Annotated in this window: 50 protein-coding genes (1 of these 50 cut by a window edge); 26 read left to right on the top strand and 24 right to left on the bottom strand. The window is 64.2% G+C overall.

Going from position 1 to position 57671, the window contains the following annotated elements; all coding sequences use genetic code 11:
- On the top strand, nt 1-637 hold the 3' end of the coding sequence (locus ACODSM_RS08670; protein WP_488804988.1) for a phospholipase D family protein. Its footprint begins 1268 nt before the window's first position; 637 of the gene's 1905 nt are visible here — the last part of the coding sequence; its start codon lies beyond the left edge, outside the window; it ends in the stop codon at nt 635-637.
- Nucleotides 638-642: 5 nt separating this feature from the next.
- On the opposite strand, the gene ACODSM_RS08665 is transcribed toward ACODSM_RS08670, so the two are convergent.
- The gene (locus ACODSM_RS08665) at nt 643-1620 is read right to left on the bottom strand and encodes a tRNA dihydrouridine synthase (RefSeq protein WP_488804987.1); all 978 of its coding nucleotides are present in this window, start codon (nt 1618-1620) and stop codon (nt 643-645) included.
- A 260-nt stretch (nt 1621-1880) separates the two neighbouring features.
- Here ACODSM_RS08665 and ACODSM_RS08660 point away from each other — a divergent pair, with 260 nt between their 5' ends.
- The gene (locus ACODSM_RS08660) at nt 1881-2426 is read left to right on the top strand and encodes a hypothetical protein (protein ID WP_488804986.1); all 546 of its coding nucleotides are present in this window, start codon (nt 1881-1883) and stop codon (nt 2424-2426) included.
- Nucleotides 2427-2442: 16 nt separating this feature from the next.
- Here the strand turns inward: ACODSM_RS08660 and ACODSM_RS08655 are convergent, their stop codons facing one another.
- The 3 genes from ACODSM_RS08655 to ACODSM_RS08645 all read right to left on the bottom strand — a co-directional run bounded on the left by ACODSM_RS08655 (nt 2443) and on the right by ACODSM_RS08645 (nt 4970).
- Nucleotides 2443-3609, bottom strand: a complete 1167-nt coding sequence (locus ACODSM_RS08655; protein ID WP_488804985.1) for a methyltransferase — start codon at nt 3607-3609, stop codon at nt 2443-2445.
- A gap of 75 nt (nt 3610-3684) precedes the next feature.
- Nucleotides 3685-4209: a GNAT family N-acetyltransferase gene (locus ACODSM_RS08650; protein WP_015015097.1), complete on the bottom strand. Its 525-nt coding sequence runs from the start codon at nt 4207-4209 to the stop codon at nt 3685-3687.
- Between the two features lie 167 nt (nt 4210-4376).
- On the bottom strand, nt 4377-4970 hold the full coding sequence (locus tag ACODSM_RS08645; protein WP_488804984.1) for a hypothetical protein: 594 nt from the start codon (nt 4968-4970) through the stop codon (nt 4377-4379).
- A gap of 163 nt (nt 4971-5133) precedes the next feature.
- Between ACODSM_RS08645 and ACODSM_RS08640 the strand changes: the two genes are divergently transcribed.
- On the top strand, nt 5134-5769 hold the full coding sequence (locus tag ACODSM_RS08640) for a response regulator (protein ID WP_060986041.1): 636 nt from the start codon (nt 5134-5136) through the stop codon (nt 5767-5769).
- Nucleotides 5756-7654: an ATP-binding response regulator gene (locus tag ACODSM_RS08635; RefSeq protein ID WP_488804983.1), complete on the top strand. Its 1899-nt coding sequence runs from the start codon at nt 5756-5758 to the stop codon at nt 7652-7654. The genes ACODSM_RS08640 and ACODSM_RS08635 overlap by 14 nt, the downstream gene beginning before the upstream one ends.
- Here the strand turns inward: ACODSM_RS08635 and ACODSM_RS08630 are convergent.
- From ACODSM_RS08630 to clpB, 3 genes are all read right to left on the bottom strand, one after another.
- Complete coding sequence (locus tag ACODSM_RS08630; RefSeq protein WP_488804982.1) at nt 7626-9065, bottom strand: coniferyl aldehyde dehydrogenase; 1440 nt, start codon at nt 9063-9065, stop codon at nt 7626-7628. The two genes, ACODSM_RS08635 and ACODSM_RS08630, sit on opposite strands and share 29 nt — an antisense overlap.
- Before the next feature lie 146 nt (nt 9066-9211).
- Nucleotides 9212-9565: a hypothetical protein gene (locus tag ACODSM_RS08625; protein ID WP_015015102.1), complete on the bottom strand. Its 354-nt coding sequence runs from the start codon at nt 9563-9565 to the stop codon at nt 9212-9214.
- Between the two features lie 74 nt (nt 9566-9639).
- A complete protein-coding gene (gene clpB / locus ACODSM_RS08620; protein ID WP_488804981.1) occupies nt 9640-12246 on the bottom strand; it encodes an ATP-dependent chaperone ClpB in 2607 nt (868 codons plus the stop codon).
- 463 nt (nt 12247-12709) lie between these two features.
- Here clpB and ACODSM_RS08615 point away from each other — a divergent pair, with 463 nt between their 5' ends.
- From ACODSM_RS08615 to ACODSM_RS08580, 8 genes are all read left to right on the top strand, one after another.
- On the top strand, nt 12710-13264 hold the full coding sequence (locus ACODSM_RS08615) for a GspH/FimT family pseudopilin (protein ID WP_488804980.1): 555 nt from the start codon (nt 12710-12712) through the stop codon (nt 13262-13264).
- A 15-nt stretch (nt 13265-13279) separates the two neighbouring features.
- On the top strand, nt 13280-13855 hold the full coding sequence (locus tag ACODSM_RS08610) for a GspH/FimT family pseudopilin (RefSeq protein ID WP_488804979.1): 576 nt from the start codon (nt 13280-13282) through the stop codon (nt 13853-13855).
- On the top strand, nt 13843-14520 hold the full coding sequence (pilV, locus tag ACODSM_RS08605; RefSeq protein WP_488804978.1) for a type IV pilus modification protein PilV: 678 nt from the start codon (nt 13843-13845) through the stop codon (nt 14518-14520). The genes ACODSM_RS08610 and pilV overlap by 13 nt, the downstream gene beginning before the upstream one ends.
- Nucleotides 14521-14580: 60 nt before the next feature.
- Nucleotides 14581-15471: a PilW family protein gene (locus ACODSM_RS08600; protein WP_488804977.1), complete on the top strand. Its 891-nt coding sequence runs from the start codon at nt 14581-14583 to the stop codon at nt 15469-15471.
- A gap of 36 nt (nt 15472-15507) precedes the next feature.
- A complete protein-coding gene (locus tag ACODSM_RS08595) occupies nt 15508-16341 on the top strand; it encodes a pilus assembly PilX family protein (protein ID WP_488804976.1) in 834 nt (277 codons plus the stop codon).
- Between the two features lie 108 nt (nt 16342-16449).
- Nucleotides 16450-20136, top strand: coding sequence for a pilus assembly protein (locus tag ACODSM_RS08590; RefSeq protein WP_488804975.1), 3687 nt, complete (start codon nt 16450-16452; stop codon nt 20134-20136).
- 11 nt (nt 20137-20147) lie between these two features.
- Complete coding sequence (locus tag ACODSM_RS08585) at nt 20148-20582, top strand: type IV pilin protein (RefSeq protein ID WP_488804974.1); 435 nt, start codon at nt 20148-20150, stop codon at nt 20580-20582.
- Nucleotides 20583-21022: 440 nt separating this feature from the next.
- Nucleotides 21023-21403, top strand: a complete 381-nt coding sequence (locus ACODSM_RS08580) for a hypothetical protein (protein WP_488804973.1) — start codon at nt 21023-21025, stop codon at nt 21401-21403.
- A gap of 77 nt (nt 21404-21480) precedes the next feature.
- On the opposite strand, the gene ACODSM_RS08575 is transcribed toward ACODSM_RS08580, so the two are convergent.
- The 9 genes from ACODSM_RS08575 to ACODSM_RS08535 form a co-directional block, all read right to left on the bottom strand.
- Nucleotides 21481-22599, bottom strand: coding sequence for an acyltransferase family protein (locus tag ACODSM_RS08575; protein ID WP_488804972.1), 1119 nt, complete (start codon nt 22597-22599; stop codon nt 21481-21483).
- A gap of 238 nt (nt 22600-22837) precedes the next feature.
- The gene (locus tag ACODSM_RS08570) at nt 22838-23968 is read right to left on the bottom strand and encodes an ABC transporter substrate-binding protein (RefSeq protein ID WP_488804971.1); all 1131 of its coding nucleotides are present in this window, start codon (nt 23966-23968) and stop codon (nt 22838-22840) included.
- Between the two features lie 291 nt (nt 23969-24259).
- Nucleotides 24260-25213, bottom strand: a complete 954-nt coding sequence (locus ACODSM_RS08565; protein WP_015015116.1) for an NAD(P)H-dependent flavin oxidoreductase — start codon at nt 25211-25213, stop codon at nt 24260-24262.
- A 134-nt stretch (nt 25214-25347) separates the two neighbouring features.
- Nucleotides 25348-27138, bottom strand: coding sequence for an acyl-CoA dehydrogenase (locus ACODSM_RS08560; RefSeq protein WP_015015117.1), 1791 nt, complete (start codon nt 27136-27138; stop codon nt 25348-25350).
- 76 nt (nt 27139-27214) lie between these two features.
- Nucleotides 27215-28147 carry an electron transfer flavoprotein subunit alpha/FixB family protein gene (locus ACODSM_RS08555; RefSeq protein WP_488804970.1) on the bottom strand — a complete coding sequence of 311 codons (933 nt, stop codon included), beginning with the start codon at nt 28145-28147 and terminating at the stop codon, nt 27215-27217.
- 12 nt (nt 28148-28159) lie between these two features.
- Nucleotides 28160-28909 (bottom strand): electron transfer flavoprotein subunit beta/FixA family protein, encoded by a 750-nt coding sequence (locus ACODSM_RS08550; RefSeq protein WP_488804969.1) that lies wholly within the window; start codon nt 28907-28909, stop codon nt 28160-28162.
- A gap of 224 nt (nt 28910-29133) precedes the next feature.
- On the bottom strand, nt 29134-30462 hold the full coding sequence (locus tag ACODSM_RS08545; protein ID WP_488804968.1) for a mechanosensitive ion channel family protein: 1329 nt from the start codon (nt 30460-30462) through the stop codon (nt 29134-29136).
- A gap of 11 nt (nt 30463-30473) precedes the next feature.
- The gene (locus tag ACODSM_RS08540) at nt 30474-31259 is read right to left on the bottom strand and encodes an enoyl-CoA hydratase (RefSeq protein ID WP_488804967.1); all 786 of its coding nucleotides are present in this window, start codon (nt 31257-31259) and stop codon (nt 30474-30476) included.
- A gap of 112 nt (nt 31260-31371) precedes the next feature.
- Nucleotides 31372-32325 (bottom strand): histone deacetylase family protein, encoded by a 954-nt coding sequence (locus ACODSM_RS08535; protein ID WP_015015122.1) that lies wholly within the window; start codon nt 32323-32325, stop codon nt 31372-31374.
- A gap of 53 nt (nt 32326-32378) precedes the next feature.
- Here ACODSM_RS08535 and ACODSM_RS08530 point away from each other — a divergent pair, with 53 nt between their 5' ends.
- The 6 genes from ACODSM_RS08530 (at nt 32379) to ACODSM_RS08505 (ending at nt 39708) form a co-directional block, all read left to right on the top strand.
- On the top strand, nt 32379-33299 hold the full coding sequence (locus ACODSM_RS08530) for an AAA family ATPase (protein WP_015015123.1): 921 nt from the start codon (nt 32379-32381) through the stop codon (nt 33297-33299).
- A 3-nt stretch (nt 33300-33302) separates the two neighbouring features.
- Nucleotides 33303-34346: a DUF58 domain-containing protein gene (locus tag ACODSM_RS08525; protein WP_488804966.1), complete on the top strand. Its 1044-nt coding sequence runs from the start codon at nt 33303-33305 to the stop codon at nt 34344-34346.
- 115 nt (nt 34347-34461) lie between these two features.
- A complete protein-coding gene (locus tag ACODSM_RS08520; protein ID WP_488804965.1) occupies nt 34462-36501 on the top strand; it encodes a transglutaminase TgpA family protein in 2040 nt (679 codons plus the stop codon).
- Between the two features lie 158 nt (nt 36502-36659).
- A complete protein-coding gene (gene mltB, locus ACODSM_RS08515) occupies nt 36660-37772 on the top strand; it encodes a lytic murein transglycosylase B (RefSeq protein WP_488804964.1) in 1113 nt (370 codons plus the stop codon).
- 176 nt (nt 37773-37948) lie between these two features.
- Nucleotides 37949-38941, top strand: a complete 993-nt coding sequence (locus tag ACODSM_RS08510) for an ABC transporter ATP-binding protein (protein WP_488804963.1) — start codon at nt 37949-37951, stop codon at nt 38939-38941.
- 5 nt (nt 38942-38946) lie between these two features.
- Complete coding sequence (locus tag ACODSM_RS08505) at nt 38947-39708, top strand: ABC transporter permease (RefSeq protein ID WP_056640850.1); 762 nt, start codon at nt 38947-38949, stop codon at nt 39706-39708.
- 60 nt (nt 39709-39768) lie between these two features.
- Here the strand turns inward: ACODSM_RS08505 and ACODSM_RS08500 are convergent, their stop codons facing one another.
- Nucleotides 39769-41112, bottom strand: coding sequence for a branched-chain amino acid ABC transporter substrate-binding protein (locus tag ACODSM_RS08500; protein ID WP_488804962.1), 1344 nt, complete (start codon nt 41110-41112; stop codon nt 39769-39771).
- A gap of 92 nt (nt 41113-41204) precedes the next feature.
- Between ACODSM_RS08500 and ACODSM_RS08495 the strand changes: the two genes are divergently transcribed.
- A complete protein-coding gene (locus tag ACODSM_RS08495) occupies nt 41205-41603 on the top strand; it encodes an Hsp20/alpha crystallin family protein (protein WP_121942370.1) in 399 nt (132 codons plus the stop codon).
- A 130-nt stretch (nt 41604-41733) separates the two neighbouring features.
- Here the strand turns inward: ACODSM_RS08495 and ACODSM_RS08490 are convergent, their stop codons facing one another.
- The 5 genes from ACODSM_RS08490 to ACODSM_RS08470 all read right to left on the bottom strand — a co-directional run bounded on the left by ACODSM_RS08490 (nt 41734) and on the right by ACODSM_RS08470 (nt 47820).
- The gene (locus ACODSM_RS08490; RefSeq protein ID WP_488804961.1) at nt 41734-42939 is read right to left on the bottom strand and encodes an ABC transporter permease; all 1206 of its coding nucleotides are present in this window, start codon (nt 42937-42939) and stop codon (nt 41734-41736) included.
- Nucleotides 42939-43715: an ABC transporter ATP-binding protein gene (locus ACODSM_RS08485; RefSeq protein WP_488804960.1), complete on the bottom strand. Its 777-nt coding sequence runs from the start codon at nt 43713-43715 to the stop codon at nt 42939-42941. Before ACODSM_RS08485 ends, ACODSM_RS08490 begins: the two co-directional genes overlap by 1 nt.
- The gene (locus ACODSM_RS08480; protein ID WP_488804959.1) at nt 43712-45100 is read right to left on the bottom strand and encodes an efflux RND transporter periplasmic adaptor subunit; all 1389 of its coding nucleotides are present in this window, start codon (nt 45098-45100) and stop codon (nt 43712-43714) included. The genes ACODSM_RS08485 and ACODSM_RS08480 overlap by 4 nt, the downstream gene beginning before the upstream one ends.
- A gap of 68 nt (nt 45101-45168) precedes the next feature.
- Nucleotides 45169-46527 (bottom strand): efflux transporter outer membrane subunit, encoded by a 1359-nt coding sequence (locus ACODSM_RS08475; protein WP_488804958.1) that lies wholly within the window; start codon nt 46525-46527, stop codon nt 45169-45171.
- A gap of 297 nt (nt 46528-46824) precedes the next feature.
- Complete coding sequence (locus tag ACODSM_RS08470) at nt 46825-47820, bottom strand: AraC-like ligand-binding domain-containing protein (RefSeq protein WP_488804957.1); 996 nt, start codon at nt 47818-47820, stop codon at nt 46825-46827.
- A 219-nt stretch (nt 47821-48039) separates the two neighbouring features.
- Here ACODSM_RS08470 and ACODSM_RS08465 point away from each other — a divergent pair, with 219 nt between their 5' ends.
- From ACODSM_RS08465 to ACODSM_RS08440, 6 genes are read left to right on the top strand one after another with little or no spacing between them, the layout of a single operon-like run.
- Nucleotides 48040-49248: an amino acid ABC transporter substrate-binding protein gene (locus tag ACODSM_RS08465; protein WP_488804956.1), complete on the top strand. Its 1209-nt coding sequence runs from the start codon at nt 48040-48042 to the stop codon at nt 49246-49248.
- A 19-nt stretch (nt 49249-49267) separates the two neighbouring features.
- Nucleotides 49268-50146 carry a branched-chain amino acid ABC transporter permease gene (locus ACODSM_RS08460; RefSeq protein WP_488804955.1) on the top strand — a complete coding sequence of 293 codons (879 nt, stop codon included), beginning with the start codon at nt 49268-49270 and terminating at the stop codon, nt 50144-50146.
- Nucleotides 50143-51078, top strand: coding sequence for a branched-chain amino acid ABC transporter permease (locus ACODSM_RS08455; RefSeq protein WP_488804954.1), 936 nt, complete (start codon nt 50143-50145; stop codon nt 51076-51078). The genes ACODSM_RS08460 and ACODSM_RS08455 overlap by 4 nt, the downstream gene beginning before the upstream one ends.
- Nucleotides 51071-51832: an ABC transporter ATP-binding protein gene (locus ACODSM_RS08450; protein ID WP_488804953.1), complete on the top strand. Its 762-nt coding sequence runs from the start codon at nt 51071-51073 to the stop codon at nt 51830-51832. Before ACODSM_RS08455 ends, ACODSM_RS08450 begins: the two co-directional genes overlap by 8 nt.
- Nucleotides 51829-52539, top strand: coding sequence for an ABC transporter ATP-binding protein (locus tag ACODSM_RS08445; RefSeq protein WP_060986566.1), 711 nt, complete (start codon nt 51829-51831; stop codon nt 52537-52539). The genes ACODSM_RS08450 and ACODSM_RS08445 overlap by 4 nt, the downstream gene beginning before the upstream one ends.
- Before the next feature lie 50 nt (nt 52540-52589).
- Nucleotides 52590-54041 carry an aldehyde dehydrogenase gene (locus ACODSM_RS08440; RefSeq protein ID WP_488804952.1) on the top strand — a complete coding sequence of 484 codons (1452 nt, stop codon included), beginning with the start codon at nt 52590-52592 and terminating at the stop codon, nt 54039-54041.
- 64 nt (nt 54042-54105) lie between these two features.
- Here ACODSM_RS08440 and tsaD read toward each other — a convergent pair whose 3' ends face one another.
- Together tsaD and ACODSM_RS08430 are read right to left on the bottom strand one after the other, a co-directional pair.
- Nucleotides 54106-55146, bottom strand: coding sequence for a tRNA (adenosine(37)-N6)-threonylcarbamoyltransferase complex transferase subunit TsaD (gene tsaD, locus ACODSM_RS08435; protein WP_116747611.1), 1041 nt, complete (start codon nt 55144-55146; stop codon nt 54106-54108).
- 45 nt (nt 55147-55191) lie between these two features.
- Nucleotides 55192-56352 (bottom strand): branched-chain amino acid ABC transporter substrate-binding protein, encoded by a 1161-nt coding sequence (locus ACODSM_RS08430; RefSeq protein WP_060986569.1) that lies wholly within the window; start codon nt 56350-56352, stop codon nt 55192-55194.
- Nucleotides 56353-56608: 256 nt separating this feature from the next.
- Between ACODSM_RS08430 and ACODSM_RS08425 the strand changes: the two genes are divergently transcribed.
- Nucleotides 56609-57235, top strand: coding sequence for an ANTAR domain-containing response regulator (locus ACODSM_RS08425; protein WP_015015144.1), 627 nt, complete (start codon nt 56609-56611; stop codon nt 57233-57235).
- The last annotated feature ends 436 nt before the right edge of the window (nt 57236-57671 follow it).

Below are 57671 nucleotides of genomic sequence, written 5' to 3'. Positions count from 1 at the left end.
CATGGGCCAGGCGCGGCGCGACCTGCTCATCATCTCGCCCTACTTTGTGCCCGGGCCGGACATGGAGGCCGCCTTTGCCGCAGCGCGCGCACGCGGCGTGCGGGTGCGGGTGCTGACCAACTCGCTGGCCTCCAACGACGCGCCCATTGCGCACGCCGGTTACGCCCGTCACCGGCCGCAGCTGCTGGCCATGGGGGTGGAGCTGTACGAGATGCACAGCGAGTTGCCCGGCGTGCTGCGGGGGGCGCTGGGCGTGTCGGGCAGCATGGGCAACCACAGCGCGGGCGTCGTGGGTTCGCAAGGCGGCTCGCGCGCCATGCTGCACTCCAAGCTGCTGATCGTGGACGGCCGCTTGCTGGTCGTGGGGTCAATGAATCTGGACATGCGCTCACAGCGGCAGAACACCGAGGTGGCGCTGCTGATTCGCAGCACGGAGCTGTCTCGCCGGGCCACCACGCAGATTGACGCGGCACTGAAAGAGTCCGCCTGGCAGGTGCAAGCCACCGACCAGGGCCTGCGCTGGCGTGCTCCTGAGGGCAGCGGGCTGCCCGACGCCACCACCGAGCCCGACGCCAGCGCCCCCCTGCGGCTGATGCTGCAGCTGCTGGGACCGCTGGCCCCGGACCACCTGCTGTAGCCGGTTTAAGCCCCTTGGGCGCAGCCAGCCCGGGCCTGCAGCTCTGCCACCCACACGGTGATGGCCCGCTGGTCCGTCATGGTGCGCACATGCTGGTAGGCCACCTCTGCCTCGGCAAACCGGCGGCGCAGCAGGTTGAGCCATTGCTTGAGACGCCCTGCGCGCTGGCGCGGCTCCAGGTCGTCACACACCAGCTGCCAAAAGGCGGCCAGGTGTGGCACCAGATCGGCCCACACCACGGTGTCCGAGTCCGGACGCCCCGCATCAGCAGCCCGAATGGCGCGTGCCAGGCCGGGGTCCGCCACAATGCCCCGCCCCAGCATCAGCGTGTCGCAGCCCGACACCGCGCGGCAGCGCTGCGCGTCGGCCACCGTCCAGATCTCGCCGTTGGCCACCACCGGAACGGAGACCGCCGCACGGATGGTGGGAATGTGCTCCCAGTACGCCGGTGGACGGTAGCCATCGGCCTTGGTGCGCGCGTGTACCACCAGTTCGGCCGCGCCGCCCGCCTGCATGGCCTGGGCGCATTCGCGCATCAGCCCCGTATCGTTAAAGCCCAGGCGCATCTTGGCCGACACCGGCAGGTGCGCGGGCACAGCGCGGCGCACAGCCCCCACCACAGCCGCGATGCGCTCGGGATCCTGCAACAGCGCAGCGCCACCACCATGGCGGTTGACGACCTTGGCGGGGCAGCCAAAGTTCAGGTCGATACCCTCAGGGCCCAGTGCTGCCAGGCGCGCAGCGTTCTCGGCCATGCTGACCGGGTCGGAGCCCAGCAACTGCGCCCGCACGGGCACACCGGCCAGGGTGCGGCTGCCATTGCGCAGCTCAGGCACGTAGCGCAGGAACACCTTGTCGGGCAGCAGGGTGCCGGTGATGCGGATGAACTCGGACACGCAGCGGTCCACGCCCCCCACACGGGTCAGCACATCACGCAGCACAAAATCCAGAAGCCCCTCCATCGGGGCGAGCAGCAAGGTCATCTCAGGGGGCTGCTGGCTCGATGGGCCCTCTCGGAAAGAGGGCCTCCACAGGCACTCAGCAGCAAAAGTCAAACAAAACCAGCTTCAAGCGCTAGTGCAATATGCGCTGGGAGCTATCAAATAAGGAGCAAATGTACGGACACGTGGCGCCCAACGCAGCGCCGGTCAGCCCGTGATTGTGATGCAGGACACCCAAGGGGTCATCACGGCGTCACGCCCGGCTGGTGCAATGCCCGCCTCAGACTGCCACGGAGCCACCCATGCTGCTGCAAAAAACCGAGAAAGCCCGCCTGGAACTCTCGCCCGGTGTGCGCACCCTCAGCCTGCGCGAACGCTCTTTGCTGTTGCTGGCCGACGGCAAGCCGCTGTCAGACCTGCAAGCCATGTACAACGGCATCGGCGCGCAGATCGTCGAGAACCTGATGCGCCAGGGCTACCTGACCGGGCCGGCAGACCTGCCGCCCACACCAGAGCCCACCACACCCACGCCCACACCGTCCATTGAGCGCCCCGCACCCGGCGAATCATTGCGATCACTGGCCGGGGCCCGCATGTACCTGTTTGACACCTGCGAGCGCCTGTTTGCGCGCCGCGACCCGGTGCTGGCGCAGCACTTTCGGGAGGCGCTGCGCGCCGCCAAGGACCGCACCAGCATGCTGGATGTGGGCGAGGCCATGTTTGAGGAAGTCGCGCTTGCAGCAGGTGCCGAGCGCGCCGCCAGCCTGCGCGAGCGGCTGGACCAGTTGCTGCCCGCCAGCCCGGTGGCTGAAAACTTTGCCGCTACGCAGCCTGCGCTGCTGGATTGAGCCGCTCAGTGCGGATTCAGGCCGCAGCCAACCGCCACAGGGACGTGACCTCGGCCGCACGCGCAGCGTGCAGCGCATCCTGCGCGTCGGCGGCCTTGGCATGCACCGGCTTGACGTCTTGGCGGCCACGCACCACCAGGCCCGCCTCGGCAATCCACGCCAGCAGTTGCTCGCGCGGGCGTAGGCCCAGGTGCTCTGCCAGGTCCGATAGGATCAGCCAGCCCTCGCCGCCGGGCTCCAGGTGGGCCGACAAACCTGCCAGAAAGCCCTTGAGCATGCGGCTGCCTTCGTCGTACACGGCGTGTTCGATGGGGGAGTTGGCGCGCGCTGGCACCCACGGGGGGTTGCACACCACCAGCGGCGCACGGCCCGGCGGAAACAGGTCCGCTTGCACAAGCTCCACACGGTCCAGCAGCTGCAGTCGTTGCAGATTTTCGCGCGCACAGGCCAAAGCACGTGGGTCCTGGTCAGTCGCGACCACCCGTTGCACCCCCCGGCATGCCAGCACGGCAGACAACACCCCTGTGCCCACGCCAATGTCGAACGCCAGCGCCTTGCTGGGCAGCGGGGCTGCGGCCACCAAGCCCACATATTCGCCCCGCACCGGAGAGAACACCCCATAGTGCGGGTGAATGCGGTTGAGCGGCGGGGCACCCAGCGCAGGGATTTCGACCCCTTTCTTGCGCCACTCGTGCGCGCCCACCAGTCCCAGCAGCTCACGCAGCGTGGCTACCGAGCGCTCGCCGGTCGCTGGCCCCCAGGCCTCGGTACAGGCCTGGCGCCAGTCCGGGGCGCGGCGCAGCGCAATGCTGTAGTCGCCTTCAAGCGGGATCAGCACCGACGCCAGCACCCGCGCGCGCTGCGCCTGCGCCTGGCGGTGCAGGTGAAACGCCTCGGCTGGGGTCGCCGCCGCGAGCTTCTGGGACGCTTTTGCCGCCGCCTTGCGCGGCTTCTTGTCAGCCCGGCGCATCAGCGCCTGCAGCAGGTGCCGCGCGTTCTGAAAATCGCCCTGCCACAACAACCCCGTGCCCTCGCAGGCCATGCGGTAGGCGGTGTCGGCGGCCAACGTGTCGTCGGCCGTCTCCACCCTGCGCGGCGCCGCAGCGCCACTCTCGGAGCGCCACAGGGCTTGCCGGGGCTGGCCCTGGTGGGTCCAGTGGATGGTGGAAGGAGTGGTGGACATCAGCGTCTGACAGTGCCGCGCACAGTCCGAAGGGTTGGAAAGGGGCGCGGCGACGCGGCGGGGTGTCGTGGCACCTTATGCGTTGATCGGGCGCTTCAGGCGGACTTCTTCAATCTTCACGCCACCGATCACGGCCGTCTTGGCTGTGGACAGCTCGCGCTTGAAGCCGGCCAGCTCGTGAAAGCGCAGTGCGCGCTCGTTGCGCAACGGCACCCAGGCGGTGACGTTGGTGCAGCCTTCTTCTTGCAGACCGTCGCGGGCGGCGTCCCACAGGGCCAGGCCTACGCCCTGGTTCCAATGGGTGGGGGCGGCGTAGATGGCCCAGATCTCACCGGTGGTGGGGCGGGACTTTTCATCGCGCGAGCGGTCGTAGCCCACAAAGCCGACGATCTTCTCGCCGTCGACCGCCACCTGGACCTGGGGCTCGCAATATTCAATGGCCTCGCGCCAGTAGGCCTGGCGCTTTTCGACCGAAGACATGGATTTCAACTGCTCGTCTGGCACCAGTCCTTTGTAAGCCTCTTGGGCAGAGACAGTGTGGATCTGGGCAATGGCTTTGGCATCGCGAAGCGTAGCGGGACGAACCTGGATACTTGACATGAAAAAACCGAACGAAAACGGGGAATGAAAAAACAAAAGGACCGGCATTGTCGCCGCAAACGGTTTTTCCACCCTGACAGGCGGTTAGTACGGCCCTGAGGGCCATGCTTTCACACCCCGCTTTTCGCCCCCTTCAGCCCCTCCCGACGAGAGCGCAGGCAACGCCCTCAGGCCATGGCCATGGCGCACGACAGGGCGCTGCCTGCGGCTGCAGTGGCCGCAGCCGCAGCGGCGCGTTGCACCGTCGCGCGTTTGTTGCGTGGGCGCGGCACATGCACGGCGGGCGGGGCCCCATTGATGGCCGCCAGGCTAAGCACCAGGGTGACGGTGCGCGAGCCACCGTCGCGGTCCTCGCTGGCATAGGCACGGTAGCTGCCGTTGCCCTGGCCGTGGCTGCGCTGCACCGTGTGGAACGCCACCCGGGCACCCGTCACACGGTGCCCGCCGAAGGGCAGCACCCGCAGGCGGGCATCGCGGTCCAGCGCCAGGCCCAGATTGCCGGGACGGTTGATGAGGTCAGTGCGGATGGCGCGCCAGGTCTGCCCCGCATCGGCCGAGAATTGCCACGTGCCTGCCTGGGCGTCAAGGTGCTCGATCACCACGCCAGCGGCGGCCAGCATATCGGGGCAATGCTCCTGCACGATGTGCGCCACGCTGTTGCCTCCCAGGCCTGTGCCAGCGTCGGCGGCCGGTCGTCGTTCGCTGCGGTGCAGGCCTGCTTCGGAGGTGCCGGCGCCATGGGTGTGTGCATTGATCGTCATGGGAACCCTTTGAAAACGGAATGTGGTTACGAAGGTTTGCGCATTGGTGCGCACCCAAAGTGCTTTTCAATGCTTGACGGAAAGTCTAGAAAGTGCACATAGAGGCGTCCATCGCACAAATGGACTAGCCCGCAACACCCGGTTGTGCGCAATACTTGCCTGTATGACAGCCCGTCTTTTGCTCGTGGATGACCACACCTTGTTCCGCACGGGGCTGCGCCTGATCGTGCAAGACCATCCCAGCGTGGGCAGCATTGCCGAGGCCGGCTCGATCGCCGATGCCTGCGCACTGCAGCAGGCCGACACGGATCTGGTGCTGCTGGACATCCAGTTGCCAGGCATGAGCGGACTGGACGGGCTGCGGCTGCTGCGGCAGGCCTGCCCCAAGGCGCGCATCGTGCTGGTGTCCGCCAGCGTGGCGCCCGATGCGATTCACGAAGCGCGTGCGCGTGGTGCAGATGGCTTTCTGCCCAAGTCTGCAAGCGCCGAGGACATCCTGGAGGCCATCAGCTGTGCGCTGTCTGGCCAGCCGTGTTTTCCGATCAACAGCGGCAACAGCGCCACGGTGCGCGGACCCGACACGCCGTCGCTCACGGCGCGGCAGCTGGATGTGCTGTCGCTGCTGTGCACCGGCCGGCCCAACAAAGTGATCGCCCGCGACCTGGGGCTGAGCGAGAACACGGTGCGTGTGCATGTGGCGGCCATCTTTGCGCAGCTGGGCGTCAACAGCCGCAGCGCTGCGCTGCTGGCAGCCCAGCGCCTGGGCCTGTCCACCCCGCAGCTCCATGACCCCCTCTGAGACCAGTCCGCTCCCCCTCGAACCGGTGATTCCGCCCACACGCTGGGGCTGGCCGGTGTGGGAGCGCGACGAGGTGCTGCGCGAACAGGTGGCCCTGCTGCGGCAGAACTTTCCGATGACGCTTCTGGCGTCGCTGGCCACGGCCCTGGGCACGCTCTGGGTCATGGCCCGGGTGGCAGACACACAGGCCATCACGGTGTGGCTGGTCTCGCACACGCTGGTGGTGGCTGGGGTGTACCTCACGCTGCGCAGCATTGCACCCTTTGTAGACCCGGCGCCGCAGGCTGCGCGCAAGCTCATCGCCTGCATGGCGGCCATGGGCCTGAGCTGGGGCAGCCTGGGCTATGTGGTGCTGTACTGGGGCAACTCCGACAGCGTCATCTACGCCATCGGCATCATCAGCACGGTCTCTTCAGGGGCGCTAGGGCTGGGCGCACCGCTGTACCGCGCCTACGTCACCTACCTCACCAGCGCCATCGGCGGTGTGATGATGTCGGTGGCACTGGCCGGGGGGCCCGTGATGTGGCCTGCGCTGTTCCTGACCGGCGTGTACTACGCACTGACCTGCCTGCAGGCACGCACGGCCGACCGGGCCACGCGGCGCAGCATTGCGCTCAAGCTGGAAAACGAGCGCCTGGTCAGCCAGCTGCGGGCCGAGTCGCAGCGGGCCCTGGCGGCGCAAGAGGCCGCCGAGCAGGCCGACCGCGACAAATCCCGCTTTCTCGCAGCGGCCAGCCATGACCTGCGCCAGCCGTTGCATGCCATGGGCCTGTTTCTGGAATCGCTGCACCGCAGCCCGCTCAACGACCACCAGCGCACCGTGCTCAAGCACGCCCATGCGGCATCAGGCGCTGCGGCCGAGATGCTCACCACCCTGCTCGACTACTCCCGGCTGGAAGCGGGCGTGGTCAAGGTACGGCCAGCCGCCTTTGCGGTGCAGCCCCTGCTCACCGCGCTGGAGCAGGAGTTTGGCGTGCAGGCCGACACAGCCGGGCTGGTGTATCGCACCCGCGAGACCTCAGCCGCTGCGTTTGCCGACCGCTCTCTGGTGGGACTGGTGATGCACAACTTCATCTCCAACGCCCTGCGCTATACCGCCCACGGCGGTGTGCTGATTGCCTGCCGCACGCGCGGCAAACGGCTGGCGCTGGAGGTGTGGGACACCGGAGCCGGCATCCCCGAGCACCAGTGGGACAACATCTTCAAGGAGTTCCACCAGCTCGGCAACCCTGAGCGCGACCGCCGCAAGGGGCTGGGCCTGGGACTTGCCATCGTGCAGCGCCTGGCGCGTGAAATGCGCACGTCTGTGGAGTTGCGCTCACAGCCTGGCAAAGGATCGGTCTTCCGGCTGTGGCTGGACCGCTGGCAGGGTGCGCTGGAAGACGATGCCACCACACCCCAGGACGGCCGCAGCCTGATGGGCCTGAAGGTGCTGGCCATCGACGATGACGAGGCTGTGCGCCTGGGCATGCAGTCATTGCTGCAAAGCTGGGGCTGTCAGTGCATGACCGCAGAGTCCAGCGCGGATGCCCTCGAAGTCCTGGAGGACGTGACGCCCGACATCATCATCACCGACTTCCGCCTGCGCCATGAAGAAACCGGCAAACAGGTGCTGCAGGCACTGCGTGCCTACCTGGGAACCAACGTGCCCGCGATCATCATGACGGGCGACACCTCGCCCCAGCGCCTGCGGGACGCGCAGTCCACCTCCGCGTTGCTGCTGCACAAGCCGGTCTCCACAGGCCAGCTGCGCGATGCGATGGTGCAGCTGATCACCCAGCCGCCCCCACCTGCGGCCATGGTGGACGACGAACTGGAAGACGGTCAGACAGCACCCGGGCAACTCACACAAAGCGCTACAACCAGCGGCGCAGCAGCCCCATGACCTGGTCGAACTTGGCGCCATAGGGCGGATAGAACAGCGAGCCCATGGCCCAGCGCGACTGCACCAGCACCGACTTCTGGTGGCAAAAGCGCAGGAATCCCTGCTCGCCGTGGTAGGCACCCCAGCCACTGTCGCCCACGCCACCAAACGGCAGGTTGTCGTGCGCAATGTGCATCAGCGTGTCGTTCACCGTCACCCCGCCGCTGACGGTACGGCGCAGCACATCGTCGCGCACGGCCTCACTCTGGCCAAACCAGTACAGCGCCAGCGGGCGGGGCCCAGCGTTGATGTGAGCGATAGCGTCATCCAGCCGCTCGTACGAGATCACCGGCAGGATGGGGCCGAATATCTCTTCCTGCATGAGCTGCATCTGCGACGTGGCACCAAACACCAGCGTGGGCAGCATCTGGCGGCTGGCACCGTCACCCAGCGTACCTACCGTAGGAGCCACCTGCTTGCCATCGGTCGGGTCGATGGTGTGCACCTCTGCCCCTTGCGTTTGCGCCTGCTGCAGCATCGTACGCAGGCGGGCATGGTGGCGTGGCGTGATGATGGAGGCGTAGTCGGCGTTGCCCTCGATGGTGGGAAACAAGCGCACCACCGCAGCCCGGTAAGCCTGTGCAAATTCGCCCTCACGACCGCGCGGCAACAGCACGTAGTCGGGAGCGATGCAGGTCTGCCCTGCGTTGAGCAGCTTGCCGTGCGCAATCTTGAGTGCTGCGTCCTGCATGTCGCAATGGCCGTCGATGATGCAGGGCGACTTGCCCCCCAGTTCCAGCGTGGTGGGCGTCAGGTTCTGCGCCGCCGCCTGCGCTACCTTGCGGCCCACCGCCGTGGAGCCCGTGAACACCAGATGATCAAAAGGCAACGAGGCGAACAAGGCAGACAGGTTGGCATCGCCCTGCACCACACAGAATTCGTCGGGAGCGAAGAACTGCGCCACCAGCAGTGCCAGTTGGGCCGAGGTATGGGGCGTCAGCTCACTGGGCTTGAGCATCACGCGGTTGCCCGCCGCCAGTGCCGTGATGGCGGGCGCCAAGGCCAGTTGCACCGGGTAGTTCCACGGCGCAATCACACCCACCACCCCCATGGGCTGGCGCTGGATGAAGGCGTGGGCCGGCTGCAGGTATATCGGCGTGTGTACCTGGCGAGGCTTGACCCACTTGGCCAAGTGGCGCAGCGTGTGCGACAGCAGGGTACGCAACACAAAGAAGTCGGCCACCTCCGTGAGGCGGGGGGACCGCATGCCAAAGTCGGCCTGCACGGCCGCCGCCAGCACAGGCCCATTCTCATCGAGCAATTTGCGAAGGCGCAGCAATCGCTCCCGGCGCACGAGCAGCGGCACATCCACATGCGCGCGGCTGGCCTGGAACTGAAGATCGAAATGGGCGCGGATATCGGTGGGTGTCATGGTCGGATGATAGGAGACACCCCGGTGGGCGCGTCACAAAAAGGCATGCGCGTTGGGGTTGATATCCGTTGGCTTGCGCCCATTGCACAGGACTTTCATGAGAGAGCGCTGGTTGCCGCCATAGTCCAGCGGCCGCCACCACCCTATCAACGCACTTCGCGCGCTTCCACGTCCGTGACCTGCGCCGCCCCCGGCAGGATGCCACCCCGGCGCGACGCTGCAGCGTCCTCACCGGTAGCTTCCGGCGCCCTGCTGCCACGGCGGCCCGCGGACCACCGCTCCGTGGACCGAAAGACTTTGCTGAAGCCTGTGCGCGGGTCCACACCCATCACCCACGGCGTCACCGGCCGACCGGTCAGGCGGGCCCAACCTGCACGCAGCACCCACACCAGCGCCAGCAACATGGCCGCGACCAGAAGGCTGGCAAACAAGACCAGCCCCATGGCAATCACGATCACACGCAGCAGCAGGCTGACGACACCCGCAACAAAATCATTCAAACGACACCTCTCCTTCACAACTTGGGATGCGATTGCGGTGCCGAATCACACCGCAATCGCATCCCGGGCCCACATCACTCCTGCAGAGCCACTCCGAACTGGAACACACCAGGCTCCAGCACAGGGTTCACGGTGACCGGAATCACACTCTTGGGCGCGAATCGCCCTTCCAGCAACAGCTTGGACAGCGGGTTCTCGATGCGCTGCTGAATTGCCCGCTTGAGCGGCCGCGCACCGAACACCGGGTCAAACCCCACCTTTGCCAATTCTGCCAAGGCAGCGTCGGACACCTGCAATTCCAAATCCATCTTGGCCAACCGGGATTGCAGCAGCTGCAGCTGGATCTTGGCGATCGAGGCAATGTGCTGTGCATCCAGCGCGTGGAATACCACCGTCTCATCAATGCGGTTCAAAAACTCGGGCCGGAAGTGGTTCTTGAGTTCGCCCCACACCGCTTCCTTGATGTCGTCCGAGTCCTGTCCCACCATCGCCTGGATCAGGTGCGAGCCGATGTTGCTGGTCATCACGATCACCGTGTTCTTGAAGTCCACGGTGCGGCCCTGGCCATCGGTCAGGCGACCATCGTCCAGCACCTGCAGCAGCACGTTGAACACATCGGGATGGGCCTTTTCCACCTCGTCGAGCAGTAGCACGCTGTAAGGCTTGCGGCGCACGGCTTCGGTCAGGTAGCCGCCCTCCTCATAGCCCACATAACCGGGTGGTGCGCCGATCAGGCGGGCCACCGAATGCTTCTCCATGAACTCGCTCATGTCGATGCGGATCAGGTGCTCCTCGCTGTCGAACAAGAAGCCGGCCAATGCCTTGCACAGCTCGGTTTTGCCCACGCCCGTGGGGCCCAGGAACAGGAAGGAGCCCGTGGGACGGTTGGGATCGCTCAGGCCCGAGCGCGAACGACGGATGGCGTTGGCCACCGCAGCAATCGCCTCGTTTTGCCCCACTACACGTTCGTGCAGCTTGGCTTCCATCTGCAAGAGCTTGTCTTTCTCGCCCTGCATCATCTTGGCGACCGGGATGCCCGTGGCACGGCTTACCACTTCAGCGATTTCCTCGGCGCCCACCTGTGTGCGCAGTAGTCGGCGCGTAGCGGGCGCACCGTCCTTGCCAGCTTCTTGCGCCTGGGCTTCCTTGAGCTGCTTTTCCAGCTCGGGCAGCTTGCCGTATTGCAGCTCTGCCACCTTGTTGAAGTCGCCCTTGCGGGTGAACTCTTCGATCTGGAACTTGAGCTTGTCGATGGCCTCGCGCACATGAGCGCTGCCCTGTGCCTGGGCTTTTTCGGATTGCCAGATCTCGTCGTAGTCGGCGATCTCTTTTTGCAGCTTGCCGATCTCTTCCTCGATCAGCGCAAAGCGCTTTTGCGAGGACTCATCCTTTTCCTTGCGCACGGCTTCGCGTTCGATCTGCAACTGGATCAGGCGGCGGTCGAGCTTGTCCATCACCTCAGGCTTGGAGTCCATCTCGATCTTGATCTTGGACGCAGCCTCGTCGATCAGATCGATCGCCTTGTCCGGCAAGAAGCGATCCGTGATGTAGCGATTGCTCAGCTCGGCCGCTGCGACGATTGCCGGGTCGGTGATGTCCACGCCATGGTGAACCTCGTACTTCTCCTGCAGGCCGCGCAGGATGGCAATGGTCGCCTCGACGGTAGGCTCGCCCACGAGGATTTTCTGGAAGCGACGCTCCAGCGCCGCATCCTTTTCGATGTACTTGCGGTATTCGTCGAGGGTGGTAGCACCCACGCAGTGCAATTCGCCGCGCGCCAGCGCGGGCTTGAGCATGTTGCCCGCATCCATCGCGCCCTCGCCCTTACCGGCCCCCACCATGGTGTGCAACTCGTCAATAAAGACGATGGTCTGGCCTTCATCTTTGGCCAGCTCGTTGAGGACACTTTTCAGGCGCTCCTCAAACTCGCCGCGGTACTTGGCACCGGCGAGGAGCGCAGCCATGTCGAGGCTGAGCACGCGCTTGTTCTTCAGGCTCTCGGGCACCTCGCCCGCCACGATGCGCTGGGCCAAGCCCTCAACGATGGCGGTCTTGCCCACACCGGGCTCACCGATCAGCACGGGGTTGTTCTTGGTACGCCGCTGCAGCACCTGAATGGCACGACGGATCTCGTCGTCACGGCCAATCACCGGGTCGAGTTTGCCCAGGCGAGCGCGTTCGGTCAGATCCAGACAGTACTTGGCCAAGGCGCCGCGCTGCCCCTCAGCCTCGGCGCTGTCCATCTTCTGGCCGCCGCGCACGGCTTCAATCGCAGCCTCCAGGCTCTTGCGCGTGAGGCCGTTGTCCTTGGCAATCTTGGCGGCATCGCCCTTGCTGTCGATCACCGCCAGCAGGAACAGCTCACTGGCAATGAACTGGTCACCGCGCTTGATGGCTTCTTTCTCTGTGGCTTGCAGCACACGGCCCAACTCGGGGCCGCCCTGTACTTGATCGTTGCCTTGCACCTGCGGCAGCCGCTTGACGGCGGCCTCAGCCGCTGCCAGCAGCCCAGGCACATTGACGCCTGCACGCTGCAGCAACGCCTTGGGGCCGTCATCCTGTTGCAGCATGGCCTGCAGCACATGCACGGGCTCGATGTAGGCGTGGTCATTACCCAGCGCGATGCTTTGGGCGTCGCTCAGGGCTTCTTGAAACTTGGTGGTGAATTTGTCGAGACGCATTGTCTAAGTCCTCCTAATTGCACTGAATTTGAGGCAGGGGATGTCTGATTTCAAGGCAATGCAAAGCAGACAAATTGACACGCGTCAACAAAGAACCTCAGATGCACCAAGATTACATATCTCCATTTCCGCACAGCCCACGAGTCAACGAAGAGGAAATGCGTTATATCGTTTGACTGCATACCATCACCGAAATAACGACATAGGCCGCCATCCGAACATAGGCACTCGCTGGAAATCGGTATCTCTCAACCAAATTACCGCTATACGTCTTCTTAGAACAAGCCTCACAGAAAAAACGGCATCGGCCAAACGCCGATGCGCCGCGGAGACAAGCAGAAATACAAGCGAAAGCTGCCTCATTGTGGAATTCGCCCACAAGTTGACACCGCTTGTCGCGACCCTTAGACCATCTGTCCCTAGCCTCTTGGCAAGACAATGTCGCCTTTTATAGGATCTCGTCATGTATGCATCGACCTCCTGCCACGTGAACAATAAGTTGGCGGCGACTCCACCCCTTAGGGGCCCGAATGGCTTCACCGCCATTGAGCTGCTGGTCGTTGTAGCAATCATCGCTGCCCTTGCAGCACTAGCTGGTCCTAGTTTTACCCTCTTGGTTGAGCGTTGGCGTGTACGCGATGCAGCCGAATCCTTGACCTCCAGCTTGTATTTGGCGCGCTCAGAGGCCATCAAACGCGGCGGGGGCGTGACCATCGACGCAACGGGCGGCTGGAATGCAGGCTGGAAATTGACCCATACCCAAAATGGAGTCAGCACAGACATCAAAGTCAATGCCGCGCCCTCAAGGGTTTCTATTTCCCATAGCAACAGTAAAACAGCTCTTTATGTAGATCGCTGGGGAATGCTGACAGAAAGTAGCGGAGGCGTAGCCGTCGCCATGAATTTTTTGCTCTACCCCGAAGGTAAATCTCAGACCGACAACGCAGCCATACGGCTTTGCGCTGGCATGGGCGGCCGAATCGTCCAAGTACCACGCGGTGGTGCCTGCCCGGCATGACATGTGGGTCTAGTCATGAAGCTTGACAAGTATTCACCCGTGAACCTCCGACCCTGTGCTGGTGGATTTACTGCTATCGAGTTGATGGTGGTAATCGCTCTTCTGGCGGTGCTTGCGGGTTTAGCAAGCCCCTCTTTCACCCTAATGATCGAGAGCTGGCGCGTTCGTAATGCCACAGAGTCGCTTCGCGCGTCTCTCCAAATGGCGCGGTCTGAGGCCATCAAGCGCGGGGGGTTGGTGGCAATGCAAAAATTGCCCAATAACACCAATGGATGCACTACAGCTACAAGCACTCGCGACTGGGACTGCGGATGGGTCATCTGCCACGACACTAACGGCAATGGCACCTGCAATGCCGGTGAGCCAATACTTCAGCGTGTGGAAATACCATCCAAAGTGCAAGTCACACGCACAGGCGGCGGAGCCGCCATCAAGCTGAACCGCTGGGGTCTGGTGGATGGCACTTGGCTCGGTTTCAGTTTAGTTCCCCTAGACAAGTCCACCATGCACCCAGGCGCTCGCGGTGTCTGCATGAGTTCAGGTGGACGCATACGCACCATTCTCCCAGAGGCCATTCCATGTACCAGCTGACAACTCTCAACCCTGCTGCATGTCGGCGCCAGGAAGGCATCAGCCTGATCGAGTCGTTGGTGGCCATCGTGGTGATGGCGCTAGGTATCCTGGGAATACTGGGCGTTCAGATGCGGACCTTGACAGACACGTCTACCACGGTGCGACGTGCTCAGGCCATCCGATTGATTGAGGACCTGAGCGAACGCATGAAGGTCAGCCCTAACGCATTGTTAAGTATTAAAAGCTATGAATCTGGATATAGCAAAAAATCCAGCGATTTGACTGCATCCAATTGCGATAGCGCCACCTGCACCCCAGCAGAGCAGGCAGCCTATGACCTGAAACAGTGGAAAACTACGGTGGAGCAATCCCTCCCAGGAGGGCAAGCCAGCATCTTTCTTGCCCCCGGAGAAACCGTCGAAGCCAACCGCCGTCAACTGGGAATCATGATTGCTTGGCGCGAGAACGAGCGCGATACAGCCGCAGCCTACAAGGACGATATCGACGCGACTAAATTCCGAGCCACTACCAATGACGGCACCGCAGGGGCCCTCACCGCAGGAACCGACTCGGCCAATGCCTGTCCCGCCGATAAAACTTGCCACTTGCAATACATCACTGTGGCGGCGCGTTGTGCCCCCTATGACGACGGAAGCGGCACCAAGACGCTTTATTGCTCGTAGTTTTGGTTTGCAATTTATAAAAACCATAGCATCTGGTGCCTATTTGAAGAGCCTTAAACCATGAAAATTTCGCCCTCCCCACTTCAGCAACGTGGTGTGACACTGATCGAATTGATGGTCGGCATAGTCATAGGCCTGCTCGTCGTAGCGGTGGCCATGGGGGCTCTGATGGTGTCACGTGGTATCTCTGGCACCGTGAGCGACGCCAGCGGCATACAGCAGCAAGGAGCATACGTGATGCGGGTTATTGGCCAGCAACTTCGCCAAACCGGTTCCCTGTACCTGAACCCCAACCCCACCGGAGGCAGCAACACCGATGTGCTCAGCCCTGTGGCCTTTGAAATCAAAGCAGACTCAGTGAGCGGTGGAAACAGCTTTGCACAAGAAAGCACCCTTGCGGGCGCCAGCGCTACGGTTACCACCGGCTTCCGGCGCTACGCGGACAATGTTTTCATGGTTGCAGGCACTGCAGCCACTGCATCCACGCCAGCCGCTTTCGGTACTGACTATCTGGCGCGCAACTGCATTGGCGCACCAGGCAACAGCAGCACAGATCAGTTGGTCGAGAGTATTTTCACATTCGACAGCGCCAAGAATGAACTGCAATGCGCAGGGAACGGCGCCACTGCACAAGCCATCGTGCAAAACGTCGCGCAATTCCAGGCCCTTTACGTGGTCCAAACTACCGATGCCACCGGGTCCAAAGTGCAGTACACCAAGGGAAGCGACATGCCAACGGCCGCAACCGATCCAACCTGGAGACGCGTACAAGGCATACAAGTGTGCCTGGTACTTTACGGTAGCGAGCCCATCGATATGCCCGCAGGTAGCACTTACACCGACTGCTCAGGCACCAGTGTCGACATGACCACACTCACTGGCACTCGCAAAAACCGCATGCATCTGGTGTTCCGTAACACCTTTCAATTGCGCAGCCAAGGGCTGATTTGACGTGCGCCCCTTGTAGAACATCGCAAAGCAGCCACTATGCAAAACCCACAGCGCCATGACGCTCTCTATCTAGTCGACCGTGTTGGCCACAGGAAACCCGACCGGTCCATTGCTACTCGCCAACGCGGCGTAGCACTGTTTGTGGTCATCGTTTTCGTCATGCTCTCCATGCTGCTGGCGCTCTGGGCCTCACGAACCTCCCTTTTCAACGAAATGGTAGTGGGCAACGACGCAGATTACCAACGTGCCCTGGAAGCAGCCCAAGCACTGCTGCAAGACGCCGAGCTGGACATCCGTGGCGAAATGGCTGACGGCAGCCCATGTGCCGGCCCTCCTTGTCGCGCCTACACGAGCGGAGCGATGCAGTTTCCGGGGGACACCAATGAAATCAATCCCCTGATTACCTCGCTGGAGGCAGAAACCAAACGCTGCAAAGATGGTTTATGCACGCGCCGCGTCGGACGGCAAGATTTCTGGAATTACGCCACAGACACGACTCCGATTACACCCGGTGCCGACGCGGCCCTGGGAGAAGTACCGCTCTCCGATCTCATGAATGTCGGAGCCCGATACGGCCAGTTTACGGGGGCGATCAATAAAAAACCCACTAAAAATGATGGCACTGACAGCCTTAACCCGATTCTCACCGAAACTGGCGCAGGTTTGGGAGGCTGGTATTGGATAGAAATCATGCGATACAGCGACGCAGCCAAAAGCGCCAACCTGATCGTCGATTCCAGCACCAGCCAGTTGCCGCTGAACCTCGACGTTTATGTGGTCTTCCGCATTACCGCCCTCGCCAAGGGGCGCAAGCCTGAAACCACTGTCGTATTGCAAGAAACATACGCGCGACAACGGACAAAAGATTGAAGCCATGGACTCAGTCACTACAAATCCAATAGCTACCAATGCTTACAGCGCAATCGCTATAGGCTTGTTTTGTTTCGTTTGCTGACCCCATTCATGAAGGAGCACGCCATGCCCCGAGCCAACCGTATCCCCTTTCAGAAGAACCTGCTGGCCATTGCTACAGGTGCAATTTTGACCCCCGCCTGGGCACTGGATCTTGTACAGGAGCCCCCCCTCCCCACCTCCAAATCGGCTTTTGTCGCGCCAAATGTGATTATCTCTATCGATGATTCGGGGAGTATGAATTACGGAGTTAAAACCGACTATACGGTTCCAGATAATACTGGACCAGGCTACTCCGAGCCTGATGCCAGTGGAAAGTGGAAGGATGATGCTAGGCGTGTCAAGGTTTTGAAATATGCGCTGAAAAAAGTTTTCAACAACAAAGACCTCATACCAGAGAACAAACTCCGGATTGCTTGGCAGTCCATGAATAATGGAACCCAAAAGAATGTCAATGCCCCAGGTTTGGTCACCAACTCCATGCGCCCTATCGATGCCGTCGTTGGCACCAATAAGGTACACCGAGACAATTTTCTTGCGTTTGTTGATAGCATAGCGCCCGGCAGTACCACCCCACTGCACCGGCTTCCCAGCCAAGCAGATGCCTATATGCGACGCACTCTTAACAGCAGCAGTCCATGGGCGACCGATCCTGGCGGCACCGGCAGCAAAGCCACAGAATATCTTGGGTGCCGCCGTAATTACCACATCTTGATGACGGACGGTCGCTGGAATGGCGCGGTTTCCGGGGGCACACAGGATGGTGTGGACTGGGCAGACTCTGGGGATCGAAAGGCGTACAGCATTGCGTCAGATCAAACCAAGGTGTACTACGACAACTACTCCGATACCATTTCTGATTGGGCATTCAAGAGCTGGATGCTCCCATTGCAGAATGCGTCTAATTTGATAGATTCAGGCAAGCTTAAGCCTTCAAAAGTTTATGACGAAGCTCCAGCCACGGAGTTTTTTACTGCGTCAAAACCGCGTTATAAAACTGTTACCGCCCCTGGCAACACTACAACCCAAAGAAAAGCCGCTTGCCTAGCTCTTTCCGGAGAATGGCTCGGTGGCTCAACCAATAATTGCACAGTGTCCAGCATTGAAACCAAATCGGTCAATCTGCAAAAATACTGGAATCCAAAATATAATCCTGCAACGTGGCCTCATATGGTTACGTACACCATCGGTTTCAGCGACGATGCGACCACTTGGCCTGGAGCTCCTGAAATCACTGGGCCCACAGATAAAGTACCTTTTGGGTACGACAAAGGTTTCGCTGAGCTTGTAACCGGCCTCGAGTCCTGGCCTGCGATGGATAGCGAAGACAAACGCGCACTCGACTTATGGCATGCCGCCATCAATGGGCGAGGCCGCTTTTATTCGGTATCTGAGGCCGAAGATCTTGCAAAAGCCTTCACCGAAATCATTGGCAAAATTAACGAGGAAAGTGCTCCGTTACCTGACGAAATAGCTGGCGGTGGCAGCACCAGCGGATACAACGTTTCGCAGAGTAATGCAGGGATTTTCGCATCAACTTACAGCCCCAAAAGAGGCTGGAGTGGCTCTATTACTGCCGCGCGAGCCGTTGAGCCGGAGGAATATGCTTGCCCCACCCCGACAGACCCCGATCTCAAATGCATCCGCTTCCCAGACACCGTCACTGGCTGGCAAGGGAAATCAACGGCAGATCGGCTCGACGAAGCTTGGCCCGTTGATGGTGCGGTAGATAGTCGTCTTGTTTTAAGCTGGAGTGACTCGACCAATGGTGGTATTCCCTTTAAATGGTCTTCCACCACTCCGATCAGTTACAGCACAGAACAGAAATGGGCGTTGCTGGGTGTTACTTCAGGCGACACCACAACCGATCCCTTGAAGACCAGCGGTATCAATATCGTTGATTACATCCGAGGTGACCGCAGACTGGAGGGCACGACCCCAGCGAAGCCATTGCGTGAGCGCTTCAGCCGTCAGGGTGATGTGGTCAACTCTGAAATCTGGTACACCGGACGCCCGAGTAGCAACTACGCAATGGGCTACTCGAGTTTTGTTTCTGCCCAGAAAAACCGCACACCTGTTCTCTACGTGGGCGGTAACGATGGCATGCTGCATGGGTTCTCAGCAACCGATGGCAAAGAGTTGATCGCCTACGTGCCGCGTGGCGTGGTCAGTGGGCTGAAAGACCTGACTGACAAAGACTACCAGCACCGCTACTACGTCGATGGGTCACCGATGACCGGTGATATCAAGGACGGCAGTAATTGGAAAACCCTGCTGGTGGGCTCTCTGGGCGCGGGGGGGAAAGGGTATTTTGTGCTGGACGTTACCAACCCCGGCAACTTTGGTACGACCAGTGCGGCCGATCTGGTAGTGATGGACCGCACCCGCGCAAAAAGCGAAGCTGAACCCAACTGCAGCGCACTGTCCGGTACAGCAAAAATCGCATGCGACACCAACGTGGCTGACATGCGGGATCTTGGCAACATCACAGCGCAGCCGGGGCGAAATCCTGCCAACAAGCAAGAAGCTACGCAGATCACGCGCCTGAACAATGGCAGGTGGGCGGTAGTGATGGGCAATGGCTACAACAGCACTAACCAACGCCCTGTGTTGCTGGTGCAGTACCTTGACGGCACCGACAAAAAGCTCGTACGTATTCAGGCCACCACCGATGCCACGGGCACAGGAAACGCAAAAGACAACGGCTTGGCATCGCCCACACTGGTCGACCTGGATGGTGATGGCAAGACCGATATCGTCTATGCGGGCGACAATCTGGGCAACCTTTGGAAATTCGATCTAACCAGTGCCACCGAAAGCGAATGGCAGGTGGCCTTTGGTAATAACAAGCCGTTGTTCACTGCACGTGGCCCAGCCACCATGGCCAGTACGACACGAGACCAGATACAACCGATCACAGCGCCTCCGATCGTGCGTCCTAACGACCGAAGCATGACAGTGGGATCCGGCTCCACCGCCAAGACGGTACCTGTCGGGGGCATGATGGTTGCCTTCGGCACAGGTCGGAACCTCACTGCCAACGACCGTCGCACGGACATTACGCAGCCCATCCAAACACTGTATTCGGTACTCGACAACACGCGCTACCGCATGAAGACGGACAAGAGTTCGCTTGAAGTGCATCCGGGCGCAGGCGACTGTGCTACCGCGCCTACAACCTGCGTGCCCGCCCCGGCACAAGTGGGAACCATTGCGAATAGCGGTGCACCACTGGCCAAGCAAACCATTACAACCGTGTCTGGCGATGATGCCACCGTGACCGCAACTCAAGAACTGAAGAAGGAGACTTGGAAGGACTACAAAGGCTGGTACTTGGACCTGCCGTTCGGTGGGGAGCGTCTGCTCAAGCCAATGCAGTTCTTTGATGGCAGCAACATTCTTGCGGTCTACAGTGAATCGCCCTCGGGCACCAAGAACAGCGAGAGCGATAACATCAATGAAAGCTGTGTGCCTGTGAAGGTTGACACCAGCGCCGGTAGTCAATTCCGCACGTTTGTCAACATCATGGATGGCAAAATCCCGACAGTTCAGCTGGTAGACACCGACAACAACGGCATTTACAACGCCACTGCGGATAAAAAGGTAGCCCGGGTAGCAGTGAAAACAGGAACTCCAATTCTGATCACGAAGCGTGACCGCATTCAGGACTTGACAGGCGGTGGTGGTGCGCGTGACACCTTGAACCGCATGCCAGAGCAATCCATGCGTCCCAGCTGGCGCCAATTAAAGTGAGAGATCGCACAATGATCCGACAATCGCAGCGAGCACAACGTGGCTTTACGCTCATCGAAGTGATGATCGTAGTGGTCATCGTGAGCATTCTTTCTGCCATCGCATACCCTAGCTACATGGAATACGTAGCTCGCGGCCACCGAGCCGATGCCCGAGCTGGGCTGCTACAAGCGCAACAGTGGCTTGAGCGTGCTGCGACTGCCACCGGTGTATACCCGACCGCGTTGCCTGCCAACTTGACTTGGGCTACAGACAACACCAAGCGCTACACCATAGGGTTTGCTGCGGGCAATACCAACTCGGCATTTACCTTGGTTGCTACTCGGAAGGCCGGAGGGGCTCAGGCCAAAGACAAATGTGGAGATTTCACGATTACCAACACTGGTGTGCGTGGGGCACTGAATTATTCGAGTGGAACAACAGCTGAAGAGTGCTGGAACAAATAAGCGCGGCTGCTTCGCCATCCGCAAAGCCTCCGCACTCCCACCCATTAACCAAGCGCCTGGATGCCACCAAGCGCTTTTTTATCGCGTTTCGCACAGACGACAAGCGCCAAAATCGGACACTAGTGGCACACGACAACTCGACATTAGGCCGCCGCATGCATCGAGTATGGAATGATAATCGCCCCCATTAGCGACGTAGTCTATCTATGACTCGATCATTTCAGCGGCGGATAATAATCTTCTCGGCCTATCTTTGTGGATTTAGTTGACCGGCGAATGTAGATCGCGGAAAAAGTGAGGCGCGAGTACGCAAAGATCATCTACCAACGAGCAGGGACAGGACCAAAGCACCCGGAGCGCCTGCTTCCTATAAATTTAAGCTGCACCTGGCGCATAACCGTTTGGCATTCCTCGTATCTGCTCACAAAATGGCGTACGTCATGGACTCTTACCACACCTCCGCCCCTCCTAGCTCCGACGATACGTTTGACCCGGATTCGACCCTAGCATTCCAGCGCCGCATGGAGCGTGCCCCAGAATGGTTCTGTTCCTTTTTGGCTGGCAACAGCCGGGAAAAGAGCCGCTTGCGTCGTGAGATGGCCACGATGAAAGGCTCGGTAGTCTGGCTGGTGCAGCAGCGCCGACAGGGCACCTGGAGTGCAGAAGAGCGGGCCCACCTGAGGGATGTGATGCGGTCCGCTTCTTCGGTCAGCCCCTATCTTTTCGTCTGGGTAATCCCGGGCTCGATGCTGCTACTGCCCTTCATGGCCTGGTTTCTGGACAAGCAACGCAAGCGGCGGGAGCGCAAGCTTTTGCGGTAGAACGGCACTCAGCGAAAGGGCGGGCCATGCTCAAAAAAAGGACCCGCCAGCTCGCCCAGGCGGTTTCAACTCAAAGGCTACGCCCAGTTGCTGGTAATGACCACCAGCATGCCCGCCCCTACCAGCCCCAGCTGCCAGCGCAGCGCCGTGGACCACGAAGGTACGTGGCGCTCCACCCGCAGATACAGGAGGCGGCCGGCGGCCAGCGACAGTACGAAGGCCAGCAGCATGCCGAATGCGTTCAACACGGGCGAAGTGGGCCATAGGTGGCTGACCACCGCGTTGACCAGCAAGCACACAGCAAAGTGCACCAAGAAGACCGAATACGACATCTGACCGAGCTGGACGAGCGGTGATACGCCGGTAAAACTACGCACGCGATCGGAGCGCATGGCCACCACCAGGCACAGCGCCGTGACCGCAGCCACGGCAATGCGCGCGCGGAAGTCCACGGCCAGTGCCACGCCTGCCAACAACGCCATCATCGTCATCCACCCCTGCGCCTGGGGGGCGTGGGTCGCCCAGTAGGCCAGCATGCCAAGGCCGTAAGCACCAAAAAAGTACAGCGCCCACATGTCCAGCCCCGCCATGCGGTTGAACAGCCACAATGAGGCGCCCGCCATCAGCAACACCAATCCTTGCGACACGGCCGCCGCCTGGTGCCGTAACTGGGGCACTGGCAGCGCACGCACTCCGGCGAGCATGAGCACGGTCAGGGCAAAGAGCTGGAAGTCGATGGCCACGTACCAGACGCCGGCCGACAACGCGCCTGCACCCACAATGTCCTGCAGCAGCAATGCGTTCGCCAGCAGCTGCGAGAAAGTGGGCTGGTCGGGCACGGAGTGGTGGTCCATCCAAGGCCGAACCAGGGCAGACACCAGCACCGCCAGCACCAGCGCTACGGCGTAAGGCACGACCAGACGCACAAACCGCTTGGCAATGGCGGTGCCAGCGTGGTCAAAACGGGCCACGCCCTGGGGTGCAAGACTCGCAGCAGCCAGATACCCGCCCAGCACCAAAAACACCTGCACCGCCATGCGCCCGTAGTCGTACAGCCAGGCCATGAGGGCTGGCGCCAAAGGGTGGGCGATGTCGGACATCGGGCCATAGAAAGCCAGGTGGTGCCACACGATGGTGGCGCAAGCCATGCCCTTGATCATGTCGATCAACGGCGTTCGGGATGTGGACGAGGACATAGGGTGTGTTCGTGAACTCCAGCGGGCAGAACACCGCCGGACATCCGTAGCCACCCCTACCGCGTTATCTACCCTGCCAGGCAGCGAGACGAACGGAACAAGGGGCGGAGCAACAAAACCCTCTATTGTCCTCGGTTAGAGGATTTTTTGCACCGACCTGCTGTCGCGCCGGGGTCGCCCCTACACAGCATGGGTCAACCGACCGCAAATCCAACCCTCTGATCGGCGCGAACAGCCGTCAATAGCGCAGGCTGCCCTCGGCATCCACAATGGCCAGCTCGACGTAGGTCGAGCCATTGTGGTTGCGCGGCGAATACTTCACGTTGAAGCGGCCAAAGGCAATTTCACCTGCGTCTTCCATCGTTTTGGAGAACGACTCGGTGCTCAGATTGCGCCCCGTGCGGCGCAGCCCCTCCACCAGCAAGCGTGCATGGACAAAGCCCTCGAACTGGGAGGCTGACGGTTGGGCGCCCGGCGACTTGGCGCGCAGCAGGCTCAGATATTCGGCCACCACAGGGATGGTGGTGTTGCGCAGGGAAGGCATGATTTGCGCCAGGATGATTCCCCGGGCCTTGTCCTTGAGTTCGCGCTGGATCACGTCCATGCTGGCCACCGAGAACCCGTAGTAGGCAGGCCGCGCGGCCGTGGCCTGCACCGCCTTGATGTAGCTGGTGAAGGTGGTGCCGCCCGTGGCCACGATCACCGCCTGGGGCTGGGCTTTCTCGGTGGCTTGCGCGGCTGCGGCAAAGTCGGGCTGCTTGGGGTCCACCTTGATCTCGGCCAGGAAGGGCAGCTTCTCCTCTTCCGACGCTTTCTTGAGCTCGCCCGCCAGTGTCTTGCCCAGGCCATCGTCCTGAAAGAACACGGCTACACGGGTGATGCCTTGCTGGCGCAGTTGCGACACGATCTTGCTGGCCTCGTTCGCATAACCCGCGCGCACATGGAACACATAGGGATTGAACGTCTCACGGAACACCGAGGCGCCCGTGACGGGGCCAAACAGCAGGGTGCGCTGCTCCTTGATCAGCGGCAGGATGGCCGCCGTCTGCGCCGTGCCGGTGCTGTGGAAGATCATGAACACCTTGTCGTTTTCCAACAGCTGACGGGTGTTCTCGACGGCCTTTTGCGGGTCGAAAGCATCGTCGAGCGTGGTGTACCGGATCATGCGGCCATGCACCCCGCCCTGCGCGTTCACCGCATCGAACAGCAGTCGCGAGCCCTCCCCGTACTGTGCCGTCTGCGGCCCCAGCGGCCCCGACAGCACCACCGATGCACCCAGCCGGATCTCATCGGCCGTCACACCTTCATTGCGGGCATGAACCAGGGTGGTGGCGCATACGGCCAGCAGGCACACAAAAGCACGGAACATCGGGCATCTCCCTCGCAACTTGGTGACAAGGCCGGTGAACACTGCACCGACCTTGATTGATTATTTTTCATCACCATTATCAGTAGAGACCTGATCTGCCCCACTCGGGTTTCCCCTTGGGTACATCGCCGCGGAAACAGGGGCGTAAGCCCCCCCACAAAGACAATCGCCCGCCATGTGTGGGCACACATGGCGGGCGAAAAGGACGTCAGTGTGAGGGACGGGTATGACCGCGGGGCGCCGGAAGCAAGAAGTCCCGCGCCCCTCACGCAGAGCGCAGAGCGCAGAGCGTCAGAGCTTGAGGCGGGCGCGGGCTGCCTCGTATTCGCTGCGCAGCTTGGCGACCAGCTCGGCAGTGCTCGTCACGGCGTTGATGGCACCGATGCCCTGGCCGCAGCCCCAGATGTCCTTCCAGGCCTTCTTGGCGTCGCCGCCAAAGTTCATCTTGCTGGGGTCGGACTCGGGGAGGTTGTCCGGGTCCATGCCTGCGGCACGGATCGAGGGTGCCAGGTAGTTGCCGTGCACACCCGTGAACAAGTTGCTGTAGACGATGTCGTCCGAGTTGCCGTCCACGATGGCCTGCTTGTAGGCCTCGCTGGCGCGCGCCTCATGCGTGGCGATGAAGGCCGAGCCGATGTAGCCAAAATCCGCACCCATGGCCTGGGCCGCCAGCACGGCCCCACCACTGGCAATGGACCCGCTGAGCGCCAGCGGGCCGTCGAACCACTGGCGGATTTCCTGGATCAGCGCAAAGGGGCTCTTGGTGCCCGCATGGCCACCCGCACCGGCCGCCACAGCGATCAGGCCGTCAGCGCCCTTCTCGATGGCCTTGTGCGCAAACTTGTTGTTGATGATGTCGTGCAGCACCACGCCGCCCCAGGCATGCACGGCCTGGTTCACATCCTCGCGCGCGCCCAAGGACGTGATGATGATCGGCACCTTGTACTTGGCGCAGACCTGCATGTCATGCTCCAAGCGGTCGTTGCTCTTGTGCACGATCTGGTTGATGGCGAAGGGCGCGGCGGGCTTGTCGGGGTTGGCCTTGTTGTAGGCCGCCAAGGTTTCGGTGATCTCGGCCAGCCATTCGTCCAGCAGCTCTGCGGGGCGGGCGTTCAGGGCAGGCATGGAGCCCACCACACCGGCCTTGCACTGCTCGATCACGAGCTTGGGGTTGCTGATGATGAACAGCGGCGACCCGATGACGGGCAGCGACAGGTTTTGCAACACGGGAGGCAGTTTGGACATGGCTACAACTTCCAGAACAAGAATAGGGATGGAATAGGCCGGACGCGCTAGTGAATCATGCGCCCGTAGCTATCATTTTTATATCAAGGCCCCTGCCCTGCAGGTGGCCTGTCTCCTCACAGCACGCCAGTCCTTCAGAAGGCTTCCAGCGCCAGCTCGGTCACGCTGGCTGCGCCTTCCACAATGCTGTCGCGCAGGCCTGGGGCCTTCACCAGAATGTGGTCGGCATAGAACTGGGCCGTGGTGATTTTTGCGCGCATGAACGCTTCGTCCTGTCCCTTTTGCAACAGGTCTTGCGCCACCAGCAGGCTGCGGGCCAGTTGCCAGCCCGCCACCACATTGCCTGCCAGCATCAGGTAAGGCACGCTACCTGCAAACACGGCGTTGGGCTGGGCCTTGGTGCCACCGGCCACGAAGTCGATCACGTCGAGCAGCGCCTTGCGCGCGGCTGTGAGGCGTTTGGCCACAGCCAGCGCGGCAGGGGTGCCGCTGGCCAGCAGATCGGCCTCGGTCTTCTCGATCTGCGCAGCAATGCCCTTGGCCACTTGGCCGCCATCGCGGGCTGTTTTGCGGCCCACGAGGTCGTTGGCCTGAATGGCGGTAGTGCCTTCGTAGATGGTCAGGATCTTGGCGTCGCGGTAGTACTGGGCCGCGCCAGTTTCTTCAATGAAACCCATGCCGCCGTGCACCTGCACGCCCAGGCTGGTCACCTCCAGGCTGGTCTCGGTGCTGTAGCCCTTGACCAGCGGCACCATGAATTCATAGAACGCCTGGTTCTGCTTGCGCGTGTCGGCATCGGGGTGGTGGTGCGCAGCATCAAACGCCGCAGCCGCCACCGTGGCCATGGCGCGGCAACCCTCAACGGTGGCGCGCATCGTCATCAGCATGCGCTTCACATCGGGGTGGTGAATGATGGGCGCGCTGGCGGCAATGCTGCCGTCCACGGGGCGGCTTTGCACACGGTCTTTGGCGTACTGCACGGCCTTTTGGTAGGCGCGCTCAGAGATCGCAATGCCCTGCATGCCCACGGCGTAGCGGGCCGCGTTCATCATGATGAACATGTATTCGAGGCCACGGTTTTCTTCGCCCACCAGGTAGCCCACGGCACCGCCGTGGTCGCCAAACTGCAGCACGGCCGTGGGCGATGCCTTGATACCCAGCTTGTGCTCGATGCTCACGCAGTGCGCGTCGTTGCGTGCACCCAGCGTGCCATCCTTGTTGACCATGAACTTGGGCACCACGAACAGGCTGATGCCCTTCACGCCCTCGGGCGCGCCTTGCACGCGGGCCAGCACCAGGTGCACGATGTTTTCGGCCATGTCGTGCTCACCGTAGGTGATGAAGATCTTGGTGCCGAAGATCTTGTAGGTGCCATCAGGCTGCGGCTCGGCGCGGGTGCGCACCAGGGCCAGGTCCGAGCCCGCCTGGGGTTCGGTCAGGTTCATGGTGCCGGTCCATTGGCCGGTCACCAGTTTCTCCAGATAGGTGGCCTTGAGCTCATCGCTGCCTGCTGTCAGCAGGGCCTCGATGGCGCCATCCGTCAGCAGCGGGCACAGCGCGAAGCTCATGTTGGCGCTGTTGGTCATCTCGATGCAGGCGGCGCCAATCGTCTTGGGCAGGCCCTGGCCGCCGAAGTCGGCAGGGTGCTGCAGGCCTTGCCAGCCGCCGTCGGCGTACTGGCGGAAGGCTTCCTTGAAGCCTGGGGTGGTCGTGACCACGCCGTCTTTCCAGCTCGACGGGTTCTTGTCGCCTTCCCAGTTGAGCGGCGACAGCACCCCCTCATTGAACTTGGCGCACTCTTCCAGCACGGCAGAGGCCGTGTCGAGTCCGGCGTCTTCAAAACCGGGAATCTGCGCGATCTGTTCAATGTTGGCCAGGTGCTCGATGGCGAACAGCATGTCCTTGACGGGGGCGGTGTAGCTCATGGGTGTCTCCGGGAAAGCAAAATTTCGTCAAAAAAAAGGCATCGCGAGCGATGCCTTTGTGTGCACAGGGGCGTTCTTACAGGGCCTTGACCAGTTCAGGCACAGCCGTGAACAGATCCGCTTCCAGCCCATAGTCCGCCACACTGAAGATCGGTGCCTCAGGGTCCTTGTTGATCGCCACGATCACCTTCGAATCCTTCATGCCCGCCAAGTGCTGGATGGCACCCGAGATACCAGCCGCCACATACAGCTGCGGCGCCACGATCTTGCCCGTCTGGCCCACTTGCCAGTCGTTCGGTGCGTAGCCTGCATCCACCGCCGCGCGGCTGGCACCCAGCGCTGCGCCCAGCTTGTCGGCCAGCGGGGTCATGACTTCGTCGAACTTTTCCTTGCTGCCCAACGCCCGGCCACCGGAGACGATGATCTTGGCGGCCGTCAGCTCGGGCCGGTCGCTCTTGGCGATTTCGCTGCCCACAAAGCTGCTCTTGCCGGCATCTGCTGTGGCAGCGGCGGTTTCGACTGGTGCGCTGCCACCGGTGGCAGCGGCAGCGTCAAAGCCGGTGGTGCGCACGGTGATGATCTTCACGCTGTCAGCGCTTTGCACGGTGGCGATGGCGTTGCCGGCGTAGATGGGGCGCTCGAAGGTGTCTGGGCTCACCACCTTGGTGATGTCGCTGATCTGCGCGACATCGAGCTTGGCGGCCACGCGGGGGGCCACATTCTTGCCGCTGGCAGTGGCGGGGAACAGGATGTGGCTGTAGTTGGAGGCGATGGCGAGCACTTGGGCGGCCACGTTCTCGGCCAGGCCGTGCTCCAGGCCAGGGGCGTCGGCGTGGATGACCTTGGCGACGCCTGCGATGCTGGCGGCGGCTTGTGCGGCTGCACCGGCATTGTGGCCGGCCACCAGCACGTGCACGTCACCGCCGCAGGCGACGGCGGCCGTGACGGTGTTCAGCGTGGCGCCCTTGATGGACGCGTTGTCGTGTTCAGCAATAACGAGAGTTGTCATTTCTTGTTCTCCTTAGATGACTTTTGCTTCGTTCTTGAGCTTATCGACCAGGGCGGCCACGTCGGCCACCTTGATGCCTGCGCCGCGTTTGGCGGGTTCGGTCACCTTGAGGGTCTTCAGGCGGGGCGCCACGTCCACGCCGAGGTCTTCGGGCTTGACGGTATCGAGCTGCTTTTTCTTGGCCTTCATGATGTTGGGCAAGGTGACGTAGCGGGGCTCGTTCAGGCGCAGGTCGGTGGTGATGACGGCAGGGAGCGTGAGGGCCAGGGTTTCCAGGCCGCCGTCCACTTCACGGGTCACGCTGACTTTGTCGGCAGCGAGTTCGACCTTGCTGGCGAAGGTGGCCTGGGGCAGGTCGGCCAGGGCCGCCAGCATCTGGCCGGTCTGGTTGGCGTCGTCGTCGATGGCTTGTTTGCCCAGGATGATGAGAGAAGGCTGTTCTTTGTCGACCAGGGCTTTGAGAAGCTTGGCCACGGCCAGGGGCTGCAGTTCGACGTCGGTCTCGACCAGGATGGCGCGGTCGGCGCCAATGGCCATGGCGGTGCGCAGGGTTTCCTGGCATTGGGCTACGCCGCAGGAGACTGCGATGACTTCGGTCACCAGGCCTTTTTCTTTCAGGCGCACGGCCTCTTCGACGGCGATTTCGTCAAAGGGGTTCATGCTCATCTTCACGTTGGCGATGTCCACACCCGTGTTGTCCGACTTCACGCGGACCTTCACGTTGTAGTCCACCACGCGCTTGACAGGGACCAAGACCTTCATTGCTGCGGCTCCTAGAGAGTTGGTTGAATTGACGTTTACGTAAACTAGAACATTCTATGTCGCACTGCAGCGAAAGCGCTACGGAGCCACCACACAGACTGCACAATCACAAAAAAGAACGATCGTGCTTTTTGTGAATTATAGGCGAGTGCACAAGGCCAGTGTCTAGAGTGGGCTGTCGCCTGCGCTACCGGGCACCATCAGGACATCGGCGCGCTCCCGGCTCAGCCCGCAGAAGCCGGTGCTAGCGCGGGACTCCCGCTCGGCGACATCGCAGCCGGGACTGCGCCATCGACCTGGACATGCATGACCCGCTGCGGGTAAGGGATTTCGATCTGGTGGGCCCGCAGCGCACTCAGGATGGCCCGATTGATGTCCGAACGCAGTCCCAGAGACCCGTTTTCAGGGTCCGCAATCCAGAACCCCACCGTGAACTCCAGCCCATCGGCCCCGAAGGCCGACAGCGCGGCGCTGGGGGCCGGGTCGCGCAGCACCCGAGGGCTGACCAGGGCGGCATTGGTGAGCAACTGGGCCACCTGGTCCACATCGCTCTCATAGGCCACGCTGACCACGGTGGACATCCACACGCGCGGGTCTGACAGCGACAGGTTTTCCACCCGCTGGGTGATCAAGAGTTCGTTGGGCACGATGGATTCGCGCCCCGAGGGCGAGCGTATGACGGTGTAGCGGGCATTGATTTGCGTGATGCGCCCCTCGAACGTATCGAGCTTGACGTTGTCGCCGATGCGCATGCTGCGCTCGGCCAGGATCACAAAACCGCTGACATAGTTGGCCGCCAGCTTCTGCAGGCCAAAGCCAATGCCCACGCCGACCGCACCGCCCAGCACCGACAGCGCAGTCAGGTCGATGCCCACCGACGACAAGGCCACCAGCAAACCCACAAACACCAGCAGCGCCCGCACCGCATTGCTCACCGCCTTGCGCAGCGACAGCTCGGCACCCGTGGCCGAGCGCAGCAGCCGCGACTCGATGGCCGCCGAGATCCACAGGGCAATCAGCAGCACTGCCGCTGCGGTGACCGCCCCTTCGATGATGGTGCGCACCGACAGAGTCGCCCCGCCCACTTTCCAGTGGATCTGGTCCAGCTCGTCCAGCACCAGCGGCAGCAGCCCGGTGACCCACAGCACCATGCCCAGCCACGCCATCCAGGAGATGGAGCGCTCGATGGGCCGCACCCAGGCAGCGTCCGGGTAGGCCACCTGCAGCACCTTCACGCCAATGCGAATGACCACCAGCGCCACCAGCACCGGGATCGCAATCTTGAAAGCCGCCAGCGCCACCCAATGGTGCAGCAGGGTGCGCGCGATGTAGGCCAGACTCAGCAGCACCAGCGGAAACAGCGCGCCATCCACGATGCGCACACCAAACAGGATGGAGCGCGGGTCGCCCCGGCGCAGGCCGCGCTGCAGCAGCGCCACCAGCCCCCAGGCCAGGCCCACGCAGACTGCCAAAACAGCCAGCTCCACCAGCACCGTGGGGCTGAGAAAGGCCCGCACCCACAGGCCCACGTCGTCGAGCATCGGCTTGTCCATCGTGCGGTGCCTCAACGCTTCCAGGCGGGCTGGCGTTTTTCGGCAAACGCACAGGCGCCCTCCTGGGCGGCCGCGTCCATCATGTTGGTGGCCATGGTCTGGCCTGCCAGCTGGTAGGCGGCATCAATGCCCAGCTCGCGCTGCTGGTACACCAACGCCTTGCCCATGGCCACAGCCACGCGCGGCTTTTGAAGGATGGATTGCACCAGTTGCTCGACCTCGGCATCCAGCGCATCGGCAGCCACGACGCGGTTCACCAGCCCTTGCGCAAGTGCGGTGGGTGCATCGATGAAATCGCCGGTGAGCAGCATTTCCATCGCCCGCTTGGTGGGCACGTTGCGCACCAACGGCACGCTGGGCGTGGCACAGAACAGGCCATAGTGAATGCCGCTGGTGGCGAAGCTGGCCGTGTCAGCCGCCACGGCCAGGTCACACTGCGCCACCAGCTGGCACCCCGCAGCGGTGGCCATGCCCTGCACCCGCGCGATGACGGGCACGCTGAGCTTGTGGATCGTCAGCATCATCCGGCTGCACTGCGCAAACAACTTCTGGTAATACGCCAGCTCCGGGTGGGCCGCCATGTCCTTGAGGTTGTGGCCCGCGCAAAACGCCTTGCCGGCGGCCGCCAGCACCACCACACGCACCGACTCGTCGCGGTCCGCGTCGTCCAGTGCCTGCTGCAGCGCCGTGAGCATCTCGCTGCCCAGCGCGTTGAAGCGGGTGGGGTCGTTCAGGGTCAGGGTGACCACGCCGCGTATGTCGCGGGCAATTTGCAGCAGATCATGGGAATTCGTCATCATTCTTCTCCAGTGTTTTGCATGACCGGCACCGCCGAGACTGGCGCGTCTCCAGGCCGTCACCACCAAACAGGCGGCCCGTCAGAGCGCAGGTGCTCCAGACTGAGAGGGCTTACAAGTCCGCTAGAACCCGCAGATGCGCCTCCACGCTGCGCGCCAGCGGCCCCATCACGTAGCCGCCTTCCAGGCAAGACACGATGCGCCCCTTGGAGTAGCGCCGGGCCACGTCCTTCACGCGCTGGGTGATCCAGGTGTAGTCCTGCTCGGTCAGACCCAGCTGGCCCATGTCGTCCTCGCGGTGGCCGTCAAAACCGGCACTCACAAAAATCATCTCGGGCTTGAAGGCCTCCAGCCGGGGCATCCACATCATCTCGATGATCTCGCGGATGTCCATGCCGCGCGTGTACGCGGGCACCGGCACGTTGACCATGTTGGGGGCCGGGTCGTGATCGCCGCTGTAGGGGTAGAACGGGTGCTGGAAGATGCTGACCATCAGCGCGCGCGGGTCGTTGGCCAGGATGTCTTCGGTGCCGTTGCCGTGGTGCACGTCAAAGTCCACCACCGCCACCCGCTGCAGGTTGTAGCGCTGCAGCGCATATTTCACCGCCACCGCCACGTTGTTGAAAAAGCAAAAGCCCATCGCCTTGTCGCGGCAGGCATGGTGCCCTGGGGGGCGCACGGAGCAGAACGCGTTTTCGACCTCGCCCGCCATGACTGCATCGGTGGCGGCCAGCGCGGCCCCGGCGGCGCGCAAGGACGCCTTCCAGGTGTGGGCGTTGATGGAGGTGTCGGTATCGATCTGCGCGTAGCTCGGGCCGCCGGCCATCAGCTCTTCATTCAGCCGGTCGGACAGGCCGCGCAGTGCCGCAATGTGCATGCGGCCGTGGGCCAGTTCGATGTCGGCCAGCGAGGCTTCCGGGGCTTCGTAGCGCTCCAGCGCATCTCCCACGCCAGTGACCAGCAAACGGTCTTCAATCGCATCCAGCCGTTCGGGGCATTCGGGGTGGCCCGGGCCCATCTCGTGCTTCCAACAATCCCGGTGGGTGAAATAGCCCGTCTTGCTCACAGTCTTGTCCCCGCGTCTCGCATTTTTTGCCGTTTTTCGGATAACGTCGTGCCATGAATGCACAGCACAAGATCAAATCGCTCCTGGATCAGCTTAACACGGTGATCGTGGGCAAAAAGGCCCAGGTTCAGGACTGCGTGGCCTGCCTGCTGGCCGGCGGGCACCTGCTCATCGAAGACGTGCCGGGCGTGGGCAAGACCACGCTGGCGCACGCGTTGTCCCACACTTTTGGGCTGCAGTTTTCGCGCGTCCAGTTCACCGCAGACCTGATGCCCAGCGACCTGACCGGCGTGTCGGTGTATGAACGCGGCAAGGAAGCCTTTGTGTTCCACCCCGGCCCGGTGTTTGCCCAGGTGCTGCTGGCCGACGAGATCAACCGCGCCAGCCCCAAGACGCAGAGCGCCCTGCTCGAAGCCATGGAAGAAAAGCAGGTCTCGGTCGAGGGCGAAACCCGCGCCCTGCCCCACCCCTTCTTCGTGATCGCCACCCAGAACCCGCACGACCAGCTGGGCACCTTTGCGCTGCCCGAGTCGCAGCTTGACCGCTTCTTGATGCGCATCTCCATCGGCTACCCCGACCGTGCGGCCGAGCGCCTGCTGCTGTCGGGCGACGACCGGCGCGACATGGTGAGCAGCCTGCTGCCGCTGCTGTCGGCCGAGGAGCTGACCGAGCTGCAACGACAGGTGCAGGCCGTGCACACCGCCGATCCCCTGCTCAACTATGTGCAGGACCTGATCGCCGCCACCCGCTCGGGCCGCTGGTTCTTGCAGGGCCTGTCGCCCCGCGCGGGCATTGCCCTGCTGCGTGCGGCCAAGGCCCAGGCGCTCATCAGCGGGCGCGACTACGTGGCACCGGACGATGTGCAGGCCGTGCTGCCGCAAACCATTGCCCACCGCCTGGTGCCCGTGGGCGACGCCGGGCGCGGCGCGGTCGAGCAGGTGCGCGCCATGGTCGATGCCGTGCCGCTGCCCTGACCGATGGAATCCGCCGCCCATCCTTCCCACACGACGACCACGGGCTGGCGCGGCCTGGCCGTGCGGCTCAGCCCCATGGCGCACCTTCGCAGGCGCTTCCAGCGCTGGTGGCAGGCACGCCTGCCGCTGTCCGACACGCTGCAGCTCACCCAGCGCAATGTCTACATCCTGCCCACCAGCTCGGGCTGGATGCTGGCGCTCACGCTTGTGGTGCTGCTGGTGGCCTCCATCAACTACCAGCTCAACCTGGGCTACCTGCTGACCTTTTTGCTGGCCGGCAGCGCGGTGGTGGGCATGCACATCTGCCACGCCAACCTGCGCGGGCTGACGCTGCACCTGAAGGCGCCCGAGCCGCATTTTCTGGGCACGAGTACGGCGTTCGAGATCCAGCTGTCCAGTGATCGCAAGTCGCCCCGCTATGGCATTGCCCTGGCGGTGCACGGCACCGGCAAGGCCGAACACCACTGGGCCTGGACCGATGTGCCCGCCCAGGGCCAGGCCAGCGTGCAGGTCGCCTTCCAGCCCGGGCGCCGGGGGCTGCACCGGGTGCCCACCCTGACGGCCGAGACGCGGTTTCCGCTGGGCACCTTCCGCGTGTGGACCTACTGGCGACCCGCTGCCGAGGTGCTGGTGTACCCCGCGCCCGAGGTGCCGCCACAGCCCCTGCCGCCGGGCGAGCCCCGCGCCGGTGGCACGGGCACCGCGCCATCGCAGGGCATTGGCGAATTCGACGGCGTGCGGGCCTACCGGCGGGGCGACCCGCTCAAACTGGTGGTCTGGAAGAAGGCCGCCAAGTCGCTGGCCACCGGCACCGACGACCTGGTGAGCCGGGATGCGCAGCAGGCTCAGCGGCATGAGCTGTGGCTGGACCTGGCCCACGCCGCCCTGCCCAACCACGAGGCGCGCGTGTCGCGCCTGACGGCCTGGGTGCTGCAGGCCGACCGCCTGGGCCTGGACTATGGCCTGCGCCTGCCCGGCACCGAGATCGCGCCCGACACCGGGGCCGCCCACCGCAGGCGCTGCCTGGAGGCATTAGCCCTGTGTTGACCCGCTGCCGCTCATTTCAGCCCATAGTGGCCCCAAGCGCATGTTCATATTGCCCCAATAGCTATCAAATACGTAGCAAAATGAAATCCATCGCCCTCCGCACGGCCGCGCAGCCATGAGTCTGCGACAGACGCTCCACGCCCTGCCGCGCGACGCGCGCGACACGCTGTTCCTGCTCGTCGTGATTGCGTGGGTCATCGCCCCGCAGGTCAACGTGTTGCCTGTATGGGTGAGCCTGCTGGCTGCCGGGCTGATGCTGTGGCGCGGCTGGCTGGCGTTCAAGGGGCGCCCGCTGCCAACGCGCTGGGTGCTGGCCGTTCCGCTGGTGATTGCGGTGGCGGGCACGCTATACACGCACCGCACCATCCTGGGCCGCGATGCCGGGGTAACACTGATCGTGATGCTGCTGGCGCTCAAGATGCTGGAGCTGCGCGCACGGCGCGATGCGCTGGTGGTGTTCTTCCTGGGCTTCTTCACGATGCTCAGCAACTTCTTCTTCTCGCAGTCGCTGTTCACAGCCGCTGCCATGCTGGTGGCGCTGCTGGGGCTGCTCACGGCCCTGGTCAACGCCCACATGCCCGTGGGGCGCCCTCCGCTGTCGCAGGCACTGCGCACCGCAGGCACCATGGCCCTGCTGGGCGCGCCCATCATGGCGGCGCTGTTCATGCTGTTCCCGCGCATGGCGCCCCTGTGGGGCATGCCCAGCGACACCATGAGCGGGCGCAGCGGCCTGTCGGGTGTGATGAAGGTGGGCAATATTGCCGAACTGGCGCTGGACGACACGGTGGCCATGCGCGTGCGGTTTGACACCCCTGACGGCGCGGCGCCACCGCAGAGCGACCTGTACTTCCGTGGCCCGGTGTTCGGCACCTTCGATGGTGTCGAATGGCACCCGGTGTCGCCCCGCCCGGGCGATTATTCGCAGGCACGCGCCAACACGGTCGCCAACCTGCGCGTGCAAGGTCAGCCCGTGCGCTACGAGGTCACGCTGGAGCCTCACCAGCGCCCCTGGCTGCTGCTGCTGGATGCTGCGGTGGACAAACCCGCCGTCGCAGGCATGGACACCTTCATGACGCAGGACCTGCAGTGGCTGACCACCCGCGCCGTGACGGATGTGGTGCGGTACAAGGCCGAAAGCTACACGCAGTTTGCCCATGGCCCCAGCACCCCCAACGCCGCCCTGCGCACCTACACGGAGCTGCCCACCGGCTTCAACCCCCGCACGCTGGCGCTGGCCCAGCAAATGCGCAACGACCCCGCACTCAACCCCAACCCGGCGCAGGACAACACCGAGGCGCTGGTCAATGCCGCCCTGGCCCGCCTGCGTACCGGCGGGTATGTCTACACGCTCGAGCCCGGCGTGTACGGCCAGCACACCGCCGACGAGTTCTGGTTTGACCGCAAGGAGGGGTTTTGCGAGCACATCTCCGCGGCCTTTGTGGTGCTGATGCGCGCACTCGACATCCCGGCCCGCATCGTCACCGGTTACCAGGGCGGCGACCGCAACCCTGTGGACGGGCTCTGGACCGTGCGCCAGAGCGACGCCCATGCCTGGGCCGAAGTCTGGCTATCCGGCCGGGGCTGGGTGCGAGTGGACCCCACCGGCGCCGTGTCGCCAGGCCGCACCGGGGCCTTCCAGCGGCTGCGCGCCCCCCAGGGGGCCTTTGCCACAGCCATGGGCACGGTCATCAGCCCGGGCCTGGCGCAGAACCTGCGCGCCGTGTGGGAGGCCATCAACAACAGCTGGAACCAGTGGGTGCTCAACTACACCCAAAGCCGCCAGCTGGACCTGCTCAAGTCGCTGGGCTTTGAGTCGCCCAGCTGGCAGGACCTGACCATGGTGCTGGGCATCCTGATCATCGTGGCCGCCCTTGGGGGCATGGGCTGGAGCCTGTGGGAGCGCAGCCAGCACGACCCCTGGCTGCGTCTGCTGGCACGCGCGCGCCAGCGCCTGGCCCGCGCCGGGCTGGTGGTGCCCGACACCTTGCCGCCGCGGGCCATGGCCGAGCGGGTGCAGGCACAATTCGGCGCACCCGCTGCGGCGGTGGCCGACTGGCTGCTGCGGTTGGAGCGCGTGCGCTATGCCCCCCACCCGGAGGCCGCGCTGGGCGACTTACGTCGGGAGTTCCGCAGCATCGCCTGGCCGAAGCAGTGAATCATCCCCCTGAGCGGCTGCGCCGCTTCCCCCTTCTCTCGCGCTGTGCGCGGGAAGGGGGACGATGCCCTCGCTGCGGGGCGGCCCTTGCTCGACATCCCCATTAGAGAACGCGCCAGCCTCAGAACACCGGGCGCTACAAAGCTACAACCACTGACATGAAGAAGACAGCACCATGGACCGCAGCAGCTATTTTTTTGATAGCTGCCTGGGCATTACCTGCCAGCGCAAAGCCCGAAAATCAACCCAAATCAGCAGCCCAGAAGGCGCCTGCCAAAGCCGGTCAGGCCCCCCAGGGGCGGGCCAGTGCCAAGGCCCCGGTGCTCTACGCATCGCGCCCCGAAGCCATGGAGTTTGCCGACGACCTGGCCGCGCGCCGCGACCTGGACCGCGAGTGGGTGCGCCAGGCCATCGGGCATGCGCATTTCCTGCCCCAGGTGCCCCGCCTCATGCTGCCCCCCGCCAAGGGCACGGCCAAGAACTGGCGCGTTTACCGCAGCCGCTTCATCGACCCCATCCGCATCCGTGCGGGCGTGCGCTTCTGGCAAGAGAACCAGGCCACGCTGGAGCGTGCCGAGCGCGAGTTTGGCGTGCCCGCCGAGATCATCGTGGGCATCATTGGCGTGGAGACCATCTACGGCCAGCAGATGGGCACCTTCCGCGTGATGGACGCGCTGGCCACCCTGGCGTTCGACTTCCCCACTGCCCACCCGCGCGCCAAGGAGCGCACCGACTTCTTCCGCCGCGAGCTGGAGCAGTTCCTGAGCCTCACCAACCGCAGCAACACCGACCCCTTTGAGCCACGCGGCAGCTACGCGGGCGCCATGGGCCTGGGCCAGTTCATGCCCTCCAGCTGGGTGCGCTACGCGGTGGACTTTGATGGCGACGGCCGCGTGGACCTGTTCAAGAGCCCGGCCGATGCCATTGGCTCGGTGGCCAACTACTTCCGCGGCCACGGCTGGACACCCGGCATGCCCACGCACTTTGGGGTGCAGTTCGACAACGCGCGCCTGCAGCTGGACGACCTGCTCGCCCCCGACATCCTGCCCACCTTCAGTGCCGCCAGCATGTTGGCCAAGGGCGCTGTACTCGATGCCCAGGGTGCGCAGCACACGGGCCCGCTGGCGCTGGTGGAACTGCAAAACGGCAACGATGCCCCCAGCTACGTGGCGGGCACCGAGAACTTCTACGCCATCACGCGCTACAACTGGTCCAGCTACTACGCCATGGCGGTGATCGAGCTGGGCCGCGAGGTGGCGGCAGCGCGCTGATGGCGAACCCCTGCGCTGCTAACCCAACACCTACCGGCTGAACCCGGAGGTTTCTGCGGGCACGGAGCCCCTGCCCTGCACGCTTGCGCAAGTCAGTCCACAATGCCCGACTCCGACCGCTTGCACAGCGGCCCGGCCACGGCGGCGCGCCCTGGCCCTCCAAGAGAACCTTCCCCATGCCTGCATCACCTTCTCCAGCACCCGACACGGACGCCATCGTCAGCGTACGCGGCCTGAGCAAAACCTACGCCGGCGGCTTTCAGGCACTCAAGAACATCGACCTGGACATCCGGCGCGGCGAGATCTTTGCCCTGCTGGGGCCCAATGGCGCGGGCAAGACCACGCTGATCAGCGTGATTTGCGGCATGAGCAATGCCACGGCGGGCACCGTCACGGCAGATGGGCACGACACGGTACGCGACTACCGCGCAGCGCGTGCTGCGATTGGCCTGGTGCCCCAGGAGCTTCACACCGACTCGTTCGAGACCGTGTGGGCCACGGTGAACTTCAGCCGAGGGCTGTTTGGCAAGGCCCCCAACCCCGCTTACATCGAGAAGATCCTCAAAGACCTGTCGCTGTGGGACAAGAAGGACAACAAGATCCTTGCGCTGTCGGGCGGCATGAAACGCCGCGTGCTGATCGCCAAGGCGCTGTCGCATGAGCCCAAGATTCTGTTCCTCGACGAACCCAGCGCGGGCGTGGATGTGGAGCTGCGCCACGATATGTGGCGCCTGGTGCGGGCGCTGCGCGACGCGGGCACCACCATCATCCTGACCACCCACTACCTGGAAGAAGCCGAGGACATGGCCGACCGCATCGGTGTGATCCGCAAGGGCGAGTTGATCGTGGTGGAAGACAAGGCCGTGCTGATGCGCAAGCTGGGCAAGAAGGAACTTGCCATCACGCTGCAGCAACCCATGGAGCAGGTGCCCGCATCGCTCGCCCGCTGGCCGTTGGCGCTGAGCCAGGGCGGCACCGTGCTGACCTACACCTTCGACACGCAGCAGGAAGACACCGGCATCGCCGCCCTGCTGCGCGCCCTGACGGAGCACGGCATCGACTTCAAGGACCTGCATTCCAGCGAAAGCTCGCTCGAAGACATCTTCGTGAGCCTGGTGCACCAGGACAAGGCCCCCGCCCCTTCGGCCCAGAAAGCGATTCCAGCATGACCGGTGTGAACCTGCATGGCGTGCGCGCCATCTACCGCTTTGAAATGAACCGTGCCTTCCGCACCTGGATGCAGAGCCTGATTGCACCTGTGCTGACTACGGCGCTGTACTTCATCGTCTTCGGCTCCGCCATCGGCTCACGCATGGGTGACATCGGCGGGGTGAGCTATGGCGCCTACATCATCCCTGGCCTGCTCATGCTGTCACTGCTCTCTGAGAGCATTTCCAACTCGGCCTTCGGCATCTACATGCCCAAGTGGTCGGGCACCATCTACGAGCTGCTGAGCGCGCCGGTCAACTGGGTGGAGGTGCTGCTGGGCTATGTGGGCGCGGCAGCCAGCAAGTCGCTGCTGGTGTCGGTGCTCATCCTGTCCACTGCCCGGGTGTTCGTTCCGTACGAGGTGGCGCACCCGGTGTGGATGGTGGGCTTTCTGGTGCTCACGGCCGTCACGTTCTGCCTGTTCGGCTTCCTGATTGGCCTGTGGGCCGACAGCTTTCAAAAGCTGCAGGTGATACCGCTGCTGGTGATCACGCCGCTCACCTTTTTGGGCGGTGCGTTTTACAGCATCAGCATGCTGCCGCCGTTCTGGCAGACCGTGTCGTTGTTCAACCCGGTGGTGTACCTCATCAGCGGGCTGCGGTGGGCGTTCTACGGCCACGCCGACGTGCACATTGCGGTGAGCACCAGCATGACGCTGGTGTTCATGGCCCTGTGTCTCACCGTGGTGTGGTGGGTGTTCAAGACCGGCCACCGCATCCGGCGCTGAGCGCGATCACCTCGGTCGCCCCGACAGCCCGGGGCGGCCCCACGCATCAGTAGCGCAGCATCAATAACGCTGCATCTGGCAACTGTGCGGCTGCTGCGCCTTGGTGGCTGCAATCTGCCGCACCACGCGGAAGCCGTAGCCCGAGCCTTCCACGTCGAACTTCACGCCGGGCGCGCCTTTCTTGTCCATCACGCCCACCGCCAGCGCCTGCTGGAACTGGTGGTCGGCGGCGCGCATGGTGCCTCCCTGGCCGGCCAGTTGCACGTTGGCCGACTCCATCTGGCGCGCGACGGCCACCACGTCGGTGCTGCCCGCACGCTCGATGGACTGGGCCAGTGCCTCCACCATCAGCTGCATGCGCATGTGCACGTAGTCGTCCTGCGGCTTGGGAAAGCGTGTGCGGAAGGATTGGTAGAACGCCTCGCTCTGCGCGCCCGGCACGTTGGGCAGCCAGTCGGCCACGGCCACCACCTTGCCGATGCCCGCGTCGCCAATCGCAGCGGGCGCACCCAGCGCGTTGCCGTAGAAGGTGTAGAAGCTGCCCTCGTAGCCCACGTCCCGCGCGGCCTTGACCAGCAGCGTCAAGTCGTTGCCCCAGTTGCCGGTGACCACGGCCTGCGCGCCGCTGCTCTTGATCTTGACGGCGTAAGGCGCAAAGTCCTTCACGCGGCCGATGGGGTGCAGCTCTTCGCCCACCACGACCACATCGGGGCGCTGGGCGGCCAGCTGCTTTTTGGCCTCGCGCAGCACGGCCTGGCCAAAGCTGTAGTCTTGGCCGATGAGGTACACGCTCTTCAAGGCCTTGTCCTCGCGCATCACCTCCATCAGCGCGGCTATGCGCATGTCGGCATGGGCATCAAAGCGGAAGTGCCAGAAGCTGCACTTTTCGTTGGTAAGGATGGGGTCCACCGCCGAGTAGTTGAGGAACAGCACGCGCTTGTTCGGCTCGCGCTCGTTGTGCTTGTTGATGGCCTCGATCAGCACGGCGGCCGTGGATGACGAATTGCCCTGCAGGATGACCTGCGCACCATCGTCGATCGCAGCGCGCAGCGCAGACAGGGCTTCTTCGTTCTGGCCCTTGCTGTCGTAGCGCTCCAGCACCAGCGGGCGAGGCCCGCCGCTGCTGGCAGGCAGCTGCACGCCGCCGCGCGCGTTCACACGCTCCATGGCCCAGTAGATGTTGCGGTACACGGCCTCGCCGGTGTTGGCGAACGGACCCGAGAGGCTTTCGATGAGTGCCAGCTTGACCGGCTTGGCCTGGGCCACGGCGGCAGGGGCTGGGGCCTGCGCCTGCGCGGCAGGCGCCAACGCCACGGCGCCTGCAAGGGCCACTGCGGCCGCCCAAACGGTGTGACGTAATGCCGCAGCGCCTGATTTCAAGCCCACGGATTGCAATTTATTCATGGCATTTTTCCCTTGAAATGCGGCGTGGCCGCACACAACTCTCTGCCATGCGGCGACCACGTCGAGAGCCGCGCAGTGTATAGGAGTTACCCATGATCTTCGCCCCCGTGATCCGCCGCGCCGCTTATGCCCAAGCCCCCCGTTCCGCCGACCTGGCACTGCAACGTTTTCTGATGGGCGCGCTGGCACAGCCTGCATCCGCAGCGGCAGCACCCGCCGGTGGCTGCACCGTGACGCAGGACGAAAAGGCCACCACCTTGCAGCTGGACGTACCCGGCCTGGCCCGCGAACAGCTCTCGATCAGCATTGAGGGCCAGGTGGTGCAGGTGCAAAGCGTGGAAGGCGCACCGCGCAAGGTGCAGCGTGCATGGGAGCTGCCCACCGAGATCGATGCCAGCGCCAGCACCGCCAAGCTGGAAAACGGCGTGCTGACCCTGACGCTGGTCCGCCTGGAGCCCGTGAGCAAGGCCACCACGCTGACCATTCACTGAAGCGGGCAGCTCCCCAAACGATGGCGCGTAACGGCCATCGCTATATTTTCAATAGCATCCAAGGCATGATGCACTAGCGCTTCATGCCTTTTTTGCTTGCATGTCTGCTCAGAACCCTCTGCAAACGCCCTCACTCATGCCGTAGCGCATCGATGGGGTCCATGCGCGCCGCGCGCCGCGCCGGGAAGTAGCCAAACACCACACCGATCCCGGCCGAGAACAGGAACGACAGCAGGTTCACCCCCGGGTTGAACAGGTAGGGCACCCCCATCAGCCCCGACAGCGCGAGCGACGCGCCCGTGGCCAGCACGATGCCGATGAGCCCGCCCAAAGCGGCCAGCACCACGGCCTCGATCAGGAACTGCAGCAGCACCTCGCCCTCCAGCGCGCCAATGGCCAGGCGCAGGCCGATCTCGCGCGTGCGTTCGGTCACGCTCACCAGCATGATGTTCATGATGCCGATGCCGCCCACCAGCAGGCTCACGGCCGCCACAGCGCCCAGCAGCGTGGTCAGCACCTTGGTGGTGCCCGAGAGCGTGTCGGCCAGCTGCTTGGTGTCCAGCACGTTGAAGTTGTCTTCGTCAGAGTCCGACAGCTTGCGCAGCTCGCGCAGCAGTTGGGTGAGGCTGGCCTTCACCCGCTCGGGGTCGCTGCCGTCCTTCATCGACACCAGCAGCGTGTTCACCCGCGTGTTGCCCGTCACGCGGCGCTGCAGCGTGCGCAGCGGCACCAGCACGGTGTCGTCCTGGTCGTTGCCAAACGCACCCTGCCCTTTGGACGCCAACACGCCCACCACCTCGCACGAAAACGCCTTCACGCGCAGCTGGCCGCCCACGGCATCGGCCGTGCCAAACAGCTCGCGCCGCACGGTCTCGCCGATCAGGCAGACGGCAGCACCCGCGCGCAATTCAGCGTCGGTAAAGACGCGGCCCGTGCGCACCGTCCAATTGCCGGTCTCCAGCCAGGCGTTGGTGCTGCCGATCACGCTGGTCGTCCAGTTGCGCCCGCCCACCACCGCCGTGGCGGCGGCACGCGCCTCGGGCGCCACGGCCAGGATGCCGCCGATCTGCTGCGCGATCATGTCGGCATCGGTGTCCTTGAAGGCCGGGGCGCCGGTGCCACCGCCGGGCCCCATGCGCTGGCCGGGGCGTACCTGCAGCAGGTTGGTGCCCAGGCCCGAGATCTGGTTCTGAATGGCCAGCGTGGCGCCATTGCCCAGCGTGACCATGGTGATCACCGCGCTCACGCCGATCACGATGCCCAGGATGGTGAGGAAAGAGCGCATCAGGTTGCGCCGGATGGAACGCAACGCCAGCAGCAGGGTGTTGAGCAACATCAGTGGCCTCCCGCATCCGAACCGGCCACCGCCGGCAGGGCCGATGCTGCATCAGCGTCCAGGCCCTTGGGGTGTGGGTTGGCTGCATCGCTGTCCACCACGCCATCGACAAACCGCACGATGCGCCGCGCGTACTGCGCCATGTCGGGCTCGTGCGTGACCATCAGCACGGTGATGCCGTGGTCGGCGTTCAGGCGCCACAGCAGCTCCATGATCTCGACACTGCGCTGGGTGTCGAGGTTGCCGGTGGGCTCGTCGGCCAGCAGCACATCGGGCTCGGTGACGATGGCTCGCGCAATGGCCACGCGCTGCTGCTGCCCGCCCGACAGCTCGGCGGGCGTGTGGTGTTCCCAGCCCTTGAGGCCCACCGCTTCCAGCGCACGCGCGGCCGCTGCGTGGCGCGCGGTGGCCGACTCGCCCCGGTACAGCAGGGGCAGCTCCACATTCTCTTGCGCCGAGGTGCGCGCCAGCAGGTTGAAGCCCTGGAACACAAAGCCAAAGTAGCGCCGCCGCAGCCGTGCCCGCTCGTCGCGCGAGAGCGACTCCACATGCACGCCCTTGAACAGGTATTCGCCCGTGGTGGGCCGGTCCAGACAGCCCAGCGTGTTCATGGCGGTGGACTTGCCCGAGCCGCTGGGGCCCATGATGGCCACAAAGTCGCCCTGCGCAATGTCGAGGTCCACGCCCTTGAGCGCCTGAAAAGCCAGCGCTCCTTCGCCATAGACCTTGGTCACGCCGCGCAGGCGGATGAGGGGGGTGTCGCCTGCCACGCTCATGGCTTGGCCCCTGCCGCGCGCTGGTCGGTGATCACGGCCATGCCAGGGGTCAGGCCCTCGCCGCTGACCTCGGTATGGCGGCCGTCACTGATGCCCACCTGCACGGTCACAGGCTTGGCAGCACCGTCTTGCAGCACCCACACCTGGCGCGTCTTGCCCGCACCATCGCCTGCCTCTACACCTGCACCCGGCTTGCGTGGACCCGAGCCCGAGCGTGGCATGCGCGGCATGAGCTGCGACATGATGCCGCCACCACTGCCGCTGCCCGACGCGCCGGGCTTGGCACCACCCGCCCCAGGCTTCGCATCCGCCCCGGCGGCCTGCGCGGGCGTGAAGCGCAGCGCCGTGTTGGGCACCAGCAGCACGTCCTTGCGCTCGGTGGAAGTGATGGTTGCCGCCGCCGTCATGCCAGGGCGCAGGCTCATGTCACTGTTGTTCACCTCCAGCCAAGTGATGTAGGTCACCACGTTGTCCGTCTTGGTGGAGCCAAACGACACGCGTGTGACCTGGGCCGGATAGCGGCGCGAGGGATAGGCGCTGACCGTGAAGCTCGCGTCCTGCCCCACCTTGACCGATCCCACATCGGCCTCGTCCACGCTCACATCCAGCCGCAGCCGCGTGAGGTCTTCGGCCACGGTGAACAAGGTCACCGCCTGCAACGATGCAGCCACGGCGTTGCCGGGCTCCACCGAGCGTGTGAGCACCACGCCGTCGATGGGCGAGCGGATGGAGGCCTTGGAGAGGTTGGTCTCGTCGGTAGACAGTGCGGCGCGCGCGTCTTCCACCGTTGCACGTGCGCTGGTTTCGTCGGCCCGGGCGCGGTCCAGCGTGGCGCGGCCTGCGTCCAGCTCGGAGGCCGAAGGCACCTTGCCGCCGGACAGGCGGGCCACTTCCTCCAGCCGACCCAGGTTGGCAATGGCCTCCTTGGTGGTAGCCGCAGCCTGGGCCAGGCGGGCCTGCGCCGACGCCAGCGAGGCACGCGAGCGCAGCACCTGTGCTTCGAGCTTGGCGGTGTCCAGCTCCACCAGCAGCTGCCCCTTCTTGACCTTGTCGTTCACATCCACCAGCACGTTACGCACGGTGCCCGACAACTCGCTGCCGATGGTGACCGAGCGTGTGGGCTGCAGCGTGCCGTTGGCCGACACAGTGAGTGTGAGGTTGCCTCGTCGCAGTTCTTCGGTGACGTAGGTAGGTGCGGTGCTGGCGCTCTGGCGCGATTGCCAGGCATACAAGCCGCCACCCACCACGACGAGCGCCGCCACACCCAGCCACACGGTGGTGCGCTGCCACCAGCGGCGGGGCCGGTCGGCGCCCAGCAAGGCGCTCAGGTCAGCGGGGGCGGCTTTGGCGGTTGCAGAAGAAGCGGAGGTGTCGGTATTTGGCATGGGACGTGAATCAGAAAATGGGGGCTGGCAGGCGATGGGGTGGGCGTGTGGAAGGGCTTGTCAGCTGTTCACTCGGCTAACGTCCAGCCGCCGCCCAGCGCCTTATAGAGGCGCACATGGTCCGCCGCGACCGCAGCGGTGGTGGTGGCCACGCTCTCTTGTGTGGACAGCAGCGTGCGCTGGGTCTCCAGCACCGCCTGAAAATCAATGAGACCACTGCTGTAGCGCTGCTGCGCCAGCAGGGCGGCGTTGCGGGCGGCGTCTGCGGCAGCGGTCAGGCGCTCCAGCTTTTCGCGGTCGCCGCGCAGGGCCACCAGCGCGTTCTCCACATCCTGCAGGGCCGTGAGCACCGTGGATTCGTAGGCCACGCGGGCCTGCTCCAGCGCGGCAGACTGCACCCGCACCTGCGCGCGGGCGGCGCCACCGTCGAGCAGCGGAATGGATACGCTGCCCAGCAAGGCACTGGTCACCGCACTGCCACCCGACAACGCCCCCAGCGTGAGGGCACGCAGGCCCAGCGACCCGCCGAGGGAGAAGCTGGGGTAGCGCGCCGCATCGGCCTGCGACACACGCGCCAGGGCGGCGGCAATGCGCTGCTCGGCAGCGCGCACATCGGGGCGTTGGCGCAGCGTTTCCGCCGGAATTGCCAACGCCAGTTCTGCGGTGGGCTGCGGCAAGGGCGCGCTGGCGGCCAGGGTGGAGTCCAGGGCACCGGGCACCTGCCCCGTCAGCACGGCCAGGCTGTAGCGCGACTGCGCCAGGCTGGCTTCGAGCGAGGGGATCTGCGCGGCCGTCTGTTCGGCCGCTGCACGGGCCTGCTCGGTGACGAGCGAGGTGGTCAGCCCCGCCTGCAGGCGCCACTGCGTGAGCTGCAGGGTCTCCTGCTGGCTGGCCAGGTTGCTGCGCGCAATGGCCAGGCGCTGCTGCAGCCCGCGCAGCTCGATGTAGTTGATGGCCACCTCGGCGGCCAGCGACACCTGCACGTCGGCCAGGCTGGCCTCTGCCGCGCGCGCATCGGCCTCGCTGGCGTTCACGCCGCTGCGCACGCGGCCAAACACATCGGGCTCCCAGCTCGCATCAAAGCCAGCCTGGAAGGTGTTGCCAGTGCTGTTGCTCGCGCGGCTGCGCTGCGCCGATGCGGATGCGCCCACGCTGGGCAGCAGGCCAGCCGATTGCACATCTACCTGCGCACGCGCCTGCTGCAGCGAAGCCTGGGCAGTGCGCACGCTGGTGTTGGCGCGCAAGGCTTGCTCGACCAGCGTGGTGAGCACTGCATCATCGAACCGCTGCCACCACTGGGCAAGGGATGTAGTTGCAGCCGCTTGCGAGGCACCGTTACCTCCCGCAGACCACTCCGAGGGAACGGCCACCTGGGGCAAGGTGTCGTCGGTGGGTGCCAGGCTGGCACACCCGGCAGTTACCAGCACGCACAGAGTCAGGGCCGTTTGCCTCCACGGCGCAGCGCGCACAACGTGCGCTGCGCGGGCGGGGGGAGCGCCTGGAGAGGCCGGTGGGAGAAAACGCATGGGCAATGGCTAGGCAAGGGAAAACCCCATTGTGAGCAGCGATTGCGCAGCCAAGGTACCGACTGGGTCAAGCCCGCGTAAAGAATTGATGCAAGTCAACGATCACTGGGCGGTCGCGCCGACGCAGCCTGCAACTCAAACACATGGGCCTGCAGTGCCGCACAACGGGCACAGCCGGCCTGTGGGCCAGGTCGTCGGTCAGTGCGCGCGCAGCGACTCGTCACGCAGCAACACCACCGGCGCAAAAGCCCGGGCCCGGTATTCGCTGGGGCTGCAGCCCACATGCGCGCGAAACGCCCGGCTGAAATGCGCGCTGTTGCTGAAGCCCCAGGACAGCGCAATGTCGGTGACCGAGCGCTGTGCGTGCGCAGGGTGGCGCAGGTCGCGCAGGCAGGCCTCCAGGCGGCGGCGCTGGATCATGGCGGCCAGGGTTTCTTCGTCGTCGGCCACCGCGTTGTACAGGTGCCGCTTGCTGCAGTTGAGCGCCTGGGCCATGCGGTCAATGGTGAGGTCTGGGTCGCCCAGATGGCGGTCGATGTACTGGCTGATGCGGTCACGCAGGGCCTCGCGCTGCGACAGCAGGCTTTGCTGGCCGTTGCGCTCCAGCAACGACAGCTGCACCAGGTGCGTGATCACATCGGCCACGCCATCGGCGGCCGCATCGGACATGGTGGGCAACTCGGAGAAGGCGGCGCGCATGGTGTCCCACGCGAGGCGCGACACGCCCGTGGTGCCCGAAAAGCGCTGCACCATCAGGTCGTCCAGCTTGAGCTTGCGCTCGGGCAGCTGTTCCTTGGGGATCATCAGCACCATCTGCCGCACGGCCTCGGGGTTGCTCACGGCGTAGGCGCGCGTGGTGTCGTACACGCTCCACTCGCCAGGCGACAGCCACACCTGGCGGCCGTTTTGCTCAAAGCAGGCCCGCCCTTCGAGCTGCGCCACCACCTTGATGTAGGCCCGGTCGCTGCCCCGGATGAGGCTGGGGGTGCGCACCACGCGGTGGCGGCTCACATCCAGCTGGCACAGGTTCACATAGCCCGCCTGGCCCGAGGTGATGTGGCCCGCAAAGGCATCGTCGCCAAACGCATCGGACTCCAGCCCGCCAATGAGGCGCCACACGGCATCGCCCCACAGGTGCAGGCGGTCGCGCGCGGGCACGGCGTCGGTGGATACCTCGGTCAATGATTGGGCCATGGTGTCTCCAGGCAGTTGGGCGCAAGCCGGATCGTTATGCCCCTGAATTATCCGGCGCCCCGTTACCCCGTGCCACCGAGGGAAATCCGGGTAAACCCGCTGCCGCCTGCACGCTGAGGCAAGCGTTTTGTGCACGCTGAGCGCAGCGCGCTGGGGCCCGTCTCCCTACGATTCTCAGCACGGCGTGCACCACGCAGGCCCCATCCGAGGAGACACACAATGACAGCACACCAACCCTCCAAGCGCCAGTGGATCAAAGGCGCCGCCGCCACGGTCGGCACCCTGGCCGTGGCCCCCCAGCTGTGGGCCCAAACCGGCAGCGCAGCCCCCATCCGCATCGGCTACGCCATTGCCCGCACAGGCCCCTGGGCCGCCGGCGCGCAGGTGAGCCAGGAGCCCAACTACCTGCTGTGGGCCGAACAGGTGAACGCAGCGGGCGGCCTGAGCGTGAAGGGTACCAAGCGCCCCATTGAACTCATCGGCTACGACGACCGCAGCGAGACGGAAACCTGTGTGCGCACCTACGAAAAGCTGATGGGCAGCGACAAGGTGGACCTGATCCTGCCGCCCTGGGGCTCGGGTGCCAACTTCGCCATCGCACCGCTGGCCAACCGCTTTGGCTACCCGCTGCTGGCGCCCACCGCGCTGTCGCGCAAGCTGATCGACATGAACCTGCCGTACTTCTTCTCGCTGCTGCAGCAGCCCGACAAGATGATGGGCGCGCTGGTGGACATGCTGGTGGCCAACAACGTCAAGACCATTGCCATCGTCTACATGGACGACCTGTTTGGCCTGGAAAACTTTGCCGCGCTGAACAACGCGCTCAAGAAGACCGGCATCCAGGTGCTGGAGCGCAAGAGCTATCCGCTGGGCGTGAAGGACCTGGCCCCCGTGCTGCGCGGCATCAAGGACCAGAACCCCGACGCCTTCATCGGCATCACCTACCCGCCCGACACCATCCTGGCCAGCCGCCAGGCGCGCGAAGTGGGGCTGAACCCCAAGTTCTTCTACGCCTCGGTGGGCACGGCCTTCCAGCTCTACAAGAACGTGATGGCCGCCAACACCGAGGGCGTGATCGGCATGGGCTCGTGGAGCGTGAAGACCAGCCCCGAGGCCAAGGCGTACTTCGACGCCCACGTGAAGAAGTTCAACAAGGAACCCGACCGCTGGGCCAGCGGCCACGCCTGGGCGGGCCTGCAGATCCTGCAGCAGGCCGTAGAAAAGGCGGGCCTGGACCGCAAGGCACTGCGCGAGCACATCGCCAAGAACGAGTTCCAGACCATCCTGGGCGGCATCCGCTTCCAGGGCAGCGAGAACGCATCCATTCCAGGCACCGTGAGCCAGTGGCAAGGCAACGACTTCGAGGTGGTGTGGCCCAAGGATCGCGCCACCGCACAGCTCAACACCAACAAGCCTGCGTGGAAATAACTTCTTCGGAACTCACACTGTGTCTTTGACTTCCTGGGCCGAACTGGTCGCCAGTGGCCTCATTACCGGCGGCATCTATGCGCTGGTGGCCATGGGCCTGAACCTGCAGTACGGGCTGATGCGCATCATGAACATCTCGCATGGCGAGTTCCTGATGCTGGGCGCCTTCCTCACCTGGTCGGCGCACACCCTGTGGGGCATCTCGCCGCTGCTGCTGATGCCGCTGGCCTTCATCGCGCTGTTTGCGCTGGGCGTGGCGGTGCATGCGCTGTGCTTCAAGCGCCTGGCCGCCCGCGCACCGAATGTGGACGTGTTCGAGGCGCGCAGCCTCATGGTGGGCTTCGGCCTCATGTTCCTGGTGCAGAACACCGCCCTGTTGATCTGGGGCGGCGACCTGCGCGGGTACGAGTACCTGGCCGACCCGGTGCAAATTGTGGGCATGCGCTTCACTGAAAACAAGCTGGTGCTGTTTGGCGTGGCGCTGGCGTTATCCGCAGGTTTGATCGCGCTGCTCAAGCTCACGCTGCTGGGCAAGGCCGTGCGAGCGCTGATGCAGTCGCCCACGGGCGCGCAGCTGGTGGGCATCAACACGCGGCGCCTGCACCCCATGATGTTTGGCATTGGCCTGGGCCTGTCGGGCGTGGCGGGCGCGCTGCTGTCGATGACGTATGAGATTTCGCCCTCCATGGGCGAGCCCTACACCGTCACCGCGCTCATTGTGATCACGCTGGGCGGCTTTGGCAGCCTGGCGGGCAGCCTGGCTGGCGGCCTGCTGCTGGGTGTGGTCGAAGCGCTGGGCATGCACTTCAGCAGCCCGTCTCTCAAGATGCTGCTGAGCTATGCAGTTTTCATCGGCGTGCTCATCTGGCGCCCCAACGGACTGTTCTCCAAAAAATGACCGCTCTCTATTCCAACAAGCCCTGGCTGGCGCTGGCTGCGGGGGTGGCGGTGGTCGCCACCCTGCCCTGGCTGGTGTCCGAGTTCATGGCCTCCGTGCTGCTCAGCTGCCTGATGTACATCGCGCTGGCCACCAGCTGGTCGCTGTTCTGCGGCGCCACGCGCTACCTGTCGCTGGCCACCTCGGCCTTCTTTGGTGTGGGTGCGTACACCAGCGCGATGCTGCTGGGCGTGCTGCCCTGGCCCCTGGTGATTCTGAGCGGCGCGCTGATCGCCACCATCGTGGCCGTGGTGATGGGCGCGGCGGTGCTGCACCTGCGCGGCACCTACTTTGCGGTGCTCACGTTCGGGATGACCGAGCTGATCCGCCACGCGGTGACCTTTGTCGAAAAGCAGGTCTCCGGCACCGTGGGCCGCGTGCTCACGGTGGTGCCCAGCAATGAGACGGTGTACCTCACGGTGCTGCTGATTGCGGCGGGTGCCATCGCCACGGCGATTGCCATCCAGCGCAGCCGCTTTGGTCTGGCGCTCTCGGGCATTGGTGCCGACGAGCAGCGCGCCCAGACGCTGGGCGTGGACACGCGCCTGGCCAAGATCGCGGGCTTTGGCATCACCGCCGCCTTTGCAGGCGCCGTGGGCGCGGCCATGGCCGTGCGCTGGACGTACATCGAGCCAGCAGCCGTATTCAGCCCCTTCATCGGCTTCCAGACCGTGCTGATCGCGCTGATTGGCGGCGCGACCAGCCTGGGTGGCCCCATCCTGGCGGCCATCGTGTTCAGCCTGCTGGCCGAAACGCTGCGCCTGCAGCTGCCCTATGGCTACATGATGGTGCTGGGCCTGCTGCTGATCTTGTGCGTGATGTACCTGCCCAATGGCCTGGCCACGCTGTGGCAACGGCGCAAGCCTGCAGCTGCGGAGGCACACCATGGCTGAAGCCCTGTTGACCATCGACGCCGTGACCGTGCGCTTTGGCGGCCTCACCGCCGTGGATGGCGTGAGCGCCACGCTGCACACGGGTGAACTCATCGGCATCATCGGCCCCAACGGCGCGGGCAAGACCACGTTCTTCAACGCCATCTCGGGCGTGCAGACGCCCACATCGGGCACGCTGATGAGCGGCACCGACAACCTCACCGGCAAGGGCCCGCACCACTACGCGGCCCACGGCATTGCGCGCACCTTCCAGACGCCGCGCGTGTTCCCCGACATGACGGTGCGCGACAACGTGCGCTTTGGCATGCAGTTCGCGGGTCGCCACCGCCAGGGGCCGGATGGCCTGCGCAGCGAAGGCGAAATCCTGGCCATGCTGGGCCTGGCGCACCTGGCCGACCGCCCCGCTGCCGACGTGACGCCGTCACAGCAGCGCCTGCTGGAGATCGGCATGGCCCTGGGCACCCGCCCGCGCCTGTTGTTGCTCGACGAGGTGGCTGCGGGCCTGACCGAAGCCGAGGTGAACGCCATGGCCCAGCGCATCCGCCGCCTGCGCGATGACTGGGGCCTCACGGTGGTGTGGATCGAGCACGCGGTCACCACGCTGCTCAAGTACGTGGAGCGCGTGCTGGTGCTGCACCAGGGCCGAAAGATTGCCGACGGCACACCCGCCGAGGTGGCGCGCGACCCGCAGGTGATCGAGGCCTATCTGGGTGACGAAATGACCAGCGACACTGCACAAGGAGCCACGGCATGAGCGGCGCACACCTCACAGTGCAGAACCTGACCACCGGCTACCACGGCTTTCAGGTGCTACAGGACCTGTCGCTCGAAGCCCCTCCCGGCATCACCGTCATCGTCGGCCCCAACGGCGCGGGCAAGACCACGCTGCTCAAGGCGCTGGCCGGGCTGCTGCCGCGCACGGGCACCGTGGCGCTGGACGGCACCGATCTGCCCGCGATGAACGCCACCGCCTGCGTGCAGCGCGGCCTGGCGCTGGTGGCCGAGGGCCGCCAGCTGTTCCCGCAAATGACGGTGACCGAGAACCTAGAGCTGGGCGGCTGGCTGGTGCCATCACGGGTGCGGGCCGAGCGGTTGCACCAGGCATTCGAAGACTTCCCGCGCCTCAAGGAACGCGCCACGCAGCTCGCGGGCACCATGAGCGGCGGCGAGCAGCAGATGGTGGCCGTGGCCCGCGCGATGATGAGCGGCCCGCGCCTGTTGATGCTGGACGAGCCCTCGCTGGGCCTGGCGCCGCGCATGGTCGATGAGCTGCTGGCCATCGTGCAGCGCATTGCCGCACAGAGCGTAACGGTGCTCATGGTCGAGCAGAACGTGCGCAAGGCACTGCAGATAGCGCAGCGCGGCTACGTGCTGGAGCGCGGGCGCATCGTGGCGTCTGGCGCTGCCGCTGAACTGCTGCAGTCCGATGTGGTGCGCCAGGCCTATCTCGGCGTGGCCTGAAACCCCTTCCTCCCCCTTTTTCATTTGTTCTTTTTCAGGAGCTTTCATCCATGACTGCCATTTCCATGCTGATCAACGGCGCGCGCGTGCAAGCCACCGGCGGCGCCACGTTTGAGCGCCGCAACCCGCTCGACGGGTCCATCGCCACCACGGCCCCCGCCGCCAGCGTGGCCGATGCCAAGGCCGCTGCCGACGCAGCCGCCAAGGCCTTCCCGGCCTGGTCGGCCCTGGGCCCCAACGCCCGCCGCGCGCTGCTGCTCAAGGCCGCACACGCGCTGGAGGCCCGCACGGCCGACTTTGCGGTGGCCATGGCGGCCGAGACCGGCGCCTCGGGCATGTGGGCCGGTTTCAACGTGCACCTGGCTGCCGGCCTGCTGCAAGAGGCCGCCGCCCTGACCACGCAGATTGCAGGCGAAGTGATTCCGTCCGACGTGCCGGGCAGCCTGGCCATGGGTGTGCGCCAGGCGGCGGGTGTGGTGCTGGGCATTGCACCGTGGAACGCACCCGTCATCCTGGGCGTGCGCGCCATCGCCACGCCACTGGCCTGTGGCAACACGGTGATCCTGAAAGGCTCGGAGCTGTGCCCCGCCACGCACGGCCTCATCATCGAGGCGCTGCAGGAGGCTGGTTTGCCCGCTGGGGTGGTGAACTTTGTGACCAACGCCCCGGCCGATGCGGGTGCTGTGGTCGAGGCCATCGTGGCCCACCCGGCGGTGCGCCGCATCAACTTCACCGGCTCCACCAAGGTGGGCCGCATCATTGCGCAGACCTGCGCCAAGTACCTCAAGCCCGTGGTGCTGGAGCTGGGCGGCAAGGCCCCGCTGCTGGTGCTGGATGACGCAGACATCGACGCCGCCGTGGCGGGCACCGTGTTTGGCGCGTTCGCCAACTCGGGCCAGATCTGCATGTCCACCGAACGCATCATCGTGGACAACGCCGTGGCCGACGAGTTTGTGACCAAGCTGGGCGAGCGCGCCAAGGCCCTGCCCCTGGGCGACCCGCGCAAGGGCCCGGTGGTGCTGGGCTCGGTGGTGGACATGGCCACGGTGCACCGCTGCAACGCCCTCATCGACGACGCACTGGCCAAGGGCGCCAAGCTGGTCTGCGGCGGCAAGAGCGACAGCACACTCATGCAGGCCACCGTGCTGGACCACGTGACGGCCGAGATGGACATTTACCGCGAAGAATCGTTCGGCCCCGTCAAGCCCGTGGTGCGTGTGAACGGTGTGGAAGAAGCCATTGCCTGCGCCAACGACAACGAGTTCGGCCTGTCGTCCGCCGTGTTCAGCCGCGACGTCGCCAAGGCCTGGAACGTGGCCGCGCGCATCGAATCGGGCATCTGCCACGTCAACGGCCCCACGGTGCACGACGAAGGCCAGATGCCGTTTGGTGGCGTGAAGAGTTCGGGCTACGGCCGCTTTGGCGGCATGGCCGGGGTGCGTGAGTTCACCGAACTGCGCTGGATCACAGTGCAGACTACTCCCCGCCACTACCCTTTCTGAAGTTTAAAAAAGATAGCTGCTAGCGCTTTGTGGACAAGCGCTAGCGGTCATTTTCACTCAAATTTCAAACTGTGATCGCATCCAGCGGCCAACGAGGCTTGACGTCAAACGCGTAGTCGGTATTGGCCTGCTGCTGCCCGGCCTGTAGGCGCATCGCAGCAGCCATGGCAATCATGGCGCCGTTGTCGGTGCACAGGTGCAGCTCGGGGTAGTGCACGCGCACCTTGGCTGCGGCGCAGGCGGCGTTGAGCTGGGCGCGCAGGTGCCGGTTGGCGCCCACGCCACCGGCGACCACCACACGCTTCAGGCCGGTCTGCTTGAGGGCGGCCAGGGTTTTCTTCACCAGCACTTCGACAATCGCGGCCTCGGTGCTCGCGGCCAGGTCGGCCTTGCGTGCCTCGAATTCATCGCCCAGCTTCTTGGCCTGTGTGAGCACGGCCGTCTTGAGCCCGGCAAACGAAAAATCCAGATCACCGCTGTGCAACAAAGGCCGTGGCAGCTTGAAGGCCGTGGCACTGCCTTGCTCCGCCAGCCGGGACAGCGCCGGACCACCCGGATAGCCCAACCCCATGAGCTTGGCGGATTTGTCAAACGCCTCGCCCGCCGCATCGTCAATGGTCTCGCCCAGGATCTCATAGCGGCCCACGCCGTCCACACGCATCAGCTGGGTGTGGCCGCCCGAAACGAGCAAAGCCACAAAAGGAAATTCCGGTGGGTCGGCACTGAGGAAGGGCGACAGCAAATGCCCCTCGAGATGGTGCACACCCAGCACCGGCTTGTTGAGCGCCGCACCCAGGGCGCAGGCTACGCCCGCCCCCACCAGCAGCGCGCCGGCCAGACCCGGGCCGCGTGTGTAGGCCACCACATCCACATCGGCCAGCGTCTGCCCGGACTCGGCCAGCACCTCTTTGGCCAGCGGCAGCACACGGCGAATGTGGTCGCGGCTGGCCAGCTCTGGCACCACGCCGCCATAGGCCTGGTGCATCTCGATCTGGCTGTGCAGCGCGTGCGACAGCAGCGTAGGCACGGCATCGCCCGTGGAACGGACCAATGCCACGCCGGTTTCGTCGCACGAAGATTCAATACCCAGGATCAGCAAGCTCATGCCCCGAGTGTAAAACCCGGGGCTGATCCGTCCTTGCAGGCCTGATTACCAGCGGTCCGACCGCATGCGCAGTTCCCAGTTGCCGCTGCGCAGCTCGTACACCCCCACAGCGCCGTAGCGTTGCTCGCCCTTGTCGTCCCAGGTCATGGTGCCGATCACCGGGGCGTAACCGTTGATGCTGTGCAGGGCCTTGGTGATGTCCTTGGGGTCGGCGGACTTGGCTTTCTGGATGGCGGCCGAGAGCACGTAGGTGCTGTCATAGCTGTAGTGGCCGCCGTAGGCCGGGGGCTTCTTGAAAGCGGCGATGTACTTTTCAAGGAAAGGCTTGCCGGTGGTGAACTCCTTGGCTTCCAGCACGGGCGAGGTGGCGTAGAGCCCCTGCACGATGCCCGCGCCCTTGGTCATGTCGGTAGTCTTGATGGTGTCGCCGCCCAGCAGGCTGACCTTGGTGTGGTCTACCTTCTTGAGCGATTCAAGCAGCGCCAGGGCCTGGAAGTCGTTGAGGGTCGAGACGATCACCTCCACGTTGGCGGCCTTGAGTTCACCGGCCAGTTCGTCAAAGGCCACGGTCTTGTCGTCGAACGACTTGCGCACCACCACTTCTTTTTTCTCGGCCTTGAGCTGCGCGGCAGCACCGTCGGCCAGGCCCTTGCCGTAGGGCGTGCCATCGTCCAGCGCGGCGTAGCGATTGGCGCCCAGCTGCGTGGCGGCAAACGAGCCGATGGCGCGCGCCTGCAAGGTGTCGTTGGCCACCATGCGGAACGTGGTCGGGAACCCGAGCTGGGTGAACTTGGGGTTGGTGGAGATGGCGATCTGTGGAATGTCTTTGGCGGCGTAGATGGGGGCCGTCTCGATGCTCACGCCCGAGTTGAGGTGGCCCACCACCGCGACCACGCCCGCATCCACCAGCTGCTGCGCCACAGCCTTGCCGGTGGTGGCGTCGGCCTTGTCGTCCACGGACACGACCTCCAGCGTCACGCGTTTGCCGTCCACGGTGTAGCCGGACTTGTTGAGTTCATCCACCGCCAGCTTCACGCCGTTGAGCAGATCCTGCCCCAGGGCGCCCAGCGGGCCAGAAAGGGGCTGCGCTACACCAATTTTGATGGTGTCCGGCACCTTGCCGCATCCGGTCAGGAGTGCGGCAGTCGCCACTGCGGTCAAGGCCATGCTGGCCGAGAAGCGGCGCCGGTTGATGTGCTTGTTCATGCAAAAAACTCCATTTCAGTGTGACTGTGTGTGCAGATGTATATGCGACGCCCTGCTGGGCGGGCTACCGGGTATGCCCTCCCACGGTGTCAGTATTAGCAACTTTCAGGCCCTGCAACGGGGACCAGTACCGCGAGGCGCAGCGGGCCTGGGGCCGGGATAACCCGGAGCGCAGGGAGTTTGCACGGGCCCGCGGAGGGTGTGCACCACCCCGGCGCACCAATTTGTGGCGTAAAAATTGCTTATCCTCGCCGGTATGAATGAGGCTTTGCGCATCGTGGTGGTGGCCCCGGATCTGGCAGTCGCCGACCCTGACGACGAACACGCCGTGGAACAGGCGGAGCGGTCGCGGGCGCTGCGCATCGGGCTGCTGGAGAACAACTTCAACCTGGTGGCCACGCTGCCCGCCGATGTGTTCCTGAGCGAGCGCATCGCCCAGCTACAGCCCGACCTGATCATCGTGGACGCCGAGAGCGAAGCCCGCGACGCGCTGGAGCATGTGGTGATGGCCACGCGCGACGAGCGCCGCCCCATCGTGATGTTCACCAACGACGAGGACACCTCGCACGTCAAGGATGCCGTGGCTGCGGGCGTGTCTGCCTACATCGTGGCAGGGCTGGCACCCCAGCGCATCCGCCCCATCCTGGACGTGGCCATGGCGCGCTTCCAGCACGAACAGGCGTTGCGTGCCGAGCTGGCCGATGCCAAGACCGAGCTGCGCGACCGCAAGACCATCGACCGCGCCAAGGGCCTACTGATGCAGCGCCAAGGCCTGACCGAACAGGCCGCCTACGAAAAGCTGCGCAAGACGGCCATGGACAAGGGCCTGAAGCTGGTGGATGTGGCGCAGCGCATGCTGGATGTGATGGATCTGCTGGGCTAGAAGCCACGCCCCTTGAGCGGCTGTGCCGCTCCCCTTATTTAGCATCGCTGCGGGCGGACCTTGCCCGGCATCCCTCGCCAGGGCCGCGCCCCATTGCGGCGGCCCCTCCCAGCCCTCCCAAATGGTGCGCCGCACAAAGGCAGTGCGACCACTCTCATCACAACAAGAATATCCCTGCTGCAAGCTCCACAGGCGTGTAGCGCTTATTGATCAACCACAGACAGCTATTTATTCCATAGCATCCAGCGCTCCAACATGGCGCAGCAGGCGCTGGCACGCGCTTTGCATTGCACAGTGCAAGACCAATGCAGGTCTGACCACTGACAGCACTGACCCAACGGCGGGCCGGTGCTGGCGAGGAGCCCCGGACCCGTTCCAGGCTCCACCCAGGACAAAGGCGTCCCCACCCGCTCCCGGCGTTGCTTTGATGCAGCCA

Source organism: Acidovorax sp. FG42, assembly GCF_057809195.1.
This window is presented reverse-complemented; position numbering and strand designations above follow the sequence as displayed.

Bases quoted from the DNA above. Each gene is read 5' to 3' on its own strand.
- ACODSM_RS08595 (WP_488804976.1), top strand. From the start codon at position 15,508: ATGCAAAACCCACAGCGCCATGACGCTCTCTATCTAGTCGACCGTGTT.
- mltB (WP_488804964.1), top strand. From the start codon at position 36,660: ATGAAGAAGACAGCACCATGGACCGCAGCAGCTATTTTTTTGATAGCT.
- ACODSM_RS08450 (WP_488804953.1), top strand. From the start codon at position 51,071: ATGGCTGAAGCCCTGTTGACCATCGACGCCGTGACCGTGCGCTTTGGC.
- ACODSM_RS08480 (WP_488804959.1), bottom strand. From the start codon at position 45,100: ATGCCAAATACCGACACCTCCGCTTCTTCTGCAACCGCCAAAGCCGCC.
- pilV (WP_488804978.1), top strand. From the start codon at position 13,843: ATGTACCAGCTGACAACTCTCAACCCTGCTGCATGTCGGCGCCAGGAA.
- ACODSM_RS08600 (WP_488804977.1), top strand. From the start codon at position 14,581: ATGAAAATTTCGCCCTCCCCACTTCAGCAACGTGGTGTGACACTGATC.
- ACODSM_RS08470 (WP_488804957.1), bottom strand. From the start codon at position 47,820: ATGGCCCAATCATTGACCGAGGTATCCACCGACGCCGTGCCCGCGCGC.
- ACODSM_RS08490 (WP_488804961.1), bottom strand. From the start codon at position 42,939: ATGTTGCTCAACACCCTGCTGCTGGCGTTGCGTTCCATCCGGCGCAAC.
- ACODSM_RS08650 (WP_015015097.1), bottom strand. From the start codon at position 4,209: ATGTCAAGTATCCAGGTTCGTCCCGCTACGCTTCGCGATGCCAAAGCC.
- ACODSM_RS08565 (WP_015015116.1), bottom strand. From the start codon at position 25,213: ATGTCCAAACTGCCTCCCGTGTTGCAAAACCTGTCGCTGCCCGTCATC.
- ACODSM_RS08665 (WP_488804987.1), bottom strand. From the start codon at position 1,620: ATGACCTTGCTGCTCGCCCCGATGGAGGGGCTTCTGGATTTTGTGCTG.
- ACODSM_RS08465 (WP_488804956.1), top strand. From the start codon at position 48,040: ATGACAGCACACCAACCCTCCAAGCGCCAGTGGATCAAAGGCGCCGCC.
- ACODSM_RS08555 (WP_488804970.1), bottom strand. From the start codon at position 28,147: ATGACAACTCTCGTTATTGCTGAACACGACAACGCGTCCATCAAGGGC.
- ACODSM_RS08630 (WP_488804982.1), bottom strand. From the start codon at position 9,065: ATGACACCCACCGATATCCGCGCCCATTTCGATCTTCAGTTCCAGGCC.
- ACODSM_RS08640 (WP_060986041.1), top strand. From the start codon at position 5,134: ATGACAGCCCGTCTTTTGCTCGTGGATGACCACACCTTGTTCCGCACG.
- tsaD (WP_116747611.1), bottom strand. From the start codon at position 55,146: ATGAGCTTGCTGATCCTGGGTATTGAATCTTCGTGCGACGAAACCGGC.
- ACODSM_RS08645 (WP_488804984.1), bottom strand. From the start codon at position 4,970: ATGACGATCAATGCACACACCCATGGCGCCGGCACCTCCGAAGCAGGC.
- ACODSM_RS08455 (WP_488804954.1), top strand. From the start codon at position 50,143: ATGACCGCTCTCTATTCCAACAAGCCCTGGCTGGCGCTGGCTGCGGGG.
- ACODSM_RS08590 (WP_488804975.1), top strand. From the start codon at position 16,450: ATGCCCCGAGCCAACCGTATCCCCTTTCAGAAGAACCTGCTGGCCATT.
- ACODSM_RS08580 (WP_488804973.1), top strand. From the start codon at position 21,023: ATGGACTCTTACCACACCTCCGCCCCTCCTAGCTCCGACGATACGTTT.
- clpB (WP_488804981.1), bottom strand. From the start codon at position 12,246: ATGCGTCTCGACAAATTCACCACCAAGTTTCAAGAAGCCCTGAGCGAC.
- ACODSM_RS08525 (WP_488804966.1), top strand. From the start codon at position 33,303: ATGGAATCCGCCGCCCATCCTTCCCACACGACGACCACGGGCTGGCGC.
- ACODSM_RS08585 (WP_488804974.1), top strand. From the start codon at position 20,148: ATGATCCGACAATCGCAGCGAGCACAACGTGGCTTTACGCTCATCGAA.
- ACODSM_RS08610 (WP_488804979.1), top strand. From the start codon at position 13,280: ATGAAGCTTGACAAGTATTCACCCGTGAACCTCCGACCCTGTGCTGGT.
- ACODSM_RS08615 (WP_488804980.1), top strand. From the start codon at position 12,710: ATGTATGCATCGACCTCCTGCCACGTGAACAATAAGTTGGCGGCGACT.
- ACODSM_RS08485 (WP_488804960.1), bottom strand. From the start codon at position 43,715: ATGAGCGTGGCAGGCGACACCCCCCTCATCCGCCTGCGCGGCGTGACC.
- ACODSM_RS08440 (WP_488804952.1), top strand. From the start codon at position 52,590: ATGACTGCCATTTCCATGCTGATCAACGGCGCGCGCGTGCAAGCCACC.
- ACODSM_RS08540 (WP_488804967.1), bottom strand. From the start codon at position 31,259: ATGACGAATTCCCATGATCTGCTGCAAATTGCCCGCGACATACGCGGC.
- ACODSM_RS08500 (WP_488804962.1), bottom strand. From the start codon at position 41,112: ATGAATAAATTGCAATCCGTGGGCTTGAAATCAGGCGCTGCGGCATTA.
- ACODSM_RS08430 (WP_060986569.1), bottom strand. From the start codon at position 56,352: ATGAACAAGCACATCAACCGGCGCCGCTTCTCGGCCAGCATGGCCTTG.
- ACODSM_RS08550 (WP_488804969.1), bottom strand. From the start codon at position 28,909: ATGAAGGTCTTGGTCCCTGTCAAGCGCGTGGTGGACTACAACGTGAAG.
- ACODSM_RS08520 (WP_488804965.1), top strand. From the start codon at position 34,462: ATGAGTCTGCGACAGACGCTCCACGCCCTGCCGCGCGACGCGCGCGAC.
- ACODSM_RS08530 (WP_015015123.1), top strand. From the start codon at position 32,379: ATGAATGCACAGCACAAGATCAAATCGCTCCTGGATCAGCTTAACACG.
- ACODSM_RS08495 (WP_121942370.1), top strand. From the start codon at position 41,205: ATGATCTTCGCCCCCGTGATCCGCCGCGCCGCTTATGCCCAAGCCCCC.
- ACODSM_RS08510 (WP_488804963.1), top strand. From the start codon at position 37,949: ATGCCTGCATCACCTTCTCCAGCACCCGACACGGACGCCATCGTCAGC.
- ACODSM_RS08445 (WP_060986566.1), top strand. From the start codon at position 51,829: ATGAGCGGCGCACACCTCACAGTGCAGAACCTGACCACCGGCTACCAC.
- ACODSM_RS08560 (WP_015015117.1), bottom strand. From the start codon at position 27,138: ATGAGCTACACCGCCCCCGTCAAGGACATGCTGTTCGCCATCGAGCAC.
- ACODSM_RS08575 (WP_488804972.1), bottom strand. From the start codon at position 22,599: ATGTCCTCGTCCACATCCCGAACGCCGTTGATCGACATGATCAAGGGC.
- ACODSM_RS08635 (WP_488804983.1), top strand. From the start codon at position 5,756: ATGACCCCCTCTGAGACCAGTCCGCTCCCCCTCGAACCGGTGATTCCG.
- ACODSM_RS08425 (WP_015015144.1), top strand. From the start codon at position 56,609: ATGAATGAGGCTTTGCGCATCGTGGTGGTGGCCCCGGATCTGGCAGTC.
- ACODSM_RS08545 (WP_488804968.1), bottom strand. From the start codon at position 30,462: ATGGACAAGCCGATGCTCGACGACGTGGGCCTGTGGGTGCGGGCCTTT.
- ACODSM_RS08655 (WP_488804985.1), bottom strand. From the start codon at position 3,609: ATGTCCACCACTCCTTCCACCATCCACTGGACCCACCAGGGCCAGCCC.
- ACODSM_RS08660 (WP_488804986.1), top strand. From the start codon at position 1,881: ATGCTGCTGCAAAAAACCGAGAAAGCCCGCCTGGAACTCTCGCCCGGT.
- ACODSM_RS08570 (WP_488804971.1), bottom strand. From the start codon at position 23,968: ATGTTCCGTGCTTTTGTGTGCCTGCTGGCCGTATGCGCCACCACCCTG.